The following is a 57671-nucleotide window of genomic DNA, read 5'->3' as shown; positions in this document are numbered from 1 at the left end:
AGACTGCTATCGTATCTACGATGCAGACCTTCCAGAATACAACGTAGCGATCGACGTGTACGGCGATCAAATTGTGATTCAAGAGTACGCAGCACCTAAGAACATCCCTGAAGAAAAAGCCAAGCGTCGTCTAACGGACATTATCCGTGCGACGATTCAGGTGACCGGTGTTGAAGCGAACAAAGTTGTACTGAAAGTTCGTGAGAAGCAGAAAGGTCGAAGCCAGTACCAAAAATTAGGTCAGGTATCAGAGACGCTCGAAGTAAACGAGTACGGTGTGAAGCTGATCGTGAACCTTCATGACTACCTAGACACAGGCCTGTTCTTGGATCATAAGATCACTCGTCGTCGTCTTGGCGAAATGGCACAGGGTAAAGATTTCCTTAACTTGTTTGCTTACACTGGCAGTGCAACAGTGCACGCTGCAGTTGGTGGTGCTCGGTCCACTACAACTGTCGATATGTCAAACACCTACTTGAATTGGGCGAAAGACAATATGCAGCTTAATGGCTGTGTAGGGCGCCAACATAAATATGAACAAGCGGACTGTTTGCAATGGCTAGAAAACGCAAAAGGTGAATACGACTTGATCTTTATTGACCCACCTACGTTCTCTAACTCTAAGCGTATGGAAACATCATTCGATGTACAACGTGACCACATTAAGCTAATGAAGAACCTCAAACGCTTACTGAGAAGTGAAGGCACAATCGTATTTTCAAATAACAAACGTCACTTCAAGATGGATGAAGAATCACTCGCTGAATTGGGTTTGAAGGTTCAGAATATTTCTTCTCAAACGTTACCATTAGATTTTGCGCGTAATAAACAGATTCATAACTGTTGGCTAGTAACGCACGCGTAGTATAAACAAAAGGATTAATACGTGCTGATATTGTATAGCACGGAGGGATGCCATCTTTGTGAGATGGCATTTGCTCTAGTAGACCAAGTCGGTTTGGCCGAGCAAACAGATATCATTGATATTGCGTTTGATGATGTACTATTTTCTCGTTACGGCGTCACAATACCCGTATTAAAATATCAAGATTCTGAGTTGAACTGGCCGTTTGACTTAGAACAACTCACACATTGGTTGGATAATAATGGCATTACTTACCATTCATAACGCACAACTTGCATTTGGTGACCACCCATTGCTAGACAAAGCGGAGTTCGCTCTTCAAGAAAACGAACGCGTTTGTTTAGTTGGTCGTAACGGAGCAGGTAAGTCCACGTTAATGAAAGTGCTTGCCGGCGACATTTTGTTGGATGATGGCAAGATTCAAATAACTCAAGACGTAGTAGTTTCTCGGCTTGAACAAGATCCACCGCGCAATCAAGAGGGTACGGTTTACGAATACGTATCTGGCGGTTTGGCTGAAATCGGCGAACAATTGAAGATCTATCACGATCTTCTCGATCTTGTTGCTCAAGACCCAAGTGAGAAGAACATTAACCGTTTGGCGAAAGTTCAAGAGCAACTTGATCATTCTAACGCTTGGCGCTTTGATGACCGTGTTAAGAACGTACTTGGCGCTTTAAAACTAAGCCCAGAAACCAAACTGACCGATCTATCCGGTGGCTGGCAACGTAAAGCTGCTTTAGCTCGTGCGCTGGTTTGTGATCCTGATGTATTGCTTCTTGATGAGCCAACAAACCATCTCGATGTGACAACGATCGAATGGTTAGAGAACTTCTTAAAAGACTTCAAAGGCTCGATCATCTTTATTTCTCACGACCGTGCATTCATCAAGTCGATGGCGACACGCATCGTCGACTTAGATCGCGGTCAATTAGCTTCTTTCCCTGGTAATTACGAACAGTATTTGAATGACAAAGAAGAAATGCTTCGCGTCGAAGAAATGCAAAATGCTGAGTTCGATAAGAAACTAGCTCAGGAAGAAGTGTGGATTCGTCAAGGCATTAAAGCACGTCGTACTCGTAATGAAGGCCGTGTTCGAGCCCTTAAAAAACTTCGTGAAGAGCGTCGTGACCGTCGTGAAGTTCAAGGTAAAGTTAACCTAAACATCGATGATGCTTCTCGTTCAGGTAAGATTGTATTTGAAGCAGAAAATGTATCTTTTGCTTACGAAGGCAAGACAATTGTCGACGACTTTAGCTTTAACATCATGCGTGGTGACCGTATTGCACTTATCGGACCAAATGGCTGCGGTAAGAGTACGGTACTTAAATTGCTACTAGGGCAATTGGAAGCGCAGTCTGGTCGTTTACACTGCGGAACAAAATTAGAAGTCGCGTACTTTGATCAGTACCGAGAGATTTTGGATCCAGAAAAGACAGTGATCGACAACTTAGCGGATGGGAAACAAGAAGTAATGGTTGGGGGACGTCAGCGTCATGCGCTGAGTTATCTTCAAGACTTCTTATTTGCACCTAAGCGCGCCAGAACCCCGGTTAAGGCACTTTCTGGTGGTGAGAAAAACCGATTATTGCTAGCCCGTATCTTGTTGAAACCAAACAACTTACTTATTCTTGATGAACCAACTAACGATTTGGATATCGAAACGTTGGAACTTTTAGAAGAAATGCTTGCCAATTATCAGGGTACATTATTGTTAGTGAGTCACGACCGTGAGTTCGTAGACAACACAGTAACAAGCAGCTGGATTTTTGAGGGTAACGGTATAATCGAAGAGTTCGTTGGTGGTTATCATGATGCTAAACAGCAGCGTGACCAAGTTCTTGCTTCGCGCAGTCAGGTTGAAAAACCAACGAAGAAAGAGAAAGTGGTTGAGGAAACTCCCAAAACTACGCAACCTAAGAACAATTCGAAGAAGTTATCGTATAAGCTGCAAAGAGAATTAGAGGCTCTACCAGCTAAACTTGAACAATTAGAGTCGGATATCGAGAGCCTTCAGGAGCAAGTGAACGATCCAGAGTTCTTTGCTAAACCTGTAGAGCAAACTCAGCCGGTATTGGAACAGCTTGCTGCACTAGAGCAGGAGTTGGAAATCGCATTCGAGAGATGGGAAGAACTCGAAGCAATGCAACAGGATAGTTAAGAATTCAATGAATTGTAGTAATAAATTCAAATTGACCGCCATTGCAATGATGGTTGGTACCACAATGAACGCACAGGCGGCATTGTATCAAGTTGTTGAGGTTTCACCTCAGGATCATGGTTCAAACGGTGACTACCAAACGGCTTACGGGGTTGCAATTCAACAGGGCGATGCAGGTACAGATCCTTCAACAGGTTCACCTTTCGCTTTAGGCTGCTTTGATGCAGCAGCAAACTGCACGCCAGAGCAGTTTAAACTTGCAATGGAAACTCGCACTACACCGATTTCAGCGACACAAGCCGTGGATGGGAACAGCTATCGTGAAGAAATCCCATTCGGATTAGACGCTGGCTTTTATTACATCCAAGAACTCAAAGACTTTGAGCGTTACTGTTACAACCAGCTTCGCTATTCCACCTGTGACTCTTGGGCTTCAGTAAACTGGACGCCGTGGAATAAAGAACGTAGTAAAGACTTTACTTCTAATGCGTTAGCGTTCATAGAAGAAGATTCTGCTGCTTATAAAAATGAATATAACAACGTTATCAACCAGCTTACCGAGGGTGGTGCAGCTGTCGGTAATCAGAGTAAAGTTAGCACAGAAAATACTTCTACATTAGAAACACGAAATACCGTAGTTGCACCAGTAGAGCCAAATATTCTTACTGGCGATAGTGACGCAAGTGTTGTGCAAAGCCATGCTTGGAGCACAGACGGCATTTTTACTGTTGGCAGTGTTTCTCGAACAGCAAGCAATACCAATGGATCTCACCACACATCAAAAGCAGCGATTTGGGATCAAAGCGGAACCGTCAGTGAATTGGCTTGGCCAAGTGGCACATCTAAAGATGGAGAAAGGTTAGCTCAAGGGAGCATGCGTGACCTTGTCACTGATGGAACTACGGTCTATGGCGTAGGTTACAACACTTACAGTGATGATAACTACCTGAATGCGACTGTTTTTGTCGGAACTCTAGAAGCCGAAGGTAGCGTTGAAAACGCAACTTGGAAAAACAAAGTTGTTGTAGGAGCTAGACAGCGCGAAGGTGATGATACGGTTCATACAAACTCACGATTAACCGACGTTAACTCTAATTTTGTTGCTATTGGTGAAGCAAAACGTTCGGGCGGATACTTAATGCCAACGGGCTCTGCTCCGAATCGTCTCTTTATCGTAGATGATGTTCGTAAGGATTCTATTAGCGCTTTTTACCCAACTACTGGCATTTTCTTTAGCGGTGCGGGCGGTAAGATGGGCGGTATCAACTCTTACAATGAAATCGTCGGGCAACTTGATGCGGAAACGACTCGTGAAGACGATGGCAAGCCACGTCGTAAGCGCGGTTTTATCTATCCATATAGCGTAGGTGGCGAGACTAGTGAACGTGCTGCAACATTATTCAATGGAAAAGCTTGGTTCCTAGACAGTTTGACTAATGGCGGTGATTACTCTGAACAAAACAATCAGTTCCGTATTATCGACGCAACTGATATCAATGATGCAGGTGTGATCTCTGGTACTGCTATGAAATGTGCAGGTGGTTATAGCACAACAGCAAACAATGCGACATGTAGCTCTGAAGAGCAAATTGTAGCAGTCAAACTAGTACCTATTGCTGACGCAACTAAGGACGACATCGTATCTCGAAGCATTGACTCAACGACGACAGAGCGTCAAGGTGCAGGCCTTGGTTGGTTAGCTTTGACCATGCTTGGATTGTTTGGGTTCCGTAGAAAATAGTTAAAAATCGTCAGTAATTTTTAAATCAAGCAGAGGCTCACACATTTGAGTCTCTGCTTTTTTTATGCCTTGAGAAATTGCCTACTTTGATCGATTCTTATAAGTGGAGTCATAAAAACTCCATCAAAGTTTCACAATAACAGCTGTACGTTAGTAAATGGACCTGTATGAGGAATTAACTATGAAGAGACAAAAGCGTGATCGCCTAGAACGAGCTCAATCTCAAGGCTACAAAGCTGGGTTGAATGGAAGGTCTCAAGAGGCTTGCCCATATCAACAAGTTGATGCTCGGTCGTATTGGTTAGGTGGTTGGCGTGATGCCAGAGATGAAAGACAATCTGGTCTCTACAAATAAACTCTCCACATACAAAAAGAAGGATTCGAAAGGGCTCTACGGAGCCTTTTCTACATTATAGGGACATAGGGAAGTAGGTTAACACTCGACAACAAAAAGGCTCCTAAATAGGAGCCTTAATAAATCGATTAAAATCGTGATTAGAAGCTTGAAGTGTCTTGGAACAAGCCAACTTTCAAATCTTTTGCTACGTAGATTTCTTTGCCGTCCACACATACACGACCGTCAGCCAAACCCATCACAAGCTTACGGTTTACAACGCGTTTCATGTGGATTTCGTACGTCACTTTTTTCGCTGTTGGCAGGATCTGACCTGTAAACTTCACTTCGCCAACACCCAGAGCACGACCTTTTCCTTTGCCACCAACCCAGCCAAGGAAGAAACCAACAAGTTGCCACATCGCATCAAGGCCAAGACAACCCGGCATTACAGGGTCGCCAGGGAAGTGGCAGTCAAAGAACCACAAATCTGGAGTAATATCCAATTCCGCCAAGATCAAACCTTTACCAAAATCGCCTTCAGTCTCAGACATTTTAGTAACACGATCCATCATTAGCATGTTTGGCGCAGGAAGCTGAGGGTAACCAGGCCCAAACAGTTCGCCTTGGCTAGAAGCAAGTAGATCGTCACGGTTATAAGAATCACGTTTGTTTTGCATTATCAATTACTCCAATTTTTGATAGCTGCATCTTAGTGAACACGTGTACGCTAAACAACTCCGATCAGTACTAGACAAACCAGTTTTTGATGCGCTGCACAATTCCTTCTGGATGCTCATGTCTTTCAAAGTTTTCAATACGTTCCGCTATTTTGCCAATAATGCTATCGTCTTCACCTCTAAAAGGTTTATTCATTACAATCGGAATAGCTTCATCTACGGTAGAAACGGACCAAATATGGAACTCACCATTTTTAATGCTTTCTATTACATCTTTATGTAATGCAAGGTGTTTAAGGTTTGATTTTGGCATCACAACACCTTGATTTCCTGTAAAACCTTGATGTTTACAAACCTGATAAAAACCTTCAATTTTTTCGTTCAAGCCACCAACGGCTTGCACTCGACCAAACTGATCAACAGCCCCTGTAACCGCAATTTGTTGATTAATTGGAGATTCAGATAAAGCACTTACCAAGCAACAAAGTTCTGCAAGAGATGCGCTGTCACCATCAACTTCACTATAAGACTGTTCAAATACGATGGAGGCTGAGTAAGGCAGTGGTTCATCCAGTTTCAGAGCAGAGCTCAAGAAAGCTTGCATAATCATCATGCCTTTTGCATGTAGATTGCCTCCAAGCTCAGCTTTGCGCTCAACATCGGAAACATCGCCATCACCAAAATGAATTACACAAGATATTCGTGCAGGCTCACCATAGCTGACAGGGTGCCCAGCCATATCAATAACGGTTAGGCCATTGATTTGACCAACTTGTTCCCCAGTTGTCTCAATGATGACTTGTCCATCTAAAATATCGTACACGGCACGCTGAGGAAGGTAAGATTCTCGGTAATACTTGTCGTCAATCGCTTTATCTAACGACTTGTAATCTAATGCGTGACCGTCACTGAACTGGCTGGCAAGCGTTAGAAGTTGAGAGTGCCACATTACTCCTAAAGGCAGATAATGTTGATCTTCAGTAAATCTCATACCGGCTAGCAACAATCTTCTAAAACCACATTCAGTTAAGTGAGGCAGCTGATATTGAGAACATATCCAGTTCACTAAACCAAAGTAATCTGTCAAATTCTGCTCTGACAGATGAATATCTTCTTCAACTTCCGTATACATGGCAAAGCCAGAACAGAAGTCTTCATCGATGTATTCTAGCTCTGCTAACTGACTTCTTTCTCCTGTTACAATCAGTTTTACATCATAAGCTTTAGCTTGCGGTACTGAAGTAGGTAAACGAGTAGGGCTTAGGTTCAGTGGCTCGATAAGGTTTTGTTGAATTGCAGACTTTATATTTGGCCAAAGTCCTGGGTTAGCCAAAATTAGATTAGCCGGTACAATTAAGTAACCGTTATCTGCCTGTGAAATTAAGCCAGGTTGGAAGGCAATATCACCACTTAAATCGACACTGTAACGGTCAAATAAGCGTTTGGCATCAAGTGATTCCGACAAAACTATCGCAGCGTTAGACTGGCTCTGAAGAGCTTTACTGATGAACTCTCTATAGACAGAATTATCTACGCAGTTAATGAGTAGTACTCGCGTCAATCCAGAAATTTTTGAAAAACGAGATATCGTTGCCGACATTCTCGGTTGGAGATCAGTAAAAGACTTCTTTGGTAACGAAGGTGCAGACTTTAAAAGTGCTTCGTACTGCTCAAGTGAAGGTGTTACGTCTTGCCAATTAAGTTGGTTCATTAAAATTCATCGTAATTCAATCTTGCCGACATTATAACGAAACGGACTATAACACCCTAGCACCAATTTGGTTTGCTCTCGGCATTCAACTCTCAATGAACAATACTTAGACAAATGAGTGATCAACATCGATACTTCTAAGAGTTTTATTTGCCCAAGTAAACCATCTGGGTTACGCTGTCACTAGGTTATGTTTATGGGTCGGAACAAATGAAATATCAGCAGCTTGAGAATCTAGAATGTGGGTGGAAATGGAAGTATCTCATCAAAAAATGGAAAGATGGTGAAGCGATTACCCGACATATTGATACAAGCGAAGCAGATGCAGCGGTCGCAGAACTAAAACGCCTTGAACACGAGCCTACACTTGTCTTGGCTTGGATAGAAAACCACATGTCAGAAGAGTTAGATAATAAACTCAAGCAGGCTATCCGAGCGAAACGGAAACGTCACTTCAATGCAGAGCAAGTCCATACAAAGAAGAAATCCATTGATTTAGATTACCGAGTTTGGGAAAAGCTTTCTAGTAGAGCGAATGAACTTGGTTGTACGTTATCTGACGCAATTGAATATTTGCTTTCCGAAGCGTCGAGAAGTGAAAAAGCGAGTCAAAAAGTTACCTCAATTAAAGAGGATTTGAGTAAATTGCTATCTAGCTAGGATAGGGAGTGCCAAATGTTATATGTAATCTTAATTGCAGCCATCGTGATCTTTTGGTTGATCGCAGTCGATAGGCCGGTGTTAAAAGTAAAGTTCGATAATGGCCATATTAGTAACGTAAAAGGGCATCTACCTCCTTCTTTCAAACACAACTTACAGGATATTAGTGAGCATAACCCGTTTACTGGTGAAATGAAGGTGTATAGCCAACGAACAGGAATGCGCTTAAGCTTTTCCAAGGGCATTCCCAAAAAAGTTCAACAGAGGATTCGTAACGTTTTTCCGCACCAGGGCTTCAAAGCAAACAAAGGCAAGAAGCGCGCTTAATTACATATCAGTTACTTCATCATGTTAAATGGGACGCAATGTGGCGTCCCATTTTCGTATCTACAGAAAAATTACTTATCATCGAACAATCAACAACATAAACGGACCAAAACGATGAGATACGTTGTAACTTTAATGATATTGATCTTTGCAAGTAATTCAGTTTTTGCTGACGATTCAGAAACGAACCTGTTGGCTAAAAAGATTAAGACTAAGCTTCAAAAGAAAGTAGACAATAAGTTTGATAGCTATCAAGGTTATTGTGACGTCATGATAGAAATGGAGCACAAAAGTAAAAACGCAGTAATAAAAAGAGTAACCAGTAGTGGTGACCAAAAAGTGTGTAGGTACGTTAAGTCCAACTTGAAGAAAGGAAAACGCTATCGTTACAAATACCCCGAAAAGTACATTCGCCTCCATATAACCACAGGCTTATAAATGTTTCAGAACGCAACTGAGCTCGTGATTTTTGGCAGATTTCGTTGCGGAGCGATTAGAGCGTTTAGCTGATTTTTGCTGTTGTACGAGGCGAGTATGAAAGGCTTTTTTGTTTGGTAGCGCTTAAGTTAGTAATCGTGATGCCATTGAATGGCAAATTCAGTGAGTTGGCCATCATCACCATACATAGATTGATTCAGGTGCTTACGGAAGAACACGCCATTAAGTCGAGGACTAAGCGCGCATCAATTTTCAATAAGAGATTTGATTTGCTTCGTAAGCATAACCACAAACCAAACTAGCGATTGCAAGTCCACAGAAACCTCGGTTAAAGCCTCAAACGCAAACAATGTTGTTAATCTTAGGAGGACATTTTAAAGTAGCTAAAACCGGACATTATTGCTTTGAGATCTCACTCCTTGGTGCGCATTATATGTGTTATGTTAAATTGAATATCGCCGTACGCCAAATGTTGTCTGAGTATGCTCCTATTCCCCTGCAGATTTTAAATTTAAGGGCCTTACTGTGAGCATTAAACATAATGGTTATTTACCATAAAATACTTAATATAGATCTTAATAATCTATCGATTGTTAAGATCTATATTAACGCCTTTTTACTTATTGAAATGACTGTATAGCTTCAAAGATATCTTGTCTTCTAACTGGCTTGGAAATGAATCCGTCCATACCGGCATCCAGGCATTTATCTCTATCGCTTTCTAGCGCATGTGCAGTTAACGCTATAATTGGGGTCCTGAGACCTTTATCTCGAATAAGTCTTGTTGCGGTAATTCCATCCATCACTGGCATCGAGACATCCATGAGAATCAAATCGATTAAATCCTCATTCTCTTCTAAAAATGTTAATGCCTCTGCTCCATGGCTTGCGATATGAACATTATGGCCAAGCTTATTTAAGATAAGCTTTATTACGAACTGATTCGACTCGGTATCTTCTACGACGAGAAGTTCCATTGCTTTTGTCGGTTGATTGGTTTCGATTCTAACTGGACGATTTTGATTACAACGAGTCAAAACTGGAATCGAAATCGTAAAGGTTGAACCAACATGCTCATCACTTTTAACGGCAATCTTTCCACGCATCATTTCAACTAAATGCTTGGTTATTGCGAGCCCCAGTCCTGTACCACCGAAGCGTCTCGTGATGGAACGGTCTCCTTGATGAAATGCCGTAAACAAGTGCTCTTGCTTTGCTTTAGATATACCAATTCCAGTGTCAGATATTGAGATCACAAGTTCAGCATCTTGCTCAGATACAGAAACTTTTACTTCACCTTCGTCTGTAAACTTTATTGCATTCCCTATTAGATTAAACAGAATTTGAGATAACCGCGTGGAGTCAATCCAAAATTGTTTGTCATTAGTGACAGTACAGTTGAGTTTAAATTGGAGATTTTTCTTCTTAGCTATTTGTTTTTGCTGAGAAATGACAAAAGTGACAGTGTCTCTTAAATTAATCCATTGTTCATTGAGCTGAAAGCGACCTGACTCGATTTTAGAGAGATCAAGAATGTCACTGATTATCGCGAGAAGTAACTCTGCAGAGCACTCCATTTGGCTCAACGCATCAATTTGTTCTTCTGACAAGGTTGATTGCTTCAGTATATCTAGCATTCCAAGAACGGAATTTAAAGGGGTTCTTATTTCATGGCTCATCATCGCTAAGAACTCCGACTTAGAGCGGTTCGCAAGCTCTGCTTCTTCTCTTGCTTTAGCGAGCTGAGTTGTTCTTACCTCAACGATACGTTGTAACTTCTCTTTGGTCTCGATATCAATGACCGCCCTTTCAATTAAGGGACGAAACCGCCTCAAGGTTTCCTTATTCTCTATGCTAAAGTGCCCTTTCTGAGCTCCAATAAGTAGGATTACGGTTTGCGTTACTTCTGAACGTATACCAGTTAAAACGACCGAGTTTACATGGCTTTTTATAAAGCTGTTTAAGTTAACAAACTCAGCGAGTTTATCTGGCTCGAACAGTAGAATGCATTCACCATTGAGAGCTCTTTGATAGGTGTTACCGTGTAACCAGGATACATTATCAAATACGCTATTAGTTGATATCAATGTCTTGAAGGGATATCGTTCACCATCACGAGTCAGTACAATAAAATCATCGAAGTTGATGTACTTTTTGAGGACATTGTTTAATCCCGTAAATATCTCATGCCGATTCTTTGCCTCACTCATCGCAGATATCGCGGAAAGAATGGCCTTGTTTTCATCGGCGAGTAGTCGTTCTCTTTGTCTAGCCTGCTTTAGCTCAACTAACGCTTCTTGAAGCGCTTCCTGTTGATATATGTCTAAGTATTTATCTTTCATAAGGTTTATGGAATATAGCCGATGAAATCATCAGGTTTCCATGTCCATTCTCACCACCAATAAATCTACCTTGCTCGCCGAAAGTAAAAGGGCAAATAAAAGGCAAATGTTCTAGTTCTTGGTTAATTTGTTCACAAACGCTATTCATGTCTTGCATTAAGTGCAACATGGGACCTGCGCAAAAGATATTTATCACTCCAATTTTTCGAGACTCTTCTAATTTTTGGTTAAAAGCGGCATTGACGACTTTTGCAGCGCGCGCAACGAGATGCTCACGACTTCCTTTCATTAATGTGAGCTCGTCACCCTCTTCTATTCGTGTAAACAACTCGATTCCACCATCTTGCGTCTCACGGATCGGATGGGATAACTTGTAATATGGGCGATCATAGAGGTGACCTGCGATCCGCCCTAATGGATAAGCACTCGAGTTTGTAAACAGCATATTATCTTTACCTACTTGGTTATCCTGGTGATTTGTCCACCTTCTATAAACATTGAGCGCAGGTTCGTTATCAATTTCAAGTAAGCATCTATTGTTGGTCTTGGTTGCAACACCTTTGATATTAGTTGGTGTATGTCCAGCGCTAAAAGCGATATCAACAGGTTGAGAGGAGTAAAAGAGAGTTAAGCTTAAACCTGAAGTTTGAGAGCCTTGGGCGGTTATCACAGACCATTTCCCAGCGATGTTATTATCAGCGGCCGAACCACCAATAATTGGAATTAGAGTTCCAAATCTTTCATCTATAGACGCAATGATTGATTCCTCTAGCCCTGGTGTAGCATGAAGTAGAATTAAGTTTGGTACTTCTCCTACACGGTTTGCGTTCTCAAGGGCCATATTCAAAGCCTTGGTGACGCTGTCACCTGAGTTGTGATTAGAAATACCAGTACCATAAGCATGAGGACCTGTATCATAAACAGCAAGTGCCGCAATTACTGGGCCTGTATGAAAGCCCTGATCTGTCATTACGGCTTGACATGAACTGGCGCCATGAAAAGGCACACCAGGAAAATGCGCAAGAAACGCTCCTCGAATCAACTCAAAATTGTATTCTTCCGTGTAGTAACACATCACGTAAGACAAGCTCTGTTGTGTCAATTCGGACCTGAGCGTTCTTATCGCTGAGTCTTCATCTTTAATATGAGTAAAAACTGATTGGCAATGCATACGATTTTATAATTGGATATCACTCTGCTGTTATACCATTCCAACCAATTTTCTCTAGGTAAGAAGGTGTTAATTTCATTAATAAGTTACGATTATCTCGTGATAGATCGTATTTATAATTGAACTACAACAATGTTTTCACCTTTTTTAAAGGTGATTTTTTTCGATTCAGGCATGATGTCCCATTCTACTGACTTATGCTTCTCGTTGAGATTGATAAAATTACCAGATTGATTTAGATCAATTTTTAGAGTGCTACTTTCTGTCGTTTCGAGCGAAATTCCCATTGAGTCACGATTAATCGTGATTATTTCTCCTTCAATTGTTACATCGCATCGTTCTTTTTGTGAACAGTCAACGCTATTAACACTCTCGTGTGTAAAGGTACGCCAGAAAAATGCGCCTATTAAAACACTGAGCATGATTAAGATTTGTGCAAGTCGCGCCTTTGTTAACTTTTGTGCAGGCATAATTACTAATATCCTTGTTACAAACTTCAAACTTTTTAAATAAAAAATGATTTCCAGAGGTCCAGTAAGGTTACTACCCTGTCATTGAATTGTTAATTCAAGTATAGTGTCACGCTGAAAATGCCACTTTTTATTAAAGTCAGCAATGGAAATAAGGTGATGATAACACTTGAATTCTAGAGTTTACTTGGGTGGTGTTACGACGCAAGTCGTGTTGGAAGTAAAAGTGTAGTTAATTAGAAATTGGAAGCATGCAAATGAGCCAAGTAAAGCAGCTTGAACAAAACTACAACTATACAGTCGTTCGCCAATTTACCCTTGTGACCATTTTATGGGGCATAGTTGGTATGGCTGTTGGTGTTTTGATTGCCGCTCAATTAGTTTGGCCACAGCTAAACTTTGATACGCCGTGGTTGACGTACAGTCGCTTACGTCCACTGCATACTAATGCGGTAATTTTTGCGTTTGGTACCAGTGCTCTGTTCGCAACGTCTTATTATGTTGTACAGCGCACATGTCAAACACGTCTTTTTGGTGGCCCACTCGTTGCCTTCACCTTTTGGGGTTGGCAAGCAATCATCCTGGCAGCAGCCATTACTTTGCCTCTCGGTTTAACATCGGGTAAAGAGTATGCTGAGCTAGAATGGCCTATTGATATCGCAATTGCGCTAGTATGGGTATCATATGCGGTGGTGTTCTTCGGCACACTAGTGAAGCGAAACACGTCACATATTTATGTGGCAAACTGGTTCTTCGGTGCCTTTATTATCACAGTAGCAGTACTTCACATCGTGAACAGCATGGCTATTCCTGTGTCACTTGGTAAATCTTACTCGATTTACTCGGGCGCAGTGGATGCGATGGTTCAGTGGTGGTATGGACACAATGCGGTAGGTTTCCTACTGACCGCTGGTTTCCTAGGTATGATGTACTACTTCGTTCCTAAACAAGCTGAACGTCCTGTTTATTCTTACCGTCTATCTATCGTTCACTTCTGGGCACTTATTTCTCTATATATTTGGGCAGGCCCTCACCACCTTCATTATACAGCGCTGCCAGACTGGACTCAGTCTCTAGGTATGGTTATGTCGCTGGTTCTATTTGCTCCTTCTTGGGGTGGTATGATCAACGGTATTATGACGTTATCTGGTGCATGGCATAAGCTTCGTTATGACCCTATCCTACGTTTCCTAATCGTTTCACTGTCGTTCTACGGTATGTCTACCTTTGAAGGCCCGATGATGTCGATTAAGACGGTTAACGCACTTTCTCACTACACAGACTGGACCATTGGTCACGTTCACTCTGGTGCGTTAGGTTGGGTTGCGATGGTCTCTATCGGCTCTGTATATCACTTGGTACCTCGCCTATTTGGCCAAGAGCGTATGTACTCTGTTGGTCTAGTTAATGTGCATTTCTGGCTAGCAACAATCGGTACCGTTCTTTACATCGTTGCGATGTGGATCTCTGGTGTAATGCAAGGTCTTATGTGGCGCGCGGTTAACTCTGACGGTACGCTAACTTACAGTTTTGTTGAATCTGTAGAAGCGTCTTATCCGTTCTACTTTGTACGTTTCCTAGGCGGATTTATCTTCCTATCTGGTATGTTCCTAATGGCATACAACACGTACAAAACGGTAAGTGCACCTAAAGAAAGCCTAAAAGCTATCCCACATCCGGCATAAGGAGATTTAAGAATGAGTAATAATTCTAATAATCGCCATGAAATCTTAGAACGTAATGTCGGTTTGTTGGCTATTTTTATCGTGTTTGCTATCAGTTGGGGTGCTCTTGTAGAGATCACTCCTCTGATTTTCCAAAAGCAAACGACTGAACCTGTAGAAAATCTGCGCGCTTACACTCCTTTGGAGATGGAAGGCCGTGATATCTACATCCGTGAAGGTTGTAACGTCTGTCACAGCCAGATGGTTCGTCCTTTCCGCTCAGAGACTGAACGTTACGGTCACTACTCTGTTGCTGGTGAGAGTGTTTGGGAACACCCATTCCTTTGGGGCTCTAAGCGTACAGGCCCGGATTTAGCTCGTGTTGGTGGTCGTTATTCTGACGAATGGCACCGTGTTCACCTGTTAGATCCTCGTGAGCTTGTACCTGAGTCAAACATGCCAGGTTTCCCGTGGCTAGCTGAAAACGTTTTAGACGGTAAGCTAACTCAGAAGAAACTTGAGCTATTTCGTGATCAGTTCGGCGTTCCATACACTGATGAAGAGATCGCGAATTCGGCTAAAGAAGTAGAAGGTAAAACAGAGATGGATGCAATCATCGCTTACCTTCAGTCTCTTGGTCATGCAATGAAGTAAGGGGATCATATGGATTTCGGTACAATTCATAGTATTTATACCGTTGTACTCTTCGCTAGTTTTATTGGCATCGTATGGTGGGCATTTAGTAAAAAGCGTAAAGCACGCTTTGAAGAAGATGCCAACTTGGTGTTTGCTGACGAAGAACAAAAGACCCCTAATAACCAAGGAGTGAAGAAGTAATGACTACATTCTGGAGTCTCTGGATTATCGTGATTACTGTCGGCACGCTAGTAGGCTGTGCGATTCTCCTGACTTGGTGCGCTAAAGATAAAATGGGCGTCGAGGAAGGGGAAGACATGGGCCACGAGTACGATGGTATTCGCGAGCTAAACAACCCTCTACCAAAGTGGTGGACTTACCTGTTTGTAAGCACATTTGTGTTCGCAGCAGTTTACCTTGCCCTATTCCCAGGTCTAGGTAGCTTCAAGGGCTTTTTAAACTGGCAGAGTTCGGCTCAAACCGTTCGCTCACTAGAAGAGTCAAAAGAAGCCATCGCTGCAGCACAAGAGAACAAGCAACTAAACCAATATGCAAAAGAACTGGATGATGCCGACGCTTACTTCGGCGAAGCATTCCGTAAACTTGCGCACAATGACAGTGGTCTACGCCCAATTCCTGAAATTGCGCAAGATCCTGAAGCATTAAAAGTTGGTCAGCGTTTGTTTTTGCAAAACTGTTCTCAATGCCATGGCTCTGATGCACGTGGTCAGAAAGGCTTCCCTAACCTGACTGATGATGCATGGCTATATGGTGGCGAGCCAGCAGCGATCGTTACAACCATCATGCACGGCCGTATTGGTCAAATGCCAGCATGGAAAGATGCCCTTGGTGAGCAAGGTGTTCAAGAAGTTGTAAGTTACACACTTAGTTTATCTGGTCGTAAAGTAAATGCTCGTGAAGCCGCGGCAGGTAAAGCACGCTTCGTAGTGTGTGCTGCTTGTCATGGTACCGATGGTAAGGGTAACCCTGCAGTCGGTGCGCCTGACCTTACAGACCAAGACTGGTTATTTGGTGACTCTCGTGCAGCTGTAACAGAAACCGTAATGAACGGACGCTCAGGCGTAATGCCTGCGTGGAAAGACATTTTGGGTGAAGATAAAGTTCAGCTCGTTGCCTCATATGTCTGGAGTTTAAGTAACTCAGAGAGTAAGTAACTGAGATATTACGTAACATAGCAATAACAGCCCCTTTCATAGGGGCTGTCTTTCCTTTAAATTTAACGCCTTACATTTTTTCATTTAGCTGTTGAGAACTTTTTTATGGTAAAGCCTTGGTATAAACAATTTTGGCCGTGGTTCCTAATCATCCTTCCTCTTACTGTCGTAGTTTGGACTGTGATTACTGTGGTCGTTTTCTCGAACAACTCTGTTTCTTTAGTCGCCGAGGATTACTATAAAAAAGGCAAAGGCATTAATATCGACATTAGTAAAATGAATGTCGCTCGTGACCTAGGTCTTAACGCTGAGATTTCCTCTGAAAATAACAATGTTGTGATTGTTTTCGCTAAAGGGAAGCTACCTCATTACCCTGCTCTAACGGCCACTTTCACTCATCGTACTCTTCCTGATCGTGACTTCACAAAGCTTGTAACAGCGGATGCATCTGGTAATTACCGACTAAAAGCTGAGGAATCTATTCAAGGACCATGGTTTGTTGAACTACAACCACACGACAAGCAATGGATGATCCAAGGTAAAGTTGAGTTTCCTGCCTCTTCAACACCGTTAATGAAGTAAGCATATGTGTAAATCCTGTTATCACTGCGGTGAAGATGTACCAGCCAACACGGATTTCAAAGTAGAAATATTGGGTGAAATTCGCGACATGTGTTGTCCGGGCTGCGAAACTGTGGCGCAGACTATTGTCGATAGTGGTCTTGTCTCATATTACCAATACCGCACTGCGCCTGCAGAAAAGGCAGATCTAGTACCAGAGCAACTCCAAGCTTTAATTCATTATGATAATCCGGATGTACAATCTGAATTCGTACGAAATCGCGAAAATGTTTCTGAAGTAACCCTTTCTTTGGAAGGCGTTTCATGTGCCGCTTGTGCGTGGTTAATCGAAAAGCAAGTTTCTAATACGGCCGGGTTGGTATCTATCCGTGTTAATACAACCACCAATCGAGCGTTACTAGCCTGGGATAAAACTCAGGTACGGTTAAGCGAGCTCCTTTCCGTTATACATAAACTTGGTTACAAAGCTGCACCTTTTGAAGCAGATAAGCAAGAAGCCTCTTACCATCGAATGATGAAGCAATATCTATATCGGCTAGGTATTGCAGGCTTAGCAACCATGCAGGTCATGATGCTCGCCGTTGCACTGTATCTCGAAGTCTTTGGTGATTTAGAGCCAGAGTTTAAAAGTTACTTTCGTTGGGTAAGTTTGATTTTTGCTACTCCTGTTTTGCTTTATTCCGCTCTTCCATTTTACTTAAACGCATGGCGCAGTATCAAAGGCCGAACCCTTGGTATGGATGTCCCGGTTTCTATCGCGTTGATCTTTGCCTATGTTGCAAGTTTAGTTGCAACAGTAACTGAACAAGGCGAAGTCTTCTTTGAATCTATCTCGATGTTTACCTTCTTTTTGTTAGTAGGTCGATTCTTAGAGATGCGCGCTCGTCGCAAAGCTGCTGCAGCGAGTGGTAACCTTCTTAAGTTGATTCCGGCAATTGCTACAACGCTGGACGGTGATCAGATACCCGTGAAGACGCTAAAAGTTGGCGATCGTATTCGCGTTCTACCTGGTGAACATATCCCCGCTGACGGTAAAGTTATTTCAGGCCGTATTCATATTGATGAATCCATGCTAACGGGTGAGTCAGTGCACGTTGTGAAACGAGAAGGTGATGTCGTCTATGCGGGAACGCTAAACGGAGACGAATCATTTGAACTCGAGGTAGTAAGCTCAAAGGCCGATTCAATGATTTCTAACATCGTGCGTTTACAAGATGAAGCTCAACACTCCAAACCTAAAATTGCGGAAATTGCAGACATTGTCGCCCGTTACTTTGTTGGTGTGATTCTTATTATCTCTGCTGGTACTTGGTTTTACTGGCATCAAACAAAACCAGATGATGCGTTTTGGATCATGCTGTCTGTGTTAGTCGCTACATGCCCATGTGCGCTATCTCTGGCTACTCCGACCGCTCTCACTTGTGCTACCTCTAGAATGGGTAATTTTGGCATTTTGCTTCGTAAAGGCCATGTGTTTGAGACACTATGTAAGATCAACCACTTAGTTGTAGATAAAACAGGCACTCTAACGAAAGGTGATATTGAGATCTGTGAAACAAAGGTACTTAGTGATCTCCCACAGAAAGATTGTCTATCACTAGCTGCAGCTTTAGAGGCTCATGCAAACCACCCTATCGCTCGTTCTTTTGCAACTTTCACCAATGATGACTTTATCGTGTCTGATGTGCAAAACGTGATTGGGTCAGGGATTGAAGGGATATGGAATGGCAAAATCGTTAAGATAGGTAGTGCTGCTTTTGTTCAAGGCAAAGAAAGTGATGAAAGCCAGGCGGTCTATCTGTCGGTTGATGGCAAGCATGTCGCTAGCTTTTACTACCGCGACCCTATCCGAAAAGAAAGCAAAGCCTTTATTCAACGTTTTGCTGACGCTGGAATTAAGACAACCCTGCTAACTGGTGATTCTCTCTCAAACGCCCAACCAGTGGCGAATGAAATTGGTATCGATCACATCGTCGCGTCAGCAAAGCCAGAAGATAAGCTTGCATACCTTAAGAGCTTGGACGAAAACAGTATCACTATGATGGTTGGTGATGGAATCAATGACGCGCCGACTCTCGCCGGAGCTCACCTTTCTGTCGCAATGGGCGGTGGTACAGATGTCGCTAAAGCTTCTGCAGATATGACGTTACTTGGGGATAATCTCGAAAAGCTACTAGAGGCACGTTTGCTTGCACTGCGTACAAGAAAGATTATTCGAGAAAACTTGGCTTGGTCTTTGGGTTACAACCTGTTAATTTTGCCTTTGGCGGTCGCAGGTTTAGTGGCTCCCTACATTGCAGTAGTTGGCATGTCTGCAAGCTCAATTATCGTTGTATCTAACTCTTTGCGCCTGCTCAAAGAGAAATAAGTAGAGAAAGCAAACATGGAAAGTCTTTATATATTGATTCCCATCGCTATCGTTCTCGTTTGTGTTGCTGTCGCCGTTTTTCTTTGGGCGGTAAGAAGCGATCAGTTTGAAGATCTTGAACGGCAAGGGCATAACATTCTTCTCGACGAAGAAGACCAATCTAATAGTGATAAAAAGTAGCGACCTTTATGACTCCTGATTTTATCGGTGCGTTGATGATCGGCTTAGTAGGAGCCGGTCATTGTATGGGTATGTGTGGTGGTATCGCGTCTCTGCTTACCATGGGCTCTTCTGCTAAAAATAAAACCACCCCTCTTATCCCCCTCTTCTACAACCTCGGACGATTGATCAGTTATACCTTAATAGGAGCATTAGTGGGTGGTGCTATATCAGGTTTATCTGAGCTTAGTGGGTTAACGCATTCTCTTGCTTGGTTAAGGCTGATTGCGGCGTTATTCATGATCCTGGTCGCGCTGTATATTGCTAAATGGTGGCAAGGCTTACTTTTAATAGAAAAGCTAGGGCAGTATATCTGGCGCTTTATCTCGCCGGCAGGGAAGAATCTGTTGCCACTAAAGCATCCTCTTCACGCGTTGCCATTTGGCTTTATTTGGGGTTGGTTACCATGTGGTTTAGTTTATTCAGCGCTTACTTGGTCGGCGGTTTCTGGTAGTGCGATGAACGGCGGCCTAATTATGCTTGCGTTTGGGCTCGGAACGCTACCTGCGATGCTTATTATTGGATACGGTGCCAATCATTTTCAGAAATTACAAAAATCATTAATATTTAGAAATATTTCAGCATTAATCCTTATTGGCTATGGTACGTATACCGCTGTAGGAGCCTTAGCGTTACTCGGTTTCAGATAACGTTAAACTCTATTGAGGTGACATTTTTGCTACCCTTTAGGATTAAGCGATGCTAAAATATTGATGTATATCAAATAGTGAAAGGTTGTTATGATTTCTGAAAAACCTGCAACAAAGCGTATCCAATCAGGCGGTTGCGCCATTCATTGCCAAGATTGTAGCATTAGTCAACTGTGTATCCCGTTCACTCTAAATGAGGCAGAACTTGACCAGCTTGACCAAATCATCGAACGTAAGAAGCCTATTCAAAAAGGACAAGAGCTTTTTAAGGCCGGTGATGAGCTAAAATCGCTATACGCTATCCGCTCTGGTACCATCAAGAGCTATACGATCACAGAGCAAGGTGATGAGCAAATCACAGCGTTTCACTTAGCTGGAGACTTAGTCGGTTTCGATGCTATCACTGGTGACTCCCACCCTAGCTTTGCTCAAGCACTCGAAACGTCGATGGTATGTGAAATCCCATACGAAATTTTAGACGATCTATCGGGTAAGATGCCTAAGCTTCGCCAGCAAATCATGCGTTTGATGAGTAACGAAATTAAAGGTGATCAGGAAATGATTTTGCTTCTTTCTAAAAAGAATGCAGAAGAGCGACTAGCTGCTTTCCTTTACAACCTATCAACGCGTTTTTCTCAGCGTGGCTTCAGCCCTAGAGAGTTTCGTTTAACTATGACTCGTGGTGATATTGGCAACTACCTTGGTCTTACAGTCGAAACGATTAGTCGTTTGTTAGGTCGTTTCCAGAAATCTGAGATCCTAAGCGTAAAAGGTAAATATATCACTATCTTAGACCACGATGCATTGATGGAACTTGCTGGTGTAACTAAAGAATAATACACCCTAATTATTGATGTAGCTCGAAAATGAGCTACATCATATTTCTCATAAATTCCTTTCGAAAGTCCTCAAAAAGTTCTCCAAACTAAGCTACAGTAAAAATGTACGGTGAGTACTCCAAAATACTGATTTAATTTACATTCAGTATCTGGTTTTGCAATAGAAGTGGGCTTAGTTATGAGTATATACAGTAAGATCCTTGTTGTAGCTGACATCAATAATGATGAGCAGCCCGCACTTGCAAGAGCTGTTCAATTAGCTCAGAAAAGTGTATCTAGAAGCCGAATCACTTTCTTTTTATCCATTTACGATTTCTCGTATGACATGACGTCAATGCTATCGGTGGATGAAAGAGATGCTATGCGTCGAGGTGTCATTCATCAGCGTGAGCAGTGGATGCGTAAAATTGCTCAACCATACCTAAACGATGGCTTCGACTTTGATGTTTGTGTTGTCTGGCACAACCGCCCTTATGAGGCGATTATTGCTGAAGTCTATGCAGGCAATCATGACCTAGTCATCAAAGGCACACGTAAGCATGATGTTTTAGAGTCTGTCATTTTCACACCGACAGATTGGCACTTGTTGCGAAAATGCCCTATTCCAGTGCTTCTTATTAAGAATGCTGCTTGGCCGGAACAAGCAAGTATCCTTGCCTCAGTACATGTGGGCTCAGAAAACCCGACTCATATTGATCTCAACGATACGATGGTCGAGCGATTAAAAGAAATCACCACTCGGCTTGAGGCCAAGCCATATCTTGTTAACGCCTACCCCGTTACACCGGCGAATATTACGATTGAACTTCCTGAATTTGACCCAACGACTTATACCGATGCAGTGCGAGGTCATCATTTAACGGCTATGAAAGCACTACGCCAAAAACATGGTCTTGATGAAGAACAAACGATAGTTGAGCAAGGTTTACCTGAAGATGTCATTCCGGCAGCTGCAGAGCGCTTGAACGCAGCAATGGTTATTTTAGGTACCACAGGGCGAACAGGGCTTTCGGCTGTCTTTATTGGTAATACAGCGGAGCACGTAATTGATAAAATAAATTGCGACGTGTTGGCTCTAAAACCAAAAGGCTATATTAGCCCTCTCGACCCAAATACAGCAACCTAATCTCTCCTTAGTATCGCTATGTATTGAGCACTTTCAAATAAGCGCTAATAAATCCCCCCAATACAGGGGGATTTTTGTTTGGGAACAGTTAAAGCGTTGGGTACAAAAAAGGAGGTCTAATTGACCTCCTTTTTTACGAGTTAGATGTTCGTAACATCGATGAACATCGATTCATCAATATTCGTCGAAGAAACGACAGCCTCATTAAATTCATACTCTTCGCGGTTACCTTCACGATCTAGCGGTAAGTTAACAAAGTCGAACAATTCGCGGTCTGCTAGTTGGCTTGGGCTTACGTTTTGAATTGATTTAAAAATTGCTTCCACACGCCCTGGCGTCTTCTTATCCCATTCAATCAACATTGCTTTTATAGATTGACGCTGAAGGTTCTCTTGAGAGCCACAAAGGTTACACGGAATTATTGGGAAATCCTTGTGCTCAGCGTATTTGATCAAATCTTTTTCACGACAGTAAGTCAATGGACGAATGACCACGTTACGACCATCATCAGAGCGTAGCTTTGGTGGCATCGCTTTAAGGCGAGAGCCGTGGAACATATTCAAGAACATTGTTTCGACGATGTCATCCATGTGATGACCTAGCGCAAGCTTAGTTGCACCAATCTTCTCTGCAAATGAATACAGCGTACCACGTCGCAGGCGTGAACACAGACCACAAGTGGTTTTGCCTTCTGGTACCTTCTCTTTTACGACGGAATACGTGTCCTTATCGACGATATAGTAAGGGATGTTCAGTGTTTCGAAATACTCTGGCAGAATGTGCTCAGGGAAGCCCGGTTGTTTTTGGTCTAGGTTTACCGCAACCACTTCAAATTTGATCGGTGCGGCTTTTTGAAGATTCAGCAGGATATCAAGCATCGCGAATGAATCTTTACCACCGCTAATACATGCCATTACAACATCGCCTTCTTCGATCATGTTGTAATCAGTAATGGCATTTCCAACATGTCTTCTTAGGCGTTTCTGAAGCTTGTTGAATTCTAGGGTTTCTTTTCTTGTATCTATTTGGTTCATTGCGGGCTCTCACATCGCCGATAAATCGACTAGGACTTCCTAACATGGGTTTCTTTGGGGCGTGGATTATACGAGCTTTTTACGCAGGATTAAATGCTTGTCTTATTGAGTCTTTAAGAAAAGAGTGTGAAAGATACTTTAGTTACGGTCAAAATTAAAAAAGAGCTGCGATTGCAGCCCTTTCTAAACGTTCAGTGTTCATTTCTTTGCGTTAGGTAGATAAGGTAACACTCGCATCGTCGGTTCTGGTAGTGTCATTGTGCCACCTTGCCCTATTTCACTTAGTGCGACTTGTATCTTGCCATTGACAATTGGCTTTTCGGTTCCGTTTGAGAAAATCACTTTATCATTCAGTTGATTTGCAAACTCCATCGTCACACCTTGAACTTCCGGTGTAAACCAACCCGCAAACATACCGCCTAAATCTTCCAGCATCGTCTGCATTTGAGGTAGAAGAGGCTTAAGTTGGTCGTAAGAAACGTTACCCTGTAATGGTTCTTTGGTCATCACGACAAGTGAGTAATCGCAACGTGTATCTTTTGGGGTATCGACAAAAACCAACGGATTTGCTGACTTTAAGTTTTTATCAACTGGTAAAGGCAACTCTTGTGAAGCAGGGATAACAAACTCTTCATAGTGCTCTTCTTTTTCCATCCAAGCTTTTTCTATCGTACAAATTTGCTTAGTTTTTGCGTCCACAAAAAAGACACCAACTTTCACATCGTCATGCCCTTCTTTATTGTTGTTTTTTAGTTGAGTGTATAACTTTGAGTACGTGAACATGTACTCTTGAGCTTGGGTTATCGGCGATGCAAGAATTAGCGCCGCACTTCCCAATAGACTTAGGCTTAACTTTTTCATTTTATCCGTTATTTTATTGCGTCCAGTAGGCGTTGTTATGACGAATCATAGCGCGAAGATCGTGTACATAGGCGATGCCACGTTCAGAATAGGCTAGTAACCCATGCGTTAACTCTGACGCCGTTGCGACCGTTAACAAGCCCTTGTTCTTTTCAGCCAGAGATGTTCTGATTTCACGCAGGTCTGCATACGCTGGGTTTCGATTAACGTTCATAAAGTAGCCATGAACAGACTGTTGTACAGAATCGAATTTTTCAACTTCATGAACTTTGTTAGCGCCACGTTGCGCTGGAACAATTCCACAGCCCTTTTTATAACACCATTGGCCGAACAAGTTGTTTGCTTGAGTAGCAAAACGAGAAGTGCCCCACGCAGATTCATTTGCCGCTTGAGTTAGAACCAAGGCTTCAGGTAAGACGTTCACTCGCACAAGCATCTCATCTAGCCACGTTTGATCAATCTTATCGTTACTCAAGGGCAACGAATACAGAGATGATAACCGCTGAGCATACTCTTGTTGTTCTTGCGTCACTTGTCCCACCTTTAAAGAGGTAAGAAAGGCCCGCTCATGACGAATTCGTTGATTCTCAAGAGCAATTTTAGGCCTTAAAAAATCAAAAAAAGCAGCTTTTTTCTCTTTCGTATCTTTTATTGAATTGAAGTCTGGGATATCACCGATGTATGGCAAGTGTGATAAATCGACATGCTTAATCTTGCCAGAGAGTACGTCAGGATTTTCCACATATTTAAACTGTTTCTCGTAGTGTAAATATGGGCCTATAGAAATGAAAGTGGCGGCTATACAGGTTGCCGCCACTCGTAAACTTATTGATTTCAGCGAATTAGGCATCAAACACCTGTGAGTTACCATCGTGATCATTATCGTTTTTCTGTGTTGTAACGATCTTAAGCTTAATTCCAAACATTTCGCGGTAGAGTATGCCTTTCAAATGGAAGAAGAATGGCAGCACAAAAATCAAGCCAATACCGTAGAACATTGCTGCAATAATAAACATTAACATCACGCCTAAGTAAAGCCCCGCGACCACAAAAATCTTCTTGTTGATTGCGCGAAGTGATAACAGCAACGCTTGCATTGGTGGCACCCTTTTCTCACAAATCAACAAAATAGAGTGACTAAATGCCAAGGAAAGATACAGCGACAGTAAAGGAAAAATCATACCAACCACACCTTGTAGCATTAAGCTCATGAGCGTTGCTAGAATAACAGGAATGGTGAACTGCAACCCCTTTCCAACATGGCGCAACTTAGTCTTCAGGCCAGCGACATGGCTCATAGCCATCAAGCTGATCCCCGCATAAATTGGTGCGCTAATCACCTCATAACTGAAATTCGCGACATAAATAGAAGACACAATATCGTTTGTGAACGACTCTGGGTTCTCAAATGCATCAAGAATAACGCTCAAATCGCCCAACTGCAGTTTTAATGCAATATAGAAAATACCTAACTGGACAAAAAGCAATACAATAATGGCAGGAGAAAATGATAAAAAGTGCTGGATGGTTGCTCGCCAAGCTTCGTTAAAAACCGCGCCAGCTTTAAGCTCGTAGTTGCCAGACAAAGCTCGCTCTACACTCCCCCCAAGATTGAAATCTTTCTCAAAATCGTCGTTCATAGTTTATCCAAGACTAACTTGTAAAATTTTGACTGGAATTCCAGTCAATTAATGTAATCGTCATTATAAAGAAATCTTTCCACATCTAACATCACAACTCACCTACAATCCTTGCAATCTCAACTGTATGGTTGATAATTAACCACTTTCAAGGTCATGAAATTGAAACAATTGTTGAACAAAGTTTAGAGCTATCAAACTGTGTCTAGATGCCAATTAATCTCATAAAAACAGTATGGTAAGGAATGATGGCTTTTTCCTGCAAAATTATTTCTGTTTCAAGATAAGAAAATGCTTTAATTTCACACTTTTGGTGATTATGATGCGCGCCTCAAAAGTGAATGGTTAGTGTCACATCAGCTGGGATAATCCCGGCTTGAACGTGGGGGAAATACAGACGTTGAACGCAAAACCGCAAGCAGGAAAGCCAGTTATTCGTTTATCTGGTATTAGTAAAAGTTTCGATGGTAAGGAAATCATCGGTAATTTAAATCTGGATGTTAATCATGGTGAATTTCTGACGATTCTCGGGCCTTCTGGTTGTGGTAAGACAACAGTTTTACGCATGATTGCAGGTTTTGAAACGGCAGATAACGGTCAAATTATTTTGGATGACCAGGATGTAACACAGGTTCCTGCAGAGCAAAGGCACGTCAACACGGTATTTCAAAGTTACGCATTGTTTCCACACATGACCGTATATGAGAATGTCGCTTTTGGTCTTCGTATGCAGAAAACGCCTACTGCGGACATTGAACCACGAGTAATGGAAGCGCTACGCATGGTGCGCCTAGAAAAAATGGCACAGCGTAAGCCTCATCAGCTTTCTGGTGGTCAGCAACAACGTATCGCCATTGCGCGTGCGGTTGTTAACAAACCAAAAGTACTGCTGCTAGATGAATCTCTATCTGCACTTGATTACAAACTGCGTAAGCAAATGCAAATCGAGCTTAAACAGCTTCAGCGTCAACTTGGTATTACCTTTATCTTCGTTACGCACGATCAGGAAGAAGCCCTATCGATGTCTGACCGCATTATTGTTATGCGCGACGGTGTTATCGAACAAGATGGCTCTCCACGTGAGATTTACGAAGAGCCGAAGAACCTATTTGTTGCTCGCTTTATCGGTGAGATCAACGTATTCAACGCAACAATGCTAGAGCGTATCGACGAGAAACGTATCCGTGCAGAAATCGAAGGTGTCGAGTCTGTTGTTTACTACGATCAGGAAGCGCAAGCAGGTGAAAAACTGCAAGTACTACTTCGCCCAGAAGACTTACGTATCGAAGAGATCAAAGAGTCTGAAGAAAAAGGCATCGTAGGTCACGTAACAGAGCGTACCTATAAAGGTATGACGCTTGATTCAGTTATCCAATTGGATTCAGGCATGCGTGTAATGGTTAGCGAATTCTTTAACGAAGATGATCCTGATGTGGACCACTCACTTGGCCAGAAAGTCGCTATCACTTGGGTTGAGAGCTGGGAGGTAGTCCTCAATGATAAGCAAGAAGATTAATCTTCAAAACGCGATCATTACCTTAATCGTCGGTTGGTTAACACTTTTCGTGTTGGTACCAAATGTGATGATTATCGGTACGAGTTTCTTAACGCGTGATGAAGCAAACTTAATCGAAATGACATTTACTTTCGACAACTACTTACGTCTACTCGATCCCTTGTATGCGAAAGTGCTGATGCACTCGTTCTACATGGCGATTGTGGCGACGTTGTTGTGTTTAGTAATTGGTTACCCATTTGCTTACATCATAGCGAAAATGCCAGAGAAATGGCGCCCATTCATGTTGTTCTTAGTTATCGTACCTTTTTGGACAAACTCTCTTATCCGTACTTACGGCCTGAAGATTGTTCTGGGTACACAAGGTATTTTGAACAAATCATTAATGGCGATGGAAATCATCGATAAGCCATTACGTATTATGTACACCGAAACAGCAGTAATGATTGGTCTTGTGTACATCCTGCTTCCATTTATGATTCTGCCGCTTTACTCGGCAATCGAGAAGTTGGACAACACTTATATCGAGGCGGCGAAAGATCTTGGTGCGAACAAGTTCCAAACCATTACGAAAGTGATTCTACCTCTTACAATGCCTGGCATTATCGGTGGTTGTTTGTTGGTTCTGCTACCAGCACTAGGTATGTTCTACATCTCTGACCTTCTTGGTGGTGCGAAGAACCTACTGATTGGTAACGTTATTAAGAGCCAAGTATTGAACGCTCGTGACTGGCCATTTGGTGCTGCGACCAGTATCGCCCTCACCTTCGCAATGGCTGTGATGCTTTACGCTTACTACAGAGCAGGCAAACTATTGAATAAGAAAGTGGAGCTAGACTAATGGGACGCACAGTTAGATTTAGCTTTATGGCGCTGGTGTATGCATTTTTGTATCTGCCAATCATCGTCTTAATTGTTAACTCATTTAATGCCAACAAATTTGGTATGAAATGGGGTGGTTTCACCACGAAATGGTACGAAACCTTAGTAAACAACGATAGCCTAATGCAAGCTGCATGGCATTCATTGAACGTAGCGGTATTCTCAGCGACAGCAGCAACCATCATTGGTAGCTTAACGGCCGTTGCCCTATTCCGTTACTCGTTCAAAGGTAAGGGTGCGGTAAACGGCATGCTGTTTGTCGTGATGATGTCTCCAGATATTGTAATGGCGATTTCATTACTTGCTCTGTTCCTGGTATTGGGCGCACAGCTTGGCTTCTTTACACTATTGATTGCTCACATCACCTTTTGTCTACCATTCGTTGTGGTAACTGTATACAGCCGCTTAAATGGCTTTGATGTGAAAATGTTGGAAGCAGCAAAAGACCTTGGTGCAAGCGAGTGGGTTATCTTGAAACAGATCATCCTTCCTCTCGCTAAACCAGCGGTTGCCGCAGGTTGGTTATTGAGCTTTACCCTGTCTTTGGACGATGTGATCATCAGTTCGTTTGTAACGGGTCCAACATACGAAATCTTGCCATTGAAGATTTACTCCATGGTTAAGGTGGGCATTTCACCGGAAGTGAACGCCCTAGCAACGGTGATGTTGATTGTTTCTTTGGTCTTGGTAGTAATTTCTCAGTTGCTAGCAAGAGAAAAAGTGAAGTAGAATCCGCACCCGTTAACATCACGAAACAGAATGGTTACATGCCATTCTGTTTTTCTATCTATCGTCCAAAATTGGACAACGTTTGGTTTGGAGCTAACGTCAATGAAAAAATGGGCTACTCTATTAGCTGGTAGTGCATGTGCGCTTTCTCTGTTCTCTGGTACAGCGGCAGCGGATGATAAAGAATTAGTATTTATGAACTGGGGTCCTTACATTAACAGTAATATCCTAGAGCAATTTACTAAAGAAACTGGCATCAAAGTAATCTACTCGACTTACGAGTCGAACGAAACTTTGTATGCAAAGCTAAAAACTCATAACCAAGGTTATGACCTAGTAGTACCTTCAACGTACTTCGTAGCGAAGATGCGTGACGAAGGCATGCTACAAAAGATCGATAAGACTAAGCTGAAAAACTTCGGCAACCTAGATAAAAACTACCTAGACAAGCCTTACGATCCAAATAACGACTACTCTATTCCACACGTTGTTGCGATTACAGGTCTAGCGGTTAACGCGGACATGTACGATCCAAACGACTTCCAAAGCTGGGCTGACCTATGGAAGCCAGAGCTTGAAGGTCAAGTAATGCTGATGGACGACACTCGTGAAGTGTTCCACATTGCACTACGCAAGCTGGGTTACTCAGGTAACTCTACGGATCCAAAACAAATCGACGAAGCGTACGCAGAGCTACAAAAGCTAATGCCTAACGTTCTAGTATTCAACTCTGACAACCCAGGAGCACCATACATGTCTGGCGAAGTTGGTGTTGGTATGCTTTGGAACGGTAGCGCCGCAGCGGCACAAAGTGAAGGCCTAAACCTTAAACTCGTTTTTCCTAAAGAAGGCGGTATCGGCTGGGTTGATAACTTCGCTATCTCCTCTGGTGCGAAGAACGTAGAAGCCGCTCACAAGATGATCGACTTCCTACTGCGCCCAGAAATCGCAGAGCAAATCTCTCGTGATACTGGCTACCTAACGGCGGTGGAAGAATCGAATGCTAAGTTTAAAGACGTTGCCCCACTGTTCCCTTCTCAAGAAGACCTTGACCGTGTTGAATGGCAAGATGCGGTTGGTGATCTAACCGTTAAGTACGAAGATTATTTCCTCAAGCTGAAAGCGGGACAATAATCTAGCTTGTGTAACAAGTCATCAACCATAGGAAAATAGGCAGCAATACGCTGCCTATTTTTGTCTTAGGCTGATATAATCGCGCGTTGCTAGGTTTATTTGTCTTGGTATCATAGATTTATCGTCTCATAACAAGGAGACAACGATATTCAAGCTAAATGAACATATTTGTGCTTACTGCGATTTGGCTCAACTCGATAACTCCAGCTAGTATTGACTTGTCCAATCGCGAAACAAAACGGAAAACAAATGAAAAGTAAATTCTACGCAAGCGCTCTATGTGCAGCGACGCTCATCGCTACCCCTGCAATGGCTGCTGATCAAGAACTGTATTTCTACAACTGGTCGGAATACATTCCAAACGAAGTTCTTGAAGACTTTACAAAAGAAACCGGAATCAAAGTTATTTACTCTACATACGAATCTAACGAGAGTATGTACGCAAAACTAAAAACTCAAGGTTCTGGTTACGACTTGGTAGTACCGTCTACCTATTTCGTCTCTAAAATGCGTAAAGAAGGCATGCTACAACAGATCGACAAAGAGAAATTATCTCATTTTGCCGATCTTGATACTAACTTCCTAAACAAACCGTTCGATCCGAACAACAACTACTCTATCCCATACATTTGGGGTGCGACCGGTATTGGTATCAATGCTGACATGCTAGACAAATCATCGGTTACTAAGTGGGATGATTTTTGGGATAGTAAGTGGGAAGGTCAACTAATGCTGATGGATGATTCTCGCGAAGTATTCCACATTGCATTGACTAAGCTTGGTTACTCACCAAACACGACTAACCCAGAAGAAATCAAAGCCGCTTACGAAGAACTGAAAAAGCTAATGCCAAACGTATTAGTATTTAACTCAGACTTTCCTGCAAACCCTTACCTTGCGGGTGAAGTTTCACTAGGCATGCTTTGGAACGGTTCTGCATACATGGCTCGTCAAGAAGGTGCGAACATCGACATCATCTGGCCAGAAAAAGGCACTATCTTCTGGATGGACAGCCTAGCAATTCCAGCTGGTGCGAAGAACGTTGACGCAGCTCATAAGATGATCGATTTCCTACTACGTCCTGAGAACGCAGCTAAGATTGCACTAGAGATTGGTTATCCTACGCCAGTTAAAACGGCACACGATCTGCTACCGAAAGAATTTGCTAATGATCCAAGCATCTTCCCACCACAAGAAGTGATGGACAGCGGTACTTGGCAAGATGAAGTTGGCGAAGCGAGCGTAATGTACGATGAGTACTTCCAAAAGCTAAAAGTGAACAACTAATTCGTTAGTTTTAAAGATATGAAAAAGCGGCTCATGAGCCGCTTTTTTGTTCTTAATGACAAGACAAAAACTCTTCCTGTTGAAGTTATTACGCTCTTTCTTTTCCTTCTAGAGCCAGTATCTCGTCAACTAATTTTGGAACCTCAACGCTTGCTTTTCCGTAGCGTTTTTCCTCAAATTCACTTTCTACCGCACTAGGTTCTAGGTTAATTTCAATGGTATGTGCGCCGTGCATTTTTGCATCATGAACAAAACCTGCTGCGGGATACACAACGCCAGAAGTCCCAATAGAAATAAACAAATCTGCTTCTTCTAATGACGCGTAGATATCCCCCATTCGCAGTGGCATTTCACCAAACCAAACAATATGTGGTCGCATTTGTGAAGGGATCTGACAACAGTGACAAAGTTCGCCTGTCTTAATGTCCTCATTGTGCTCTACTACTTGGTTAGATTCACTACAGCGCGCCTTGAGCAACTCACCATGCATGTGAATCACATTCTGACTGCCGCCTCTTTCGTGAAGGTTGTCTATATTTTGAGTGATGACCGTCACTTTACCTTCTAACTCAGCCTCTAAACGACCTAATGCTTCATGCGCTGCATTAGGCTTTATCGCATTATCTTGAAGTTTCTTGCGGCGTTGGTTGTAAAAGTCTTGAACAAGGTCCGGATCGCGAGCAAACCCTTCAGGCGTTGCTACATCTTCGATACGGTGATTCTCCCATAGGCCATCTTGCGCACGAAATGTTTGAATACCAGATTCGGCCGAGATACCTGCACCAGTAAGTACTACAATATTTCTATAAGGGAAATTCATAACTCATCCTTGCTGTTTTTTCATTAGCTTAACACTGAAAGAATAGCAACAGTAGTAATATGGATTAGACCATAGTCGTAATGGTCACTATTAGAATTACAATTTAAGAGGAACAGCAATGAGACAAGTATCTCTAACGTTTACATTGCTTCTGACTTTGGCAGGCTGTCAACTTACCAATGTTGAAGGCGAAGTCGATGATGTAAAGGTAAGAGTCAGCACCAATGATGATGACCATCGAGGTAATGGTAATTTCTGTCCTCCGGGCCAAGCCAAGAAAGACAATTGCTAAAAGAGCGGCTTTATGCCGCTCCCATATTGGCCTCAATCCTCGTTGGTCGAAGATATTTTATGAATGGCTAGGTCAGCGCCATTGAATTCGTCTTCTTCTGAAAGCCTCAGTCCCATACTGGTATTAATCGCACCGTAGACTACAAGTGCACCAAGCACTGCGATGGAAAGGCCCAAAAGCGTTCCTAGAAGCTGAACGATAATACTCACGCCACCTAGCCCACCCAATGCGCTTTGACCAAAAATCCCAGCGGCAATACCACCCCAAGCGCCACATACACCGTGTAAAGGCCAGACACCTAGCACATCATCAATCTTGGTTTTGTTTTGTAGGTGGGTAAAAAGATAAACAAATAGCACGCCAGCAATCGCACCTGTCACTAAAGCACCGATAGGATGCATTAAGTCTGAGCCCGCACATACAGCAACCAAGCCAGCTAGTGGGCCGTTATGAATAAAGCCAGGGTCATTCTTACCAGCCAACAGTGACGCGACAATGCCCCCGACCATTGCCATCAATGAGTTCATAGCCACCAAGCCACTTATGCCTGACACAGTTTGAGCTGACATGACGTTGAAGCCAAACCACCCCACACATAAGACCCAAGCTCCCAAAGCCAAAAACGGAATATTCGAAGGTGCAAAGTTGGTGTGCTTTCCTGCTCGAACTCTGCCTTTTCTCATGCCCAAAAACACGACAGCAACAAGCGCTATCCAGCCGCCAACACCATGCACAACGACTGAACCTGCAAAATCGTGGAAGCCATAACCAAAGCTATTTTCAAACCAAGCTTGAACACCAAAGTTTCCGTTCCAGATCATTCCCTCAAATAACGGGTATACGATGCCGACAGTGAAAAATGTTGCGATTAGAATCGGATAAAAACGAGCTCGCTCTGCGATACCACCAGAAACAATAGCAGGAATCGCTGCAGCGAAGGTCAGCAAGAAAAAGAACTTCACCAACTCGTAACCATTGCCTTGAGATAACGTCTCTGCATCAGCAAAGAAGGTGCCGCCATAAGCGACCCAGTATCCAATGAAAAAATACGCAACGGCGGAAATACCGAAATCGGCCAAGATTTTAACTAAAGCATTAACTTGGTTCTTTTGGCGCACGGTTCCTACTTCAAGAAAAGCAAAACCAGCATGCATCAAAAAAACCATGATTGCGCCAAGTAGTAAGAAAAGTGTGTCGGAACTTTGCGTGAGAGTTTGTACAGCGCCGTGTACCTGATTGGCAGTTACACTCATTATGATTGTCTCCGTTGATCTGTAGCGCACTTATCCTGTGCATCAAAGTTAGGCTCATCACCAATTTGGTGAACTTGATTTATAGAGCGTCTAACAGAGCAATTCTCATTCCATAATTTACATTTCTAACACTTACGATTTAATTTATTGTTTTGCATGAACTTTAATAAAATTACGTATTCTTAAAATGGCGCTTAACACGCTAATAAGTGCACCAATATGGTTTTAGTGCACCAACATAAAGCGCACCATATAACTCAACAAACAGCAAACTTTCTACGATAAACGTAAAAGCCACCTCATGAGAGGTGGCTTATATACTGAATGGCTAACTAAAGGAGTTTATCGAGTGATCTTCCCTGCTTTTACTTCTTCTAGCCAACGCCCCTCGACGAGATATAGCGGAAGCTAACTAAGCAGCAAGGTTTAAAATCTCTCTATAGGATATAGTACGTTATATTTAGGACTAGTACTTGCAATTCTGCAGCTCCCATACAACATCGCTTTAAAACTCTTCTATATCTGCCTCGTCGATCCTACCTTTTTTGAGTGTCTTTAAAGCTTTTTCTGAAACTACAAGTCTATAGTCTTCAGCTATCCAAAAATCATCCTTTTCCACACTACCTACTACCTTCAACCAATAGAATTTAGGCAATTGTATTCCTGGATATAGTTCGCCAAATTGCTCAGATGTTGATATCTCCACATCACTCAGTTTGTAACCTGTTAAATTTGCTGATCCAATTTCTTTTGCTAATGACTCGGTAACAATGTAGCACGGAAACGTCGCCAGTAAATCATCTCCCAACCAACCATCAAATTGATAGTGTAACTTAAACACTTTAGGTGGATGAGTTGATGTATCAAGTAAAGAATGCCTTCCCAATCCACCACTAACCTCAGGTTCAATATAAAAATACATGTGCTCCTCCGGACTAATTATCTAATAGGTGGGTTGAATTGTGCACCAAACATATCATCAATTTCTGTCGCCTTATCAAGTAACTGTTGCTTATTCGGGTTAGGGTTCTGCCGATAAAACTTGTCCCACTCTTTCCTGATCTTACTCAAATGAAGTTTAGAGTTTACTTCTTTTGGTATCCCACGCAAATTTTCAAGAGAGTGCATTTCGGATTCCTTTATTATCCCTGGGTATCGCTCACGAACTTGTTGCTCGACTGCATGATGAACAACCACTTTTCCTTCCGTTAAAGGGTTGGCTTCAAAGAACGTTTTTCTATAATTTATAGTTGTAGACTCACCAAATTTAGCTGATTCGTATTGGCCAAAAACATAAGTCACTCTAGATTCTTTGCGCGGGTGTAAAAGAACAAACTCCTCAATCCCAACAACATACTGCACTTCGTGTCTGCTGCCATCTGAGTGATTAATATGACGATAAAAAGTAATCTCGTTCTTCTCGCAATCAATATGGTCTAAATCGTATTCATATCGAATAAGATTTTTACCTTTGGGTTTTCGGATTTTGACTTGCGAGCGAACGCCATCTTCTCCGACGGATGATTCTTTTGCTGCCTCTAAAATCTGATCGCAAACCTCTTGGGGGACATCGCTTTGCGCCTGATACTCTGCCAACATTTGACCCAAGCGTTTTAGCCCTTCTTCACAAAGGAAACCTGTTGGATCAATCCACTGGATAGGGTTGACTGCATATTGGTAATGATTAATACCACCAGCAATAGATATCGGATCTTGTTGGATAAAACGTCCTAGTTTAGGATCGTAATACCGAGCGAGGTTGTAATGTAAGTTGGTTTCTTGATCGAAGTACTGCCCTTGAAAACGCAGTGGATTTGCTACATTTTCAATATGTACATGAGCAAAGCCGTTAGCATCGTAGCTGGCACTCCATACAACATTCCCCTCGCAATCGATCAGTCGCTCTGGTTTACCAACTTGATCGCACTGGTACCAATAAATAACGTCATTTTCTAGCAGTGCCACTGGCGTGTAGGTTTCTGGTTGATATAGGTACCAACGGAAAGCACCTGAAGAGCGTTCACCAATTAAACGTTCACCTTCCCACAGGAACTCCGTAACGCCTTGTTGTGTAATTTTCTTCGTTCTGCGCCCTAATGCATCATATTCATATTGACTGATGCCATCGTCGGTGTGAACTTCAATGAGCTGATTTAACGCATCAAATACGCGAGTCTGAACGTGTCCTTGCCCCTCACGTTTTGTCTGATTTCCTTGCGCGTCATATTTGAACCTGACACCATCGTGTACTTCAATACGATCAGCGAATACCTCTGAAGTTGGCAAAGTAGGATTGCCAAAACTATCGTATTCAAATTTAGTCACATCTCCGGAAGCATTGACTCGTTTAAGTTGCCCTAAGGCATCGTACTGATAGTGTGTTGCTCCTGCCGTATTATCAATGATTGATGAAATACGGTTTTGCGCATTGTAAACGTACTTTTTCTCTCTATCTGGCCAATGCTGTTCAACCAAACGACCAACACCATCATAAATGATGCGCTCATTAAAATATGCCGTTTCAATTTGGGAAACTCGTCCCATTTCATCGTAATGAAATTTGATTTGAGGTAAATCTAGGTTTCCAAACCGAATCGCTGAAAAACGCCCATATCGATCATAAGAGAAGTTCAGCTCCGTATTATCTGGCAGTACCTGAGATACGCGTTGGCCAACTCTGTTAAACTCCTGCGTTATCTCAAACTGGCCTTGAATGCGCTTTGTTAAATGCCCGAATGAAGAGTATTGGTATTGCAATGTGTGATGGCGATTGGATGCGAAAGTAAGTCGCCCACCAAGCGTATAATTGAAGTGGTTCTCTACAATACTGCTACCATTTCCTGCTTTGACGTGCTTGAGATAACCCGCAGCGTCATAGCGATACAGCACCGTCCTATCGGCGACTTGCTTACGATGGATTCGCCCCATATGATCATAATCAAATTGGCTTTGTAGATTATCAAACCCGACAGTTCCTGACAGCTGGCCTTCATCGTCATACAGGAATTCGAACTCTAAGCCGTCACTCCGAACTAATTTAGTCAGGTTACGTTGTTGATCGTATTCGTAAGAAATATGGCTGCCATCGGGAAAGATGACTGCTTCTTGTTGCGCGAGTGCTCCCCATTGATACGAGGTAATGCCTGCTGGCGTTCGAATCTGAGCAACACGGCTGTGCTCATCGTAAGAATATTCTTCGCTATAACCGACTTTGTCTTCGTCGTTAAAATAACGAACTGATGTACGCCTGCCAAATTGATCATAAGCGAGTTGAGCAATACACCCATCGGGATAAGCAACGCCATTCACTAAATCTTCTTCATTGTAGCTATAACGAAGTAATGTACCGTCTATTTCATTCGCGATAAGTCTTTGTTGTTCATCCCACCACCACTGACTTTTCTTACCATCTTCAGACTCTTTTTTGACGACTTGACCGTGTTTATCGTAATCATATTCCGTGACACAGCCGAACTGATCGGTATCCCAAACTCTTTGACCGAGGCTATTGTAGTAAGCCTTCTCGATATCCCCGTCAGGTGAAACCGTTTTAACTAACTTACCTAAGCCGTCATAACCATATTGAATTTCTTTGCCAGAGGAATGAAACTTAGAAACTAATTGACCATGCTGATTATATTGATAATTGACCGTTGACTGATCAGGATAGATAGCTTGCGCTTTTCGCCCTAATTCATCATATTGCCATCGCCAAGTTCTACCTGTGGGGCTTATTTTCTCGAGTAAGTTACCCTGCTCGTCATGCAAGAAAGACCATTGATGATCTAACGAGTCAGAATAAGAAGAGTGATTTCCTTGATAATGGAAGCGATAGTCATAAATTCCTGCGTCCCCAACGTTTCTGATGCATTTCGCTTTTGCACCTTCGCCATCCCATTCAAAATAATGAGTAAAGCCAGTTGGTCGTACACGTTTAACAATTAAATGCCCGCGGTATTGATACTGTTCCTTTAAGCCTAAATGATTAGTTGCACTGACCAAATCATCGTGCTCATCATAGGTATAAGTTGTCAGAACTTTTTGGGACTTTGCATTTAGCAGTTCTACAAGGCGTCCTTGCTTATCATATTGACATTCAAGAACCGGACGCTTGTTGTATGCAATCTCGATCAATCGATGGTTTCGAGAATACTGCAGTTGAAACGTTGAAAACGTGCCATTTCTGACTTGTTTAACAACCCAACGATCATCTTTCTGTTCAAATCGATATTGATGCCCACTAGCGAGCGTCACGATCCGAGTTGCTGAATTTAGGAAATAACAGCTCGCACCAGCGTATATTTGATAACTTGTTGCTCCAATATCTACTGGCTCAAATTCTGTGATATCGGCCTTATCGTCAACAAACTCCCAAGCGATAACATTGTCTTTCTCGTTCGTCTTTTCGCGTAATTCAAACTGAAATGCATGTCGCCAACCAAAGCCCATTCCATGATTTACATCCGACTGCGAAGAGCGGTAAGTACGCTGCCAAGTAGTACTTTGTTGTAGCTCGATATCATAGAGTTCGAGAATTTCTTCACCCGTCACAAGTGATACAGGATCACCGGCTTTCTCATGTTTTTCGCTGCTTTGTTGCTGAGGCTTGGCGGATGCGGCACTTCTGCCACTCTTTTTATTCGACTTCCCCTTTCCCTTCGATGGTTTTGCATTGACGGTATTTTGAGTCGGTGGAGGCGTAACCGCCGACGAGAGTGCGTAGTTTTCGCCGGTAGGTACAATTCGAGCGACATGCAAGTCACCGTTCACCAAAGCATTGGCAAACGTTGAATTATAGTGTTGGGAAGTAAGCTCACCGTCAGGTATGTTTGGCTTGAATTGACCAATCGCATAGAACAAATCCTCGACATAGCGAAGGTCAAGCTCACCAAAGCTCTCAAGAAACTCTATTGCCTCTTGTTTGGTCACGAATGTTTTAGGTTCGCCGCTAGTAAGTAACTGACCAGAGAAGTGATAACTTTCGCCAAAGCGATTCGTGATAGGAATGACGAATTGAGGGATCATAGCCGTAACGTGTTTGTCCTTTTCTTACCTTGCCGCATCATTTAATGCTCGTTTCGCTCTTTTTATTTGTGAGAGCAAGATGCCTTAATCAAACATCCTCCGATAGAGATTCCTCTGTATGCGTAGACTGAATGTATTGATGGCAATTTTCACGTATGCAACTCTTTGAATTTCTGAGCGCAGCGTACTTTAACGGGACGATGAACCCTGAGTAAATGAACAATAGCGTGAGTGAGACTAATGTCTCATCGTGACGCGATTTTTTTACATGTTTCTTACTTAACTATGATTTTCTGCCCAGTTACGTAAATTCACTCAATAAGTTGCATCAAGTATCACCACTGCGACTCAACGCTTCATATTTGAGACAAAACAGCAACAAAAAAACCGCCTATTACGGCGGTTTTGCTTAAAGAATACTGATTAAAGGTTTGGACCTGTCGATGGTCTGTGTGGTTGGTTATTCCGCAGTTGCTGCATCCCTTGAAACATTCGCATAAACCACACCAAGATGGCTAATGCAGCAAACACCATCCCTACCCAAGGAATAAAGTAAGCGATGGTTTCAAGCAAAGTACTATGCAACCAATAATCACTCACGCCAACGAGTACACCGTTAGAAGTCGCGACGGTGACGATCAACACAACAAAAAACGTCAAGTAGAGAAAGAAGGTGCGAATTAAACCGTAGTAATGAGAAATCACTACGTCGCTGTCTTCTCCCTTATCTAATCGGTAACCCGCATAGATAATTGCGATAACGCCTGAGATCAGAAACGTAAACGGGGTCAGACAGCTCAGGATGTACGCAACCCAAATCCCGTTATGAGGTTTGTTCATTCGCTTTCGCTCCTTTTACTTCCGTTTGTGCCGTATCTGTTTCACCCATCGCTTCTTTGGACTTCACTTCCTCATACCAAAGATCGTGATGCTCTTTCGCCCATGTTTCATCAACTTCACCTGTCACCATGCCTTCTAGCGCACCTTCCATACCGAATAGACCAATATAGATGTGGAAGATAAAGCCACAGATTAGAATCAGCGCCGAAATCGCATGAACTAAGTTAGAAAGCTCCATGTCACGGCGAGTTTGGCCAAAGATAGGAAAGTCCAGAACTAAGCCACTCACTGCCGCGATAGCACCAAAGAAGATTAACAACCAATAGATTGCCTTCTCACCACCGTTTGAGAAACCAGCTGACGGATGTGTGCCTTTGTATTTACCAACCATGCCGCCCATTTTCATAAACCAACGAACATCTGTCATGTTTGGAATCGACTTGCGCCACCATTTAAAGAGCACGAGCATCAGTAAAATGAAGAACAATGGTCCCATGTAATTGTGGTACTGCTTCGCCAACATGACGATAAAGCCCCAGAACTCAGTAGGAACGTACGGTTTTAAGAAGTGCTTACCGTAAACCAGCATCAAACCACTGAATGCCAGCGTTAAGAATGTAAACGCCATACTCCAGTGAAGCGCGCGGTCTAAACGAGACCAACGCTTCATTTTTTTACCAGTACGCGGCTTGCTAAGCATCAAAGGACCAACGAATACGTAAGCCATGATTACCATTGCAATACTGCCGAAAATCGCGACAGCACCCGCTGGAGACATCCATTTCTCTTTTAGAATGTACCAAGTCTCACCAGGTTTACTGATCAATACGCCATGTTCTGGCGATTGAGACGTGGTGTAGCCTTCTTGCCCCTCTCTGACTTCGCGCCAATAGTCTGCCCCGGCGAGTTGCGTGATCTCCTGTTGAATAACTTTAGAAGATTGTTCCTCTGCTGAAGCAGGCATTGCGAAAGTCAGCAGCAATGCTGTCATCATTGACAGCATTGCTAAAGATGCACGTTTAAGCGTGTTTAACATGTGCCTCTCCTTACTTAGCTTTTCGTCGCATCGTAAGAAAGATCGTTTCCGTCTGTCCAACCTGCGTTTTTCGCGCCGCGTTCTACCACACGTTGACGGAAAATGTCAGATACTTTCTCTGCGTCACCCGCAAGCAGCGCTTTAGTTGAACAAAGCGATGCACACATCGGTAACTTGCCTTCTGCGATACGGTTCGCACCGTATTTTTGACGTTCTTCCTCAGAGCCAGGCTCTGTTTCTGGGCCGCCCGCGCAGAAAGTACATTTATCCATTTTGCCACGTTCACCAAACGCTTCTTGTTTAGGAAATTGAGGTGCGCCAAACGGACAAGCAAACAAACAGTAACCACAACCGATACACAGATCTTTATTGTGAAGAACGATGCCGTCTTCGGTATGTTCGAAACAGTCTGCTGGACAAACTGCCATACAAGGTGCATCGGTACAGTGCATACAAGCAACAGAGATAGAGTTTTCACCAGCTTCACCGTCGTTTAGTGTTACCACGCGGCGACGTTGAATGCCCCATTCAAGCGCATCGTCGTTTTCGTTCTTACATGCAGTAACACAGCCGTTACACTCGATACAGCGTTTGGTGTCACATAGAAATTTCATTCGTGCCATTGTCAGACTCCTTACGCTTTACGAATGTTACATAGGGTTACTTTGGTTTCCTGCATCAAGGTAACCGGGTCGTAACCGTAAGTGGTTGCCGTGTTAGCCGATTCGCCAACAACGTAAGGTTGTGTACCTTCTGGGTATTTAGGGCGTAGGTCTTCACCTTCGAACTTACCGCCAAAGTGGAACGGAATGAACGCCAAACCAGGTTTCACACGACGTGTTACCATCGCTTTCACCTTGATTCGTCCTTTCTCTGCACCTTCAACCCAAACATCATCACCATCTCTAAAGCCAAGATCGTTCGCGTCTTTCGGGTTCACTTCAACAAACATTTCTTGTTGAAGCTCGGCAAGCCAAGGGTTTGAACGCGTCTCTTCACCACCACCTTCGTATTCAACCAGACGGCCAGAAGTCAGAACGATTGGGTACTCGCCCGATTTGTCTTGCTCTTGAATGGATTTATACAACGTAGGAACACGGAAGATTGCATCTTTGTCTTCCCAAGTTGGGTAATCCGTTACAAGGTCACGACGTGGTGTGTAAAGTGGTTCACGATGCAGTGGCACACGGTCTGGGAACGTCCAAACAATCGCACGCGCTTTCGCGTTACCAAATGGAATACAACCGTGCTTGATCGCGACACGCTGAATACCGCCAGAAAGGTCAGTCTTCCAGTTTTTACCCTCTGCTGCCACTTTCTCTTCAGCAGTTAAGTCGTCCCACCAACCAAGTTGTTTCAACAACTTGTCAGTGAACTCTGGGTAACCGTCTTTGATTTCACAGCCTTTCGAATAACTGTCTTCTGCAAGAAGGCTCTTGCCTTCAAATTCCACACCAAAGCGCGTACGGAAGTTACCGCCACCTTCTGCAACCGTCTTAGACGTATCGTACAGAATGTGTGTACCTGGGTGTTTCATTTCTGGTGTGCCCCAGCATGGCCAAGGTAGACCATATGTTTCACCGTTGACAGGACCACCTTCCGCTTCCAATGTGGTTTTGTGGAACGTATGCCAGTTTTGTTGGTGCGCTTTCAAACGCTCTGGGCTTTGGCCTGTGTAACCAATCGTCCACATGCCTTTGTTGAATTCACGCGTTAGGTCTTCAATCACCGGCTGGTTGTTTTCAACACGGATGTTTTTGAACAGAAGATCGGAATAGCCCAGTTTCTTCGAAAGCAGGTACATGATTTCGTGGTCTGGTTTTGATTCAAACAAAGGTTCAATCACCTGATCACGCCATTGTAGGGAACGGTTAGATGCGGTAACGCTGCCGTGTGTTTCAAACTGTGTTGTTGCAGGAAGCAGGTAAACGCCGTCGGTACGGTCGTTCATTACCGCAGCAACCGTTGGGTAAGGGTCCACAATCACCATCATGTCCAACTTCTGCATCGCTTTTTTCATCTCAACACCACGTGTTTGAGAGTTCACTGCGTGTCCCCAGTAGAACATTGCACGGATGTTTTCGCGCTGACGAATGTTGTCTTTGTTTTCCAGTACACCATCAACCCAACGAGATACAGGAATACCTGCACTGTGCATTGGTTTCTGACCGCTGTAAGCGTTGTCATCGAAACGACCTTTGATCCATTCGTAATCGATTTCCCACACTTTTGACCAATGACGCCAAGCGCCTTCAGAAAGGCCGTAGTAGCCCGGTAGCGTGTCAGAAAGTACGCCAAGGTCGGTTGCGCCTTGTACGTTATCGTGACCACGGAAGATGTTTGCGCCGCCGCCTGATTTACCAATGTTACCAAGCGCTAGCTCAAGCACACAGTAAGCACGTGTGTTGTTGTTACCAGTAGTATGCTGAGTACCACCCATACACCAAACAATACAGCCTGGGCGATTTTCAGAAAGCAGTTTTGCTGTTTGGTAAACGTCTTCTTCTCTTACGCCTGTTACGCGCTCAACTTCTGCTGGCGTCCATTTCGCCACTTCAGCATGGATCTCATCCATACCGAATACACGTTGACGGATGAACTCTTTATCTTCCCATTGGTTTTCGAAGATGTGCCACAACACACCCCAAATGAATGCTACGTCAGAACCAGGACGAAGTGATACATAGTGATCCGATTTTGCTGCCGTACGTGTACGACGAGGATCCGCTACGACGATCTTACAGTTGTTCTTCTCTTTCGCGATCAGAATGTGCTGCATCGCTACTGGGTGTGCTTCAGCTGGATTTGAACCAATGAATAGCATCGACTTACAGTTGTGCATGTCATTGAAAGAGTTGGTCATCGCACCGTACCCCCAAGTGTTCGCTACACCCGCCACGGTTGTTGAGTGACAAATACGCGCTTGGTGGTCAACGTTGTTCGTACCCCAAAGTGATGCCATTTTGCGGAACAAGTACGCTTGTTCGTTGCTGTGCTTTGCGCTTCCCAAGAAGTAAACCGAATCAGGCCCAGACTCTTTGCGGATGTCCATCACCTTGTTACCGATTTCTTCGATCGCTTGATCCCAAGAAAGCTTTTTCCACTTACCGTTTTCAAGCTTCATTGGGTATTTAAGACGGCGCTCACCGTGGCCATGTTCACGCAGTGCTGCGCCTTTTGCACAGTGACCACCGGCGTTAAATGGGTGGTCGAATGCAGGCTCTTGACCCGTCCAAACACCATTTTGAACTTCTGCGTAAATACCACAACCCACTGAACAGTGAGAACAGATAGTACGTTTTACTTCTGTTTTCGCTTCTGGATCGACTGATTTTGCTTGCGCTTTTTTCATCATTCCCGGTGCGAATAGACTAGCACCAACCACTGCACCACCAGCGGCAAGCGAAGTGTTTTTCATGAATGCACGACGAGATACGCCAAGCTGGTTCGTTTCTTTGCTCACACTGTCGGAGCGTTTGACAAGTTTCATCCGTTATCTCCTAAAGTGTGTCGTAGTAATCGCGAATGTGTTGTGTTTCACGATACCCTTTCTTCTTCACGTCTTTTTCAGAAGGCTCAACCGTTTCTGAAGCAACGGCCACTTTCGTGGTTCCCGCAACAACAGCACCGGCAACGGCAACGGCAGCGGTTGTGAAGCCTTTTAGGAGATCCCTACGGCTCGTGTTTATTTCTTTATTATCTTTCATCATTGCTTCCTTACCTTACGGTAGATCTTTGGAGACTCATGCCTCTCTATCGATATGACCAAGTACTGCTCGATTACTCGTAATCAGTGACGTTTTTCACATCAATTTTTAATTTGTTCTTACTGCTTTTGGTGTTCACGCTAAAGCGCACTTGCTCTAACGTTAAAAACGCGTCGCAAAGCTGTGCAGCTGGCTTGTAGAAGTTCACGCTTTCTGCGCTCTCTAGTTGGCGCGTAAAAGATTGGAACCAAGGGGCGATGTGTTTGTTAAACACCGCTTGTTGAAGTTCTTCCTCTTCACCTGTCAGCATTGCCATCACTTCGCACAGTGCAGAAATATGGTCTTCAGGCTCTTTCACGTTCTCTTCTCGTTCGATGCCTAAAAGATCCAAATCGCGACGAATTTCCGCTAACGGTTTTTCCATCATCGAGCCAGTGCGATGCCAAGATCCGAATGGCACAACTTCACCACGTCCAATGCCAATAAACAGATCTTGATATTCTTCTTCTAACGCTTCTCGCTGCGCTTCGTTCGCGGCTTGTTGCAGTGCGAGCCAAGCTTTTTGCATCGCGCTCTCAGACGGTTCAATTTCTAGCGATTTCAGGAACGCCAGCATTTCATCACTAGGCGCACTACGAAAAAGTGCAGATAGAACGAGATAAATGTCTGTTCTCAGTGTTTGTTCTTGTTGTGTGTCCACTGCGAGCTCCTAGTATTTTAATTGTTTCATTGGGTTTTCTGCCATCGACTCAAACATGTCGATCACACGGCAGTCTTCACACATCGCGATACGATTGATCGCCGCTTCATCAGAGAAATGAGAGTGACCGCGTAACTTGTCTTGTAGCATGTCGATCATCGATTGCGGAGCAAAGGGCTTGTGACAACGAATGCACTCGGCTGCCTTTTCTTCATGAATCACAACCGCTTTCTGGCGTTCTTCTTTCACCCAGTTCATACGAGGAGTAAGCGTCAGCACTTTCTCTGGACACGCTTTCTCGCACAGCCCACATTGAATGCAGTCTTGCTCGACGAATTTAAGCGACGGAGATCGACCGTCCGTATGCAATGCACGTGTTGGACACACCGCCACACAGCTCATACACAACGTACAACCTTTACTTTCACAAGAGACTGTGCCGTAAGGTGCGTTCGCTGGAAGTTCAACAATGTTCTCAACTGGAATACGTGATGCGGACAACGCATCCAACGCCGTAAATAGACGCTGACGTTTGTTGCCTTGCAAGTCTCCTAATGCCAAATCAAAAGACTCGGTACAAAGTGTCGGAGCACCTTCACGTAGTGACTCTAGATACAGAATGTCGATGGTTTCTTTGGCGATACCAAGCTGACCGAGCAGCTCTTGAGCAATACCTACTTCGCTATTAAGCACACGAATAATGGTTTGAGGCATAAAACGTGAAGCCGCAAACAGCACCTGAGTAGCACCATTCACAAGCGCGGCGAACCAAGTATCAATACCAACCGAAGGCAGTTCTTCCACCACAATTGGAATCACATTATCTGGCAGTGCTTTTAGTGCCATCACGTTGTAGCTCTCGTGGCGAGAACTGCAAATCAATACGATAGGATCTAAACCACCCGCTTGCTCATAGTTGGCGAGCGTACGTTCAATAAACTTTTGCGTATCTTCAGGGTTTGGCAGTGCGTAATGAATCGCTTCTGTCGGACACGCTGTAGCACAAGTACCCACGCCTTGACATAGGTATGGGTTGATCTCGATGCGATGGCCCGTTTTGTCGCTGCCTTCACTCGATAGTGCCCCTGCCGGACAAGCATCCACACACCGTTCGCAACCTTTTACGCCACGAGAGCTGTGTGCACATAAATCGGTATCTAAACGGAAAAATTTCGGTTTATCGAACGTCCCCATTAAGGTTGGAATCTCTTCCAACGCTTCAGCCAGTTTCGGATAGCCACGACCTACTGGGTAGTAGCCCGGTACTGGGACTTCTTCCGACATGCAGCTGTTAAGGCAAAGATCGAGTACGATATCGAAACAATCGCTATTGATCGCGACCTTGGCAAGATTGTTGGTCGAACCATGATTTTCAATCAGAACTTCAAACGTACCTAAGAACCCTGAAACCTGAACCGAATTGGCGTAATAAAGCTCGGGATTTGTGCCCTTTTCGCCATCGGTAGAAAGCAGCGTTAGGCTGTTCATTTGCGACAATTGCGCTGCCGCACTTTCGATGATTGCTGTTGGGCCCACAATCAAAGTATTACCGCCGCTTTCATAGCTTACGGTTGGTGGAATAAGATTGGTCAACTCTACGGTATTTTCGAAAGCGTACAGCCTCGCTTTACCGTTATTGGAAGTTGCTTGTTCTAATAATTGTTTCAGCATTGCTCAATTCCATTTATGAACATGGATAGTCTTTTCCATCTCTTAGTGTAGTTAGCGCCGGAGATTCTGCTGATTAACTTATCAATGAGCATTCTTATTCCGCCATCTATAGGCGATGAATACTACGCAGTGCGTCCGTACTAACTTCAACCAGATTGGTATTGAGCAACAGATAGCAAGCGTCATGCCAATAAAATATCAACTAAAAATCAATAGGTTATCAACTTTACTGGCAAATAGTAGGGATAAAAAAACCGGTTGAGACATTTTGTCTCAGCCGGCTCATTGAGTGTTTAGTCAAAATGTACCTATTCTTTGTGTGGTATATTTTGTCTCACCTCGTTAGGCTGTGATTCTTCAGCAAAAGTATCACCTTCGCCAGGAACTGTATTTATATACAGTTTATTTTCATCTTGAGTAATTTGGCCACTTTTGTCGGTGTTTGACTCTGCGTCTTCAACTACCTCAGATGCGATATCGTTAGCGTTAAGCTCAGACCCTTGCGCAGTTTCAGCGTCTGGTTCGTCTTCCACTTTGTCTTTAACCCAATCACGCAGCGTCTCAGCGACGTCTTGAGAAAGTGACTTTAAGTTACTGTAATCATCATCGTAATCGTCTAGGCCGTCACGCACGTTAAATTCTTCGGACAAGAACATTTTGCGCAGCGCGGCTTTCTTAACGCTTTCTGAAGCTTCAGAAACCAGCAGTTGCGCCACAGACATTTCTTCGGTTTTTTCAGTCTCTACACTCGCGGTAATGTCTGGAGCCTGACTATCCTCATCGATGTTCAAAGCATCTGAGCTTTCGTCAGCGTTTGAAAGCGCTGTGACATTATCTTCGGATTGCTCCGTCTCTGCTATCGGCGTAATCTCTTCATCATGTTGGGAAGATTCTTCTAGTTTACGTTTCGACCAACGGCTTAAAAAACTAGTTGCCATTTGCTCTGCCTGCTCCTTTGCGTTTCTTGCGTCTTACTTCTAACAACTCACCGTGACGACCAATAAAGGCTTCCATCCAAGCCTGAACGGCTAACGGCATATCGTTAGATAGTACAAGGTTATCACCATCCATATATTGCGCCGCAACAGATTGTGAGGCCGTCAGTAGCTGTATCGCTGGTTTTTCACCAGACTCGACGTTATCCATCACTAAAAAGAGTTTAGGTTGCTGAGAGCTTAAGTTAAAACGGTAGTCTGTACGCTCGTCTTTATGTAATTGCAACAGACAAACATCTGGAGTCTCTTCCGTCGGATTCAGCGCAAATCCTGTCAACTGCCATTGGGTTGTCACCCAAATCCCTGTACTGATCTCATGCTCAACAAGCTCTACGCCGATTGGCCATGTATCCTCAGTCTTTTCGTAATTTTTTTCGAAATCTTTCTTATCCGACATAACTCACCCAGTCTTTCTATTTTTGGTCTGAAAACACACAGGACATTTTGCCCCCGTTTTCGACCATTTTTATTGTCTTCGAAGCAATAAACGCGCCAAGCTGATATAACTTAGTCTATATACTCCCTCAGGCTATAAGTACCAAACTAGACGAAACTCAAATGTATTGATGTGTCATTACTGCGAACTCGCAGTTTTAATGCATTGTTGACATAAAACCTCGCAATTTCTGTGGGAACCGCTATTTTGGAATGAGATTTGCTAGCCACTTAAAAAGCTAAAATGCGTAGCAACCTAACGCTCTTAATCACTAGGACACGACTGTGCTGAAACCAAACATTATTAAAACCAGTGAAAATCCCCTGCAAACCATTGAAGTCGATGTGTACGACGAGTACGGCGAAAAACTGACAAAGCAAATCGCGTGCGAGCGTCCTCTTACGGTCATGCTGAACTGGAAAGAAGTGGTCACGCTCATGACGCTAGGTTCGCGTCCAGAAGCACTAGTACTGGGTTATTTAAAAAACCAAAGCTTCCTGTCCGATCCAGCCGCGATTGAATCCGTTATTATTGACTGGGAAACGCATTCCGCAGCGGTGATTACTAAAGAAAACACTGAACACTTAGAAGGCGCCCTGAAAAAGAAAACCGTCACCTCAGGTTGTGGCCAAGGCACTATGTATGGCAACGTGATGAAGCAGCTTGAAAATTATCAAGTGCCTCAAGTTTCTCTTAAGCAGTCAGAGATTTATTCTGCGCTGGAAGCGTTAACTCATTACAACGACACCTACAAAAAAGCGGGCGCAGTACACGGCTGTGCGGTTTGCAAAGGTAATGAAGTGTTGTCATTTGTGGAAGATGTCGGCCGTCACAACGCAGTGGATACACTTGCAGGTGAGATGTGGCTCAAAGAAGAAACAGGTGAAGATAAAATTTTCTACACAACTGGTCGCCTTACATCAGAGATGGTGATTAAAGTGGCTCAAATGGGCATTCCTGTTCTGCTTTCTCGCTCTGGCGTTACTCAAATGGGGTTAGATCTAGCGAAGCAATTTGGTATTACGACCATTGCGCGTGCGAAAGGTTTGCGCTTCCAAGTTTTTACAGGAGCCGACAAGGTTGAATTTGATGTAAAAGGCAACCAATAACACCTTTTCAGTGTAAACTAAAACCAATAATGCGGATTCACAGAGGATGTGGACTATGAATAATGACCAATTGTGGAATTTTCTGCTTACGCCCAGCGGTATCATGCTTTCTATGATTATTACCTTTGGCGTAGTCGGGCTCTATGCGTATATAACAGGTCAGTTTAAGGATTAAGGCCAAATATCAAAAAAGCCTCGCTAAATAGCGAGGCTTTTGCTTTTTAAACGCTTTGCGAGTAATTACGCGTCAACACCACGAGATTTTAGGAACTCAGAGTAAGTGCCTTTAAAGTCTGTGATTTTACCATCGCGGATTTCGATAATACGCGTTGCTAGTGAGTCTACGAATACACGGTCGTGAGAGACGAAGAACAACGTGCCTTTGTATTGCTCAAGCGCCGTGTTCAAAGATTCGATCGATTCCATGTCCATGTGGTTGGTTGGTTCGTCCATTAGCAGCATGTTTGGCTTGTGCATCATTAGCTTACCAAGCAGCATACGACCTTGCTCACCACCAGACAGTACTTTTACTGACTTCTTAATGTCATCTTGACCAAATAGCATACGACCAAGGAAACCACGAACGACTTGCTCGTCATCACCTTCTTGACGCCATTGACCCATCCAATCCGTTAGGTTCATGTCTTCTGCAAAGTCATGCGCGTGGTCTTGCGCGTAGTAACCGATGTTTGCATTTTCAGACCATTTGAACTCACCAGCACGCGGTTCAAGTACACCAGCAAGCGTGTTTAGAAGTGTTGTTTTACCCACACCATTTTCACCGATGATCGCAACGCGCTCTCCCACTTCAAAAATTGCATTGAAGTCTGAGAACAAGTCCTCTTCAAAACCTTGGCTCAGGTTTTCTACAATCAGAGCGTTACGGAACAGCTCTTTAGACTGTTCAAAACGAATGAATGGGTTTTGACGGCTAGACGCTTTCACTTCGTCCAGTTTGATCTTGTCGATTTGCTTCGCACGAGATGTCGCTTGTTTTGCTTTCGATGCGTTTGCAGAGAAACGTGCAACGAACGTTTGTAGCTCAGCGATTTGTGCTTTCTTCTTCGCGTTGTCGTTTAGTAGACGTTCGCGAGCTTGAGAAGCCGCCGTCATGTACTCGTCGTAGTTACCAGGGTAAACGCGTAGCTCACCGTAGTCCAAGTCAGCCATGTGTGTACATACTGAGTTTAGGAAGTGACGGTCGTGCGAAATGATGATCATTGTGCAGTTACGCGCGTTTAGCGTATCTTCCAACCAACGGATTGTGTCCATGTCCAAGTTGTTGGTAGGTTCGTCAAGAAGCATCACATCTGGGTCTGCGAATAGAACCTGCGCTAGAAGCACACGAAGTTTCCAGCCTGGTGCTACTTCACTCATTAGACCGAAGTGTTGCTCCATTGGGATACCTACAGCAAGAAGAAGCTCGCCCGCTTTGGCTTCTGCCATGTAGCCGTCCATTTCAGCAAACTGAACTTCTAAGTCAGCCACTTTCATGCCGTCTTCTTCGCTCATTTCAGCAAGTGAGTAGATGCGGTCACGCTCTTTCTTCACTTCCCATAGCTCTTTATGACCCATGATAACGGTATCGATTACAGTAAATTCTTCGTAAGCGAACTGGTCCTGGTTCAGTTTTGCAACGCGCTCGTTTGGATCGTAGCTTACGTTACCACTGGTTTGCTCAAGCTCGCCGCTGAGGATCTTCATAAAGGTTGATTTACCACAACCGTTAGCTCCAATTAAGCCATAGCGATTGCCTTCGCCGAACTTAACTGAAATGTTTTCGAATAGCGGCTTAGCGCCGAATTGTTGAGTAATATTCGCTGTGGAGATCAAAACCTTTACCTTAGCAATTGGGGTGTATTTAGAAAAACCGGGCAACGGTACTTGTTCATGCTACATACTGCAAGTGTTGTTTTTATTAATTCACTCCAAGTGAAATCATTGTAAGGTTTCTAAGAAGCAAAAGCGTAAACATAAATGCGTCATTAAATACAAAAAAGAGCCACTATCGTCAGTGGCTCTTTTTCCATTAATACTTCAAAAAAGTGACTAAGCGATGTTCGTCACCTCTAGGATCAGTTCGGCTTTTTTAGGTAAATAAATACTGAATTTACTGCCTTTTCCCCATTCAGACTCTGCTTTTAACTCACCACCCGTTTGGCTGAGAATACTTTGGGAGACCGATAGCCCTAACCCTGTGCCTTCTCGTTTAGTTGTGTAAAATGGCGAGAAGATTCGACTCAAGTTTTCTGGTTTAATACCGCAGCCCTCATCGATAACATGAATCGCGGCTCCTTTCACTTCGCCCTCTTCAATCCAGTCTTCACTGACTACTGTTAAAGTTCCTTTACCGCTCATTGCGTGAATGGCGTTCATTTGCAAATTAACTAAGATTTGTAGCAAGTGGTGACGGTTTATCTCAACGGACGTATGCGCTTGTAGGTCAGTCACAAACTCAACGTCGCGTTTCTTGGTGCCAGTTTTAACCAAGGTGATGCTTTCATCAATGATAGGATTGACATGTTGCCAAGTGATTTCATCTTGAACACCGCCTTGGCGACTGTATTGCAATAAACTGCGCGTGATATTGCGGATACGATCAATTTGCGCGTGAATCGCATCAATCTCCTCTTGTACTCGACTTGCATCGTCACCCAATTCAAAATGGATCAATTCTACGTTGCCAAGAATCACGGCGGTTGGGTTATTAATTTCGTGAGCAATCCCCGCGGTGAGTTCTCCCAATGCTGCCAGTTTTTCATGAACAACGAGTTTGTCGCGAGTTTGGTTAAGCAATTGAATATGCAGCTCAAGATCTTGGGTTTTTTCTCTCAGGCTTGCCGTACGCTCTTGAACTTTGCATTCAAGTTGAGCTGCGGAGTTTTTCAATTCAATTTTGCGCTCTTCTAGCGCGTCTAACATATCATCAAACTGTCTGGCTAACTGCGCAAGTTCATGATCGGCATCTAATCCTAACGGGCCAATCCGTTTTTCTTTACCTTGTTGGACCTGCTTCACCACTTTATGAATGCGTTCGATCGGTCGAAACAGATCATAAGAACCGCGATATACCATCACGCCGGAAACCAGCAATAACATAACCGTAATCAAGCTGATTTCGGCAATGTTCGTCATGTAGGCTTTAACGAATGGCCACATGAGGTAACCCGTATAAAGCATACCAATAACATTGTCGTATTGGTCTTTGATTGGTTGATACGCCGTAATATACCAAGCGTCATACACATAAGCGCGATCAACCCACTGTTCACCCTTCGAAAGTACTTGGTTATACACTTCTGCACTCACGCGAGTGCCTATGGCGCGCCCTAGCCTATGATCGCTGTCTAAAGGAACGTTGGTGCTCACACGCAAATCATCGAGAAATACCGTCAACGTACCCACAGGGCGAAGGCGGTCATTATCACTTAAGTAAATGAGATCGCGGATTTGATCCACCAACACTGTACTGTTGTTAAGGAGCAAACCACCATCAAGAAAGCCGATCAAATCGTTCGCTTGGCTGTATACCGGAATCACGGTTCGACTGACTAACCCACGCGCCTCCCTGTCACCATCAGCAAGAATAGGCACTTCTGCTCGTTTGGCGAGTTCAGGATCGAGGCGTTCGAGTTCTTCTTTATTGAGTACATCAAAAAACGATTCGCGCTTGGTGAGATCCATAAAGCGGAATTTGTTTTCCATGGAATTAACGCGTTGGAAAGAGAGAAAATCTAAAGCATATCTTTTCTTCTGCTCTGTGACCCACTTTTGCAGGTCACCTTGTGGCGTTCCTTGATTAATGCGAATACGGAAATCGTACGAATCGGCAAACGCCCGCACGTAATTGGCTTGCTTTTGCTGTAACAACGTTACGCTGTTATTTGCAACACCAAGACGCTCCGAGACATCAAGCAGCGCATTTTGCCACGTGTAATGAATAGACCAATAAATGGTAATGCCGATCAGAGCTAACAACGTGAGGAAAATCGGCGCAGAGGTTAAGAATAACAAACGATAACGCACCATGGTTTTAAAACGGTGCGTCCATTTTGACAATCCTTTGTGCTGTGGGCCGTTAGTCGGCATATTCCTCATCCTCAGAATCCCATTCTTTGTATTTACGTTCTAAGGTCTTGCGAGCTACGCCCAAGTCGCGAGCAGCGGCTGATTTGTTGCCTTCGTGCAAGTTAACGACTTGTTTAATATGTGCTTTCTCGACTTCTTTTAACGTCCAGCTGTTTGGATAGCCTTCGCCAGTAAATTCTTTGCCTTCTCTAAAGGTTGGTAACTCAGCAGAGTGAGAAACAGTAATCGATACATTAGGCAGTGAATGCCCGCCATTCAGCTCTCGCCAATAGTGTGCAGGTGGTTTGCCAAGCAAGATACAACGCTCAATCAAGTTTTTGAGCTCACGAATGTTTCCCGGCCAATCGTACTCACTCATGGCTTCCATATCCTCGTGAGCCCATTTGGGCGCAGGCATACCGAGCTCGCGCGTCAGCATGTTGCTGAAAAATGGCACCAACTCAAATAAGTCGGTTTTGCGCTCTCGCAGCGGACACACTTCAATTTTCAGAACGTTTAAACGGTAATAGAGGTCACTGCGGAAATTACCTTGATTGACCTCTTCTTGCAGATTACGGTTGGTGGCGGCAACAATACGGACATCAATACTGATCTCTCTTTCTGAACCGACAGGGCGAATCGTACGCTGCTCTAACACACGTAATAATGATGCCTGCATTGCAAGTGGCATCTCCCCGATTTCGTCAAGAAATAAGGTGCCACCGTTCGCAACACGGAACAAACCTTCACGCGATTTTTTTGCACCGGTAAACGCGCCCGATGTATGACCAAATAACTCACTTTCTAAAAGCTCTGGTGCAATCGCACCGCAGTTGATTGGCACAAACGGGCCCGTTCGCCCACTCGCCTGGTGGATACCTCGTGCAACTAGCTCTTTACCCGTACCCGACTCACCTTCCACCAAAACAGAAGCACGTGATGGTGCAAATTGGTTAATAAGTTGCTTAAGCAGACGCGTTTTTTCTGAGCCGCCGATGATCTCTGAGGTATTGTGACGTTGGTAATCGCGTGTCATGGCGTACTGCATGCGTTCGTTCAAACGGCGATCCATACAGCGACTGACCGCTTTTAACATCTGCTCAAGGTTGAATGGTTTGAGGATAAAGTCGGAAGCACCGAGCTGTAGCGCTCGAATGGCAATTTCTAAATCCGCATAACCCGTCATAAAAATCACATCGGCACGTTTGTCATCATCTTCAAACGCTTCTTCCCACTCAATTCCAGAACGCCCTGGCAGATTAATATCCAGTAAGATCAGATCATAATGTCGAGAATTACGCAGTTGTTCTGCTTCTTCGATGCTACCAGCTGTATCGACATGTGAAAAAAGCTTACCCAATGCCTTTTTCAAGATGGCTTGCATGCCTAATTCATCATCGACGACCAGTACGGAAAAGGCGCTATATTGTTGGTTTGTACTAAGATGGGATTGAGTAGACATATTTACCCCAGATGGATTTCGATGGGACAGAGTGTACCAAGTTTAAACAGAGATACCCTACAAAAAGTGCGACATTTTGTACCAACGCAAACTTTTATGCAAATAACCCCATGATTTAGTGCATAAACCAAGCACTTTAAGCTTGTAAAAGGTTGGCATCTTGTTTGCTATAAGGTGGATACGGAGCGCATTTAAGTGATCTCAGGATGTTGATGTTTGCTTATTCCAACACCCTGAGACAACTTGCGTATTACGCTAATCGCTCTCGTCCAAAAAGGCTTCTCCCTAAAACCTGTAGAGATTCCAAAGAATCATTGGAAAGGAACACATAAAAATGAAAAAAATTGCGCTAACTCTGGCTGCAACGTCAATCACGCTTGTAAGTTACTCTGCGTTTTCTGCTCAAGACGGAGAACACGTTCGCCTTGCAACCACAACCAGTACTTACCATTCAGGTTTACTTGATTACCTACTTCCACAATTTGAAAAAGACACGGGCTACAAAGTCGATGTTATTGCTGCAGGTACGGGTAAAGCCTTAAAAATGGGCGAAAACGGTGACGTAGATTTGGTGATGACACATGCACCAAAAGCTGAAGGCGCATTTGTTGAGAAAGGCTACGGCGTTTTACCTCGCAAGCTAATGTACAACGACTTTGTGATTGTAGGCCCGAAAGCTGACCCAGCAACAATCAAAAATGACGAAGGCGTGTTAGATGTATTCAAAGAGATCGCAAACAAAAACGCAACGTTCATCTCTCGCGGCGATGATTCTGGTACGCACAAAAAAGAAATGGGCTTCTGGGCTCAAACTAAAATCGAACCGAACTTTGGTGGCTACCGTAGCGTAGGTCAAGGTATGGGCCCAACTCTAAACATGGCGTCTGAAATGCAAGGCTACACCATGACGGATCGCGGCACATGGCTGGCTTACCAAAACAAATTGGATCTAGAAATTCTGTTCCAAGGCGATGAAAAACTGTTTAACCCGTACCAAGTTATTCTTGTTAACCCTGAGCGTTACCCAACGATTAACTACCAAGGTGCGAAGGCATTCAGTGATTGGTTGGTAAACCCTCGCGGACAGGAACTTATCAATGGTTTCCGCCTAAACGGTAAACAACTGTTTGTTGCGAATGCTGAGAGCAAATAACGCAATATGAATCTTGCTGATACAACACTGGAAGCGCTTCGCTTACTGGTGAATTTTGATGCAGACCTATGGGAGATCGTTGCGGTCTCCTTTAGTGTTTCTATCACGGCAATATCCCTAGTGGTATTGCCGGCTATTTTGATGTCCTTTGTACTGGCGTATACCGACTTTCGCGGTAAATGGTTTTTGTTGTCGATCGTAAATACGCTGCAAGCGGTCCCTACCGTGGTGATTGGCCTGTTGCTGTACATGTTGCTGTCGCGTGCTGGCCCTTGGGGAGACTGGCAAATGCTGTTCACTCAGAAGGCAATGATCTTCGGCCAAATGGTGATCTGCTTCCCTGTTTTGGTATCGATGATGCATGGTGCATTACAATCTAGCGACCGTCGTGCAGTGGAAACTGCCATCACGCTGGGCGTCTCCATTCCGCGCTTGGCAGCTACGATGATTTGGGAAACCCGCTTTCCTCTACTTGCGGCTATCATTGCAGGGTTTTCACGTATCGTGACCGAGGTGGGCTGCTCAATGATGGTTGGTGGGAACATTATGGGCGTGACGCGAAATATTCCCACGGCTATCGCAATGGAAAGCAGTAAAGGTGCTTTTGCGCAAGGAGTTGCATTAGGAATTGTATTACTATCTTTAGCGTTGGCTCTAAACTTCTTCTTATCAAGCATGAGAGGCAAAGGCTACCTCAGAACATAGAACATGAAGCAAACAAACGACTCACCATTAACCCCATGTCGAGGCGAATTATGACTATAAAAATCACCGCCGAACAGTTATCCATGCGCTTTAAAGAGCGTGTGCTTTTCCACATCCCTGAGTTAGCCATCGGCCCAAATGATGCCATTTATCTCAAGGGTGACAATGGTGTGGGCAAAACTACCCTACTCAAAATCCTTGCTGGCTTGCTCAAACCCTCTACTGGCGATGTTGTTGCGCCAAAAGATACGTGGCTGAAAAGACTGACGCGTCGCAATGGTCGTGTCGATGTGATTTATCTCCATCAATCCCCTTACCTTTTTGACGGCACTGTATATGAAAACGTAGTCTATGGAGTGAAATATCAACAAGACACGCAAAAAGATAAGCGAGCTCAAGTTATTCACGCGCTGCGCATGGTAGGTTTAGAAACCTTAGCGGACGAACATATTTCCGTGTTGTCCGGCGGTGAAAAACAGCGCGTTGCCATGGCAAGGGCTTGGATCTTAAAACCGTCGATTTTATTGATGGATGAGCCAAGTGCGTCTTTAGACCAAGAATCCATTGAACGATTGGTGGTGATGGCAAAAGATCTTTTGGATCGTGGTTCCAGTATCGTGGTGACAAGCCATCAGGCCAACGCACTGACCGACTTATGTAAAAAACAGTGGTGGATTAAAGACAAGACTTTGATAGAGTCTCCTCTGTTGTATGTCATACCAAAAGAAACATCCCAAGAGAATGCATATGCTTCAACCAACACAAACTAGTTGGGTCATTTTGGCTGGTGGCCAAGCCAGCCGTATGGGTGGAAAAGATAAAGGTCTGATTGAGTTAAATCAGAAGCCACTCATCGAACATGTTATTGAACGTTTATCTCCACAAACACCACGCATTTTAATTAATGCCAACCGAAACCAAGATGCGTACAGCAAATTTGGTTTCGTATTTAGTGATCAATTCAAAGATTTCCCTGGGCCTATGGGCGGTATTCACGCGGGTTTGATGCATGCTGAAACTGACTGGGTTGGATTTGTACCTTGCGATAGCCCACAAATTAACACCGACCTTGTCGAGCGTTTCTGCCAAGCCGCCAAAGAAGACAGTGATATTTTGGTCGCTCATGATGGTGACCATCAGCAACCTGTTTTCACGCT

The 57671-nt window shown here is 43.7% G+C and carries 54 protein-coding genes (2 of these 54 running past the window's edge); 29 read left to right on the top strand and 25 right to left on the bottom strand.

Annotation, left to right across the window (positions count from 1 at the left end):
• The 5 genes from rlmKL to rmf all read left to right on the top strand — a co-directional run.
• A protein-coding gene (gene rlmKL / locus R7Z41_RS02685; protein ID WP_054702333.1) for a bifunctional 23S rRNA (guanine(2069)-N(7))-methyltransferase RlmK/23S rRNA (guanine(2445)-N(2))-methyltransferase RlmL crosses the window boundary here: on the top strand, nucleotides 1-865 show its final stretch. Its footprint begins 1256 nt before the window's first position; 865 of the gene's 2121 nt are visible here — the last part of the coding sequence; its start codon lies beyond the left edge, outside the window; the stop codon is at nucleotides 863-865.
• 21 nt (nucleotides 866-886) lie between these two features.
• The gene (locus R7Z41_RS02680; protein WP_017821808.1) at nucleotides 887-1129 is read left to right on the top strand and encodes a glutaredoxin family protein; all 243 of its coding nucleotides are present in this window, start codon (nucleotides 887-889) and stop codon (nucleotides 1127-1129) included.
• Nucleotides 1107-3026 carry an ABC transporter ATP-binding protein gene (locus tag R7Z41_RS02675; RefSeq protein WP_225478152.1) on the top strand — a complete coding sequence of 640 codons (1920 nt, stop codon included), beginning with the start codon at nucleotides 1107-1109 and terminating at the stop codon, nucleotides 3024-3026. Before R7Z41_RS02680 ends, R7Z41_RS02675 begins: the two co-directional genes overlap by 23 nt.
• Nucleotides 3027-3033: 7 nt before the next feature.
• Nucleotides 3034-4767, top strand: a complete 1734-nt coding sequence (locus R7Z41_RS02670) for a DUF3466 family protein (RefSeq protein WP_104975327.1) — start codon at nucleotides 3034-3036, stop codon at nucleotides 4765-4767.
• A gap of 181 nt (nucleotides 4768-4948) precedes the next feature.
• On the top strand, nucleotides 4949-5122 hold the full coding sequence (gene rmf / locus R7Z41_RS02665) for a ribosome modulation factor (RefSeq protein ID WP_005377453.1): 174 nt from the start codon (nucleotides 4949-4951) through the stop codon (nucleotides 5120-5122).
• A gap of 140 nt (nucleotides 5123-5262) precedes the next feature.
• Here rmf and fabA read toward each other — a convergent pair whose 3' ends face one another.
• The gene (fabA, locus tag R7Z41_RS02660) at nucleotides 5263-5781 is read right to left on the bottom strand and encodes a bifunctional 3-hydroxydecanoyl-ACP dehydratase/trans-2-decenoyl-ACP isomerase (RefSeq protein WP_005390081.1); all 519 of its coding nucleotides are present in this window, start codon (nucleotides 5779-5781) and stop codon (nucleotides 5263-5265) included.
• A 70-nt stretch (nucleotides 5782-5851) separates the two neighbouring features.
• The gene (locus tag R7Z41_RS02655) at nucleotides 5852-7492 is read right to left on the bottom strand and encodes a Lon protease family protein (RefSeq protein ID WP_225478151.1); all 1641 of its coding nucleotides are present in this window, start codon (nucleotides 7490-7492) and stop codon (nucleotides 5852-5854) included.
• Nucleotides 7493-7702: 210 nt separating this feature from the next.
• Here R7Z41_RS02655 and matP point away from each other — a divergent pair, with 210 nt between their 5' ends.
• The 3 genes from matP (at nucleotide 7703) to R7Z41_RS02640 (ending at nucleotide 8917) form a co-directional block, all read left to right on the top strand.
• The gene (matP, locus tag R7Z41_RS02650; protein ID WP_005396497.1) at nucleotides 7703-8152 is read left to right on the top strand and encodes a macrodomain Ter protein MatP; all 450 of its coding nucleotides are present in this window, start codon (nucleotides 7703-7705) and stop codon (nucleotides 8150-8152) included.
• Between the two features lie 15 nt (nucleotides 8153-8167).
• Entirely contained in the window at nucleotides 8168-8479 is a 312-nt protein-coding gene (locus tag R7Z41_RS02645) for a DUF3634 family protein (RefSeq protein ID WP_005377468.1), read from the top strand.
• Between the two features lie 114 nt (nucleotides 8480-8593).
• The gene (locus R7Z41_RS02640; protein ID WP_225478150.1) at nucleotides 8594-8917 is read left to right on the top strand and encodes a hypothetical protein; all 324 of its coding nucleotides are present in this window, start codon (nucleotides 8594-8596) and stop codon (nucleotides 8915-8917) included.
• Nucleotides 8918-9537: 620 nt separating this feature from the next.
• Here the strand turns inward: R7Z41_RS02640 and R7Z41_RS02635 are convergent.
• From R7Z41_RS02635 to R7Z41_RS02625, 3 genes are all read right to left on the bottom strand, one after another.
• Nucleotides 9538-11259, bottom strand: a complete 1722-nt coding sequence (locus R7Z41_RS02635) for an ATP-binding protein (protein WP_064377240.1) — start codon at nucleotides 11257-11259, stop codon at nucleotides 9538-9540.
• Nucleotides 11249-12430 carry an FIST signal transduction protein gene (locus R7Z41_RS02630; RefSeq protein ID WP_206970821.1) on the bottom strand — a complete coding sequence of 394 codons (1182 nt, stop codon included), beginning with the start codon at nucleotides 12428-12430 and terminating at the stop codon, nucleotides 11249-11251. The genes R7Z41_RS02635 and R7Z41_RS02630 overlap by 11 nt, the downstream gene beginning before the upstream one ends.
• A 113-nt stretch (nucleotides 12431-12543) precedes the next feature.
• On the bottom strand, nucleotides 12544-12900 hold the full coding sequence (locus tag R7Z41_RS02625) for a hypothetical protein (protein ID WP_005377473.1): 357 nt from the start codon (nucleotides 12898-12900) through the stop codon (nucleotides 12544-12546).
• Nucleotides 12901-13157: 257 nt separating this feature from the next.
• Between R7Z41_RS02625 and ccoN the strand changes: the two genes are divergently transcribed.
• The 10 genes from ccoN to uspE all read left to right on the top strand — a co-directional run bounded on the left by ccoN (nucleotide 13158) and on the right by uspE (nucleotide 22159).
• Nucleotides 13158-14585, top strand: coding sequence for a cytochrome-c oxidase, cbb3-type subunit I (gene ccoN / locus R7Z41_RS02620; protein WP_005396488.1), 1428 nt, complete (start codon nucleotides 13158-13160; stop codon nucleotides 14583-14585).
• A 12-nt stretch (nucleotides 14586-14597) separates the two neighbouring features.
• The gene (gene ccoO, locus R7Z41_RS02615) at nucleotides 14598-15218 is read left to right on the top strand and encodes a cytochrome-c oxidase, cbb3-type subunit II (protein ID WP_005377475.1); all 621 of its coding nucleotides are present in this window, start codon (nucleotides 14598-14600) and stop codon (nucleotides 15216-15218) included.
• Nucleotides 15219-15227: 9 nt separating this feature from the next.
• The gene (locus R7Z41_RS02610; protein ID WP_005377485.1) at nucleotides 15228-15401 is read left to right on the top strand and encodes a cbb3-type cytochrome oxidase subunit 3; all 174 of its coding nucleotides are present in this window, start codon (nucleotides 15228-15230) and stop codon (nucleotides 15399-15401) included.
• Nucleotides 15401-16375: a cytochrome-c oxidase, cbb3-type subunit III gene (gene ccoP, locus R7Z41_RS02605; RefSeq protein ID WP_005377487.1), complete on the top strand. Its 975-nt coding sequence runs from the start codon at nucleotides 15401-15403 to the stop codon at nucleotides 16373-16375. Before R7Z41_RS02610 ends, ccoP begins: the two co-directional genes overlap by 1 nt.
• A 105-nt stretch (nucleotides 16376-16480) precedes the next feature.
• Complete coding sequence (locus R7Z41_RS02600) at nucleotides 16481-16957, top strand: FixH family protein (RefSeq protein ID WP_005377489.1); 477 nt, start codon at nucleotides 16481-16483, stop codon at nucleotides 16955-16957.
• Nucleotides 16958-16961: 4 nt separating this feature from the next.
• Nucleotides 16962-19325: a heavy metal translocating P-type ATPase gene (locus R7Z41_RS02595; protein ID WP_206970822.1), complete on the top strand. Its 2364-nt coding sequence runs from the start codon at nucleotides 16962-16964 to the stop codon at nucleotides 19323-19325.
• Nucleotides 19326-19340: 15 nt separating this feature from the next.
• Entirely contained in the window at nucleotides 19341-19505 is a 165-nt protein-coding gene (gene ccoS, locus R7Z41_RS02590; protein ID WP_005377493.1) for a cbb3-type cytochrome oxidase assembly protein CcoS, read from the top strand.
• A gap of 8 nt (nucleotides 19506-19513) precedes the next feature.
• Complete coding sequence (locus R7Z41_RS02585) at nucleotides 19514-20194, top strand: sulfite exporter TauE/SafE family protein (protein ID WP_172563260.1); 681 nt, start codon at nucleotides 19514-19516, stop codon at nucleotides 20192-20194.
• Between the two features lie 90 nt (nucleotides 20195-20284).
• Nucleotides 20285-21031 carry an FNR family transcription factor gene (locus R7Z41_RS02580; RefSeq protein ID WP_005377497.1) on the top strand — a complete coding sequence of 249 codons (747 nt, stop codon included), beginning with the start codon at nucleotides 20285-20287 and terminating at the stop codon, nucleotides 21029-21031.
• Between the two features lie 180 nt (nucleotides 21032-21211).
• Nucleotides 21212-22159 carry a universal stress protein UspE gene (uspE, locus tag R7Z41_RS02575; protein ID WP_005377500.1) on the top strand — a complete coding sequence of 316 codons (948 nt, stop codon included), beginning with the start codon at nucleotides 21212-21214 and terminating at the stop codon, nucleotides 22157-22159.
• A 140-nt stretch (nucleotides 22160-22299) separates the two neighbouring features.
• Here uspE and ttcA read toward each other — a convergent pair whose 3' ends face one another.
• From ttcA to R7Z41_RS02555, 4 genes are all read right to left on the bottom strand, one after another.
• Nucleotides 22300-23193 carry a tRNA 2-thiocytidine(32) synthetase TtcA gene (ttcA, locus tag R7Z41_RS02570; protein WP_005377502.1) on the bottom strand — a complete coding sequence of 298 codons (894 nt, stop codon included), beginning with the start codon at nucleotides 23191-23193 and terminating at the stop codon, nucleotides 22300-22302.
• A gap of 198 nt (nucleotides 23194-23391) precedes the next feature.
• Nucleotides 23392-24054 carry a DUF2987 domain-containing protein gene (locus tag R7Z41_RS02565; RefSeq protein WP_149191782.1) on the bottom strand — a complete coding sequence of 221 codons (663 nt, stop codon included), beginning with the start codon at nucleotides 24052-24054 and terminating at the stop codon, nucleotides 23392-23394.
• A gap of 13 nt (nucleotides 24055-24067) precedes the next feature.
• Nucleotides 24068-24904 (bottom strand): glucosaminidase domain-containing protein, encoded by an 837-nt coding sequence (locus tag R7Z41_RS02560; protein WP_025766642.1) that lies wholly within the window; start codon nucleotides 24902-24904, stop codon nucleotides 24068-24070.
• Complete coding sequence (locus R7Z41_RS02555; RefSeq protein WP_005389175.1) at nucleotides 24897-25694, bottom strand: hypothetical protein; 798 nt, start codon at nucleotides 25692-25694, stop codon at nucleotides 24897-24899. The genes R7Z41_RS02560 and R7Z41_RS02555 overlap by 8 nt, the downstream gene beginning before the upstream one ends.
• A 400-nt stretch (nucleotides 25695-26094) precedes the next feature.
• Between R7Z41_RS02555 and potA the strand changes: the two genes are divergently transcribed.
• The 5 genes from potA (at nucleotide 26095) to R7Z41_RS02530 (ending at nucleotide 31242) form a co-directional block, all read left to right on the top strand.
• Complete coding sequence (gene potA, locus R7Z41_RS02550; protein ID WP_017634901.1) at nucleotides 26095-27210, top strand: spermidine/putrescine ABC transporter ATP-binding protein PotA; 1116 nt, start codon at nucleotides 26095-26097, stop codon at nucleotides 27208-27210.
• Nucleotides 27191-28051, top strand: a complete 861-nt coding sequence (gene potB / locus R7Z41_RS02545) for a spermidine/putrescine ABC transporter permease PotB (RefSeq protein WP_005377512.1) — start codon at nucleotides 27191-27193, stop codon at nucleotides 28049-28051. Before potA ends, potB begins: the two co-directional genes overlap by 20 nt.
• Nucleotides 28051-28821, top strand: a complete 771-nt coding sequence (potC, locus tag R7Z41_RS02540) for a spermidine/putrescine ABC transporter permease PotC (RefSeq protein WP_005389180.1) — start codon at nucleotides 28051-28053, stop codon at nucleotides 28819-28821. Before potB ends, potC begins: the two co-directional genes overlap by 1 nt.
• Nucleotides 28822-28923: 102 nt before the next feature.
• Nucleotides 28924-29955, top strand: coding sequence for an extracellular solute-binding protein (locus R7Z41_RS02535; RefSeq protein ID WP_054579293.1), 1032 nt, complete (start codon nucleotides 28924-28926; stop codon nucleotides 29953-29955).
• 249 nt (nucleotides 29956-30204) lie between these two features.
• Complete coding sequence (locus tag R7Z41_RS02530; RefSeq protein WP_025766646.1) at nucleotides 30205-31242, top strand: extracellular solute-binding protein; 1038 nt, start codon at nucleotides 30205-30207, stop codon at nucleotides 31240-31242.
• An 88-nt stretch (nucleotides 31243-31330) separates the two neighbouring features.
• Here the strand turns inward: R7Z41_RS02530 and cobB are convergent, their stop codons facing one another.
• The gene (gene cobB / locus R7Z41_RS02525) at nucleotides 31331-32062 is read right to left on the bottom strand and encodes a Sir2 family NAD+-dependent deacetylase (protein WP_005377522.1); all 732 of its coding nucleotides are present in this window, start codon (nucleotides 32060-32062) and stop codon (nucleotides 31331-31333) included.
• Between the two features lie 118 nt (nucleotides 32063-32180).
• Here cobB and R7Z41_RS02520 point away from each other — a divergent pair, with 118 nt between their 5' ends.
• A complete protein-coding gene (locus R7Z41_RS02520; protein WP_005377524.1) occupies nucleotides 32181-32354 on the top strand; it encodes a hypothetical protein in 174 nt (57 codons plus the stop codon).
• A gap of 32 nt (nucleotides 32355-32386) precedes the next feature.
• Here the strand turns inward: R7Z41_RS02520 and R7Z41_RS02515 are convergent, their stop codons facing one another.
• The 12 genes from R7Z41_RS02515 to R7Z41_RS02460 form a co-directional block, all read right to left on the bottom strand.
• The gene (locus tag R7Z41_RS02515; protein WP_064368422.1) at nucleotides 32387-33607 is read right to left on the bottom strand and encodes an ammonium transporter; all 1221 of its coding nucleotides are present in this window, start codon (nucleotides 33605-33607) and stop codon (nucleotides 32387-32389) included.
• A 505-nt stretch (nucleotides 33608-34112) separates the two neighbouring features.
• Nucleotides 34113-34529, bottom strand: a complete 417-nt coding sequence (locus R7Z41_RS02510; RefSeq protein WP_021486723.1) for a hypothetical protein — start codon at nucleotides 34527-34529, stop codon at nucleotides 34113-34115.
• 17 nt (nucleotides 34530-34546) lie between these two features.
• The gene (locus R7Z41_RS02505; RefSeq protein WP_225477725.1) at nucleotides 34547-38632 is read right to left on the bottom strand and encodes an RHS repeat-associated core domain-containing protein; all 4086 of its coding nucleotides are present in this window, start codon (nucleotides 38630-38632) and stop codon (nucleotides 34547-34549) included.
• Between the two features lie 423 nt (nucleotides 38633-39055).
• The gene (locus tag R7Z41_RS02500) at nucleotides 39056-39472 is read right to left on the bottom strand and encodes a membrane protein (protein ID WP_012841836.1); all 417 of its coding nucleotides are present in this window, start codon (nucleotides 39470-39472) and stop codon (nucleotides 39056-39058) included.
• Complete coding sequence (locus R7Z41_RS02495; protein WP_064353916.1) at nucleotides 39456-40508, bottom strand: formate dehydrogenase subunit gamma; 1053 nt, start codon at nucleotides 40506-40508, stop codon at nucleotides 39456-39458. The genes R7Z41_RS02500 and R7Z41_RS02495 overlap by 17 nt, the downstream gene beginning before the upstream one ends.
• A 14-nt stretch (nucleotides 40509-40522) precedes the next feature.
• Nucleotides 40523-41131 carry a formate dehydrogenase FDH3 subunit beta gene (gene fdh3B / locus R7Z41_RS02490; protein ID WP_005377536.1) on the bottom strand — a complete coding sequence of 203 codons (609 nt, stop codon included), beginning with the start codon at nucleotides 41129-41131 and terminating at the stop codon, nucleotides 40523-40525.
• Nucleotides 41132-41142: 11 nt separating this feature from the next.
• Nucleotides 41143-43998, bottom strand: a complete 2856-nt coding sequence (locus tag R7Z41_RS02485) for a formate dehydrogenase subunit alpha (protein ID WP_262679210.1) — start codon at nucleotides 43996-43998, stop codon at nucleotides 41143-41145.
• Nucleotides 43999-44008: 10 nt separating this feature from the next.
• Nucleotides 44009-44215, bottom strand: coding sequence for a twin-arginine translocation signal domain-containing protein (locus tag R7Z41_RS02480; protein ID WP_318136310.1), 207 nt, complete (start codon nucleotides 44213-44215; stop codon nucleotides 44009-44011).
• 73 nt (nucleotides 44216-44288) lie between these two features.
• Nucleotides 44289-44915 carry a molecular chaperone gene (locus R7Z41_RS02475; protein WP_017820684.1) on the bottom strand — a complete coding sequence of 209 codons (627 nt, stop codon included), beginning with the start codon at nucleotides 44913-44915 and terminating at the stop codon, nucleotides 44289-44291.
• Nucleotides 44916-44924: 9 nt separating this feature from the next.
• Nucleotides 44925-46586, bottom strand: coding sequence for a 4Fe-4S dicluster domain-containing protein (locus R7Z41_RS02470; protein ID WP_318136307.1), 1662 nt, complete (start codon nucleotides 46584-46586; stop codon nucleotides 44925-44927).
• A 308-nt stretch (nucleotides 46587-46894) separates the two neighbouring features.
• The gene (locus R7Z41_RS02465) at nucleotides 46895-47524 is read right to left on the bottom strand and encodes a DUF3306 domain-containing protein (protein ID WP_086046760.1); all 630 of its coding nucleotides are present in this window, start codon (nucleotides 47522-47524) and stop codon (nucleotides 46895-46897) included.
• Nucleotides 47514-47978: a DUF3305 domain-containing protein gene (locus R7Z41_RS02460; RefSeq protein ID WP_005389514.1), complete on the bottom strand. Its 465-nt coding sequence runs from the start codon at nucleotides 47976-47978 to the stop codon at nucleotides 47514-47516. The genes R7Z41_RS02465 and R7Z41_RS02460 overlap by 11 nt, the downstream gene beginning before the upstream one ends.
• Nucleotides 47979-48301: 323 nt before the next feature.
• Between R7Z41_RS02460 and R7Z41_RS02455 the strand changes: the two genes are divergently transcribed.
• Complete coding sequence (locus R7Z41_RS02455; protein WP_005377552.1) at nucleotides 48302-49126, top strand: formate dehydrogenase accessory sulfurtransferase FdhD; 825 nt, start codon at nucleotides 48302-48304, stop codon at nucleotides 49124-49126.
• Nucleotides 49127-49366: 240 nt separating this feature from the next.
• Here the strand turns inward: R7Z41_RS02455 and R7Z41_RS02450 are convergent, their stop codons facing one another.
• From R7Z41_RS02450 to R7Z41_RS02440, 3 genes are all read right to left on the bottom strand, one after another.
• The gene (locus R7Z41_RS02450) at nucleotides 49367-50959 is read right to left on the bottom strand and encodes an ABC-F family ATPase (protein WP_025766654.1); all 1593 of its coding nucleotides are present in this window, start codon (nucleotides 50957-50959) and stop codon (nucleotides 49367-49369) included.
• A gap of 216 nt (nucleotides 50960-51175) precedes the next feature.
• The gene (locus R7Z41_RS02445) at nucleotides 51176-53215 is read right to left on the bottom strand and encodes a cache domain-containing protein (RefSeq protein ID WP_005377562.1); all 2040 of its coding nucleotides are present in this window, start codon (nucleotides 53213-53215) and stop codon (nucleotides 51176-51178) included.
• A complete protein-coding gene (locus R7Z41_RS02440; protein WP_017820677.1) occupies nucleotides 53205-54656 on the bottom strand; it encodes a sigma-54-dependent transcriptional regulator in 1452 nt (483 codons plus the stop codon). Before R7Z41_RS02440 ends, R7Z41_RS02445 begins: the two co-directional genes overlap by 11 nt.
• A gap of 334 nt (nucleotides 54657-54990) precedes the next feature.
• On the opposite strand from R7Z41_RS02440, the gene R7Z41_RS02435 reads away from it, so the two are divergent.
• The 4 genes in view from R7Z41_RS02435 to mobA are tightly spaced (at most 50 nt apart) and all read left to right on the top strand, a layout consistent with a single transcriptional unit that may run on beyond the window.
• The gene (locus tag R7Z41_RS02435; RefSeq protein WP_005389522.1) at nucleotides 54991-55809 is read left to right on the top strand and encodes a substrate-binding domain-containing protein; all 819 of its coding nucleotides are present in this window, start codon (nucleotides 54991-54993) and stop codon (nucleotides 55807-55809) included.
• Nucleotides 55810-55815: 6 nt separating this feature from the next.
• Nucleotides 55816-56514, top strand: coding sequence for an ABC transporter permease (locus R7Z41_RS02430; protein ID WP_005389524.1), 699 nt, complete (start codon nucleotides 55816-55818; stop codon nucleotides 56512-56514).
• A gap of 50 nt (nucleotides 56515-56564) precedes the next feature.
• Nucleotides 56565-57284, top strand: coding sequence for an energy-coupling factor ABC transporter ATP-binding protein (locus tag R7Z41_RS02425; RefSeq protein ID WP_025766658.1), 720 nt, complete (start codon nucleotides 56565-56567; stop codon nucleotides 57282-57284).
• Nucleotides 57262-57671, top strand: partial view of a molybdenum cofactor guanylyltransferase MobA gene (gene mobA, locus R7Z41_RS02420; protein WP_025534433.1) — the 5' portion only. The gene runs 178 nt beyond the window's last position; only the first 410 of its 588 coding nucleotides appear in the window; the start codon lies at nucleotides 57262-57264; the stop codon falls past the right edge of the window. Before R7Z41_RS02425 ends, mobA begins: the two co-directional genes overlap by 23 nt.

The organism is Vibrio sp. 1457 (assembly GCF_033340195.1).
Lineage (GTDB): Bacteria > Pseudomonadota > Gammaproteobacteria > Enterobacterales > Vibrionaceae > Vibrio > Vibrio alginolyticus.
The sequence above is the reverse complement of the archived record's forward strand: the minus strand, read 5'-3'. Positions and strand labels throughout refer to the sequence as shown.

What these genes read in the sequence shown, in the direction of transcription:
- R7Z41_RS02675 (WP_225478152.1), top strand. Translation starts at nt 1,107, where the DNA reads ATGGCATTACTTACCATTCATAACGCACAACTTGCATTTGGTGACCAC.
- R7Z41_RS02670 (WP_104975327.1), top strand. Translation starts at nt 3,034, where the DNA reads ATGAATTGTAGTAATAAATTCAAATTGACCGCCATTGCAATGATGGTT.
- rmf (WP_005377453.1), top strand. Translation starts at nt 4,949, where the DNA reads ATGAAGAGACAAAAGCGTGATCGCCTAGAACGAGCTCAATCTCAAGGC.
- fabA (WP_005390081.1), bottom strand. Translation starts at nt 5,781, where the DNA reads ATGCAAAACAAACGTGATTCTTATAACCGTGACGATCTACTTGCTTCT.
- R7Z41_RS02655 (WP_225478151.1), bottom strand. Translation starts at nt 7,492, where the DNA reads ATGAACCAACTTAATTGGCAAGACGTAACACCTTCACTTGAGCAGTAC.
- matP (WP_005396497.1), top strand. Translation starts at nt 7,703, where the DNA reads ATGAAATATCAGCAGCTTGAGAATCTAGAATGTGGGTGGAAATGGAAG.
- R7Z41_RS02645 (WP_005377468.1), top strand. Translation starts at nt 8,168, where the DNA reads ATGTTATATGTAATCTTAATTGCAGCCATCGTGATCTTTTGGTTGATC.
- R7Z41_RS02640 (WP_225478150.1), top strand. Translation starts at nt 8,594, where the DNA reads ATGAGATACGTTGTAACTTTAATGATATTGATCTTTGCAAGTAATTCA.
- R7Z41_RS02635 (WP_064377240.1), bottom strand. Translation starts at nt 11,259, where the DNA reads ATGAAAGATAAATACTTAGACATATATCAACAGGAAGCGCTTCAAGAA.
- R7Z41_RS02630 (WP_206970821.1), bottom strand. Translation starts at nt 12,430, where the DNA reads ATGCATTGCCAATCAGTTTTTACTCATATTAAAGATGAAGACTCAGCG.
- R7Z41_RS02625 (WP_005377473.1), bottom strand. Translation starts at nt 12,900, where the DNA reads ATGCCTGCACAAAAGTTAACAAAGGCGCGACTTGCACAAATCTTAATC.
- ccoN (WP_005396488.1), top strand. Translation starts at nt 13,158, where the DNA reads ATGAGCCAAGTAAAGCAGCTTGAACAAAACTACAACTATACAGTCGTT.
- ccoO (WP_005377475.1), top strand. Translation starts at nt 14,598, where the DNA reads ATGAGTAATAATTCTAATAATCGCCATGAAATCTTAGAACGTAATGTC.
- R7Z41_RS02610 (WP_005377485.1), top strand. Translation starts at nt 15,228, where the DNA reads ATGGATTTCGGTACAATTCATAGTATTTATACCGTTGTACTCTTCGCT.
- ccoP (WP_005377487.1), top strand. Translation starts at nt 15,401, where the DNA reads ATGACTACATTCTGGAGTCTCTGGATTATCGTGATTACTGTCGGCACG.
- R7Z41_RS02600 (WP_005377489.1), top strand. Translation starts at nt 16,481, where the DNA reads ATGGTAAAGCCTTGGTATAAACAATTTTGGCCGTGGTTCCTAATCATC.
- R7Z41_RS02595 (WP_206970822.1), top strand. Translation starts at nt 16,962, where the DNA reads ATGTGTAAATCCTGTTATCACTGCGGTGAAGATGTACCAGCCAACACG.
- ccoS (WP_005377493.1), top strand. Translation starts at nt 19,341, where the DNA reads ATGGAAAGTCTTTATATATTGATTCCCATCGCTATCGTTCTCGTTTGT.
- R7Z41_RS02585 (WP_172563260.1), top strand. Translation starts at nt 19,514, where the DNA reads ATGACTCCTGATTTTATCGGTGCGTTGATGATCGGCTTAGTAGGAGCC.
- R7Z41_RS02580 (WP_005377497.1), top strand. Translation starts at nt 20,285, where the DNA reads ATGATTTCTGAAAAACCTGCAACAAAGCGTATCCAATCAGGCGGTTGC.
- uspE (WP_005377500.1), top strand. Translation starts at nt 21,212, where the DNA reads ATGAGTATATACAGTAAGATCCTTGTTGTAGCTGACATCAATAATGAT.
- ttcA (WP_005377502.1), bottom strand. Translation starts at nt 23,193, where the DNA reads ATGAACCAAATAGATACAAGAAAAGAAACCCTAGAATTCAACAAGCTT.
- R7Z41_RS02565 (WP_149191782.1), bottom strand. Translation starts at nt 24,054, where the DNA reads ATGAAAAAGTTAAGCCTAAGTCTATTGGGAAGTGCGGCGCTAATTCTT.
- R7Z41_RS02560 (WP_025766642.1), bottom strand. Translation starts at nt 24,904, where the DNA reads ATGCCTAATTCGCTGAAATCAATAAGTTTACGAGTGGCGGCAACCTGT.
- R7Z41_RS02555 (WP_005389175.1), bottom strand. Translation starts at nt 25,694, where the DNA reads ATGAACGACGATTTTGAGAAAGATTTCAATCTTGGGGGGAGTGTAGAG.
- potB (WP_005377512.1), top strand. Translation starts at nt 27,191, where the DNA reads ATGATAAGCAAGAAGATTAATCTTCAAAACGCGATCATTACCTTAATC.
- potC (WP_005389180.1), top strand. Translation starts at nt 28,051, where the DNA reads ATGGGACGCACAGTTAGATTTAGCTTTATGGCGCTGGTGTATGCATTT.
- R7Z41_RS02535 (WP_054579293.1), top strand. Translation starts at nt 28,924, where the DNA reads ATGAAAAAATGGGCTACTCTATTAGCTGGTAGTGCATGTGCGCTTTCT.
- R7Z41_RS02530 (WP_025766646.1), top strand. Translation starts at nt 30,205, where the DNA reads ATGAAAAGTAAATTCTACGCAAGCGCTCTATGTGCAGCGACGCTCATC.
- cobB (WP_005377522.1), bottom strand. Translation starts at nt 32,062, where the DNA reads ATGAATTTCCCTTATAGAAATATTGTAGTACTTACTGGTGCAGGTATC.
- R7Z41_RS02520 (WP_005377524.1), top strand. Translation starts at nt 32,181, where the DNA reads ATGAGACAAGTATCTCTAACGTTTACATTGCTTCTGACTTTGGCAGGC.
- R7Z41_RS02515 (WP_064368422.1), bottom strand. Translation starts at nt 33,607, where the DNA reads ATGAGTGTAACTGCCAATCAGGTACACGGCGCTGTACAAACTCTCACG.
- R7Z41_RS02510 (WP_021486723.1), bottom strand. Translation starts at nt 34,529, where the DNA reads ATGTATTTTTATATTGAACCTGAGGTTAGTGGTGGATTGGGAAGGCAT.
- R7Z41_RS02505 (WP_225477725.1), bottom strand. Translation starts at nt 38,632, where the DNA reads ATGATCCCTCAATTCGTCATTCCTATCACGAATCGCTTTGGCGAAAGT.
- R7Z41_RS02500 (WP_012841836.1), bottom strand. Translation starts at nt 39,472, where the DNA reads ATGAACAAACCTCATAACGGGATTTGGGTTGCGTACATCCTGAGCTGT.
- R7Z41_RS02495 (WP_064353916.1), bottom strand. Translation starts at nt 40,508, where the DNA reads ATGTTAAACACGCTTAAACGTGCATCTTTAGCAATGCTGTCAATGATG.
- fdh3B (WP_005377536.1), bottom strand. Translation starts at nt 41,131, where the DNA reads ATGGCACGAATGAAATTTCTATGTGACACCAAACGCTGTATCGAGTGT.
- R7Z41_RS02485 (WP_262679210.1), bottom strand. Translation starts at nt 43,998, where the DNA reads ATGAAACTTGTCAAACGCTCCGACAGTGTGAGCAAAGAAACGAACCAG.
- R7Z41_RS02480 (WP_318136310.1), bottom strand. Translation starts at nt 44,215, where the DNA reads ATGAAAGATAATAAAGAAATAAACACGAGCCGTAGGGATCTCCTAAAA.
- R7Z41_RS02470 (WP_318136307.1), bottom strand. Translation starts at nt 46,586, where the DNA reads ATGCTGAAACAATTATTAGAACAAGCAACTTCCAATAACGGTAAAGCG.
- R7Z41_RS02465 (WP_086046760.1), bottom strand. Translation starts at nt 47,524, where the DNA reads ATGGCAACTAGTTTTTTAAGCCGTTGGTCGAAACGTAAACTAGAAGAA.
- R7Z41_RS02460 (WP_005389514.1), bottom strand. Translation starts at nt 47,978, where the DNA reads ATGTCGGATAAGAAAGATTTCGAAAAAAATTACGAAAAGACTGAGGAT.
- R7Z41_RS02445 (WP_005377562.1), bottom strand. Translation starts at nt 53,215, where the DNA reads ATGCCGACTAACGGCCCACAGCACAAAGGATTGTCAAAATGGACGCAC.
- R7Z41_RS02440 (WP_017820677.1), bottom strand. Translation starts at nt 54,656, where the DNA reads ATGTCTACTCAATCCCATCTTAGTACAAACCAACAATATAGCGCCTTT.
- R7Z41_RS02435 (WP_005389522.1), top strand. Translation starts at nt 54,991, where the DNA reads ATGAAAAAAATTGCGCTAACTCTGGCTGCAACGTCAATCACGCTTGTA.
- R7Z41_RS02430 (WP_005389524.1), top strand. Translation starts at nt 55,816, where the DNA reads ATGAATCTTGCTGATACAACACTGGAAGCGCTTCGCTTACTGGTGAAT.
- R7Z41_RS02425 (WP_025766658.1), top strand. Translation starts at nt 56,565, where the DNA reads ATGACTATAAAAATCACCGCCGAACAGTTATCCATGCGCTTTAAAGAG.